The sequence below is a fragment of the Streptomyces sp. LS1784 genome, assembly GCF_020103755.1.
Lineage (GTDB): Bacteria > Actinomycetota > Actinomycetes > Streptomycetales > Streptomycetaceae > Kitasatospora.
In genome coordinates this window covers 1-43,600 of sequence record NZ_JAHSQD010000015.1, presented here as the reverse complement: position 1 = coordinate 43,600, position 43,600 = coordinate 1, and the positions used below count along the sequence as shown (strand labels likewise).

The window sequence follows — 43,600 nt, the reverse complement described above, 5'->3', positions numbered from 1 at the left end:
CGGCGCTCCGGGCGGTGGGTCGCGGTCGGCGCGGCCGTGGTCGTGCTCGGCGGTGGCGCGGCGGCGGCAGCGGTGGCGGTCCACCACGAGGGCGAGGGCCACGGCGACCGGAAGATCGCGGGTGAGCGCGAGCGGCGCGACGGCCCGGACACTCGTGGGGGCCGCCACGGCGATCGCGGGGTACGGGGACAGGACGTGCACGGTGCGCCGGCGCCGCTGCCGTCGACCGACGCTGCCGATGCGGTGGCCAAGGCCTCGTCGGGTGTGCCCGGCGGCAGGGTCGAGTCGCTGTCCCCGGTCACCGAGCGGGGCGGTGGCCGCGCGTGGCAGGCCGTGGTCCTGGGTCCGGACGGCGTGCGGCACCTGGTGACGGTGGACGGCACCAGCGACGCGATCACCGGCAACACCGTCCTGGGCGGCTGACCCACTCGTTCCGCGCGGCCGCGGCCGCGCACCGTGGAAGGGAGCGCCGTCGTCTTGGGCGCCATGACAACACCCCAGCGCACACACCGACGCCAAGCCGTGTCCGCCGGGCCTGCCTGGAGCAAGGTTCCGCAGGTGACGGCGGTGTTCTGGATCGTCAAGATCCTCACCACCGGCATGGGCGAGACCACCTCCGACTACCTCGCCCGCACCCTCGGGCCGATCCCGGCGGTCGGCTCGGCCGGCCTGCTGCTGGCCGCCGCGCTGTTCGCACAGGCCCGCACGCGCCGCTACGTCCCGGTCGTGTACTGGGCCGCGGTGGTCATGGTGAGCGTGTTCGGCACCATGGCCGCCGATGTCGCGCACGTCGCCCTCGGTGTCCCCTACGCCGTCTCCGCGGCGGCGTTCGCCCTCGTCCTCGCCCTGGTGTTCGTCCTGTGGCGGCGCACCGAGGGGACCCTGGCGGTGGAGACGGTCGCCGGCGGTCGCCGCGAGGTCTTCTACTGGTGCGCGGTGATGGCCACCTTCGCGCTCGGCACGGCGGTCGGGGACCTGACCGCCGCCACCCTGGGCTGGGGCTACCTGCCCTCCGGGCTGCTGTTCGCCGCCCTGATCGCGGTGCCCGCGGTGGCCCATCGCCTGTCCGGCCTGTCGCCGGTGCTCACGTTCTGGTGGGCCTATGTGCTCACCCGGCCGCTGGGCGCCTGCTTCGCTGACTGGGCCGGTGTCAGCCGCGGGCGCGGCGGCCTTGATCTGGGCACCGGTCCGGTCAGTCTCGTCCTCGCGGTGGTCATCGTGGCCGCCGTGGCGTGGCTGACCGTGGCCGAGCGTCGCGCGCTCCAAGGACGAGACAGCGCACCACGCCGCGTACCAGGCCGCCCTCACGGCGGTCCGCACCGGCAAGGGCGCCGTCCCGACACCCCCGGCCGTCGACCCCGTGGCGGTACCGGCCGGGCAGCCCAAGGTCACCTCGGCGCAGACCAAGGCCAACCTCGACACCGCCATGCACGGTGAGGCCCTGGCGCACGCCAAGTACACCCTCTACGCCCAGCACGCCCAGCAGAGCGGCAACCCCGCCCTGGCGCGCCTGTTCACCGCCGTCTCCGACGTGGAGCTGCAGGAGCACTTCTCCGGCGGGGCGGCACTGGCCGGAACGGTCGGCACCACGAGCCGGAACCTGGCCACGGCCATCGCCGGCGAGACCGACGAGTCCACGACCATGTACCCGACGTTCGCCCAACAGGCCAAGGCCGCCGGCGACACCGCCGCGGCCACCCTCTTCCAGCACAACGCCACCGACGAGGCCGGCCACGCCCAGGCGTTCCAGACCGCCCGCAAGGATCTGGGCTGACCCAACGGTGACGCCCCGTTTCCGGGTGGGCCCCCGCCGGGGGCCCACCCGGACGGCGGCAGGGAGGCCGGGGGTGGTCGACTCGACCACCCCCGGCCTTCTCCGTTCGGTCAGTGTGCGAGGGAGAAGTAGTTCTCCTCCTCCTGGGCGAAGTGCAGGCGCAGCACGCTGTGGAGGCCGTAGAGGCAGGCCCGCAGGTCGTCGAGCTGTTCGTCGCGCAGGTGGCCGTGGTTGGTGTCGGCGAGTTCCAGGTGGGTGGCGACCCGGCGGGCGAGGCGATGGATCTCGGTGTGGGCGCGGCTCATGGTGGCGGTGGCCTCCGGCCCGCCGAGGGCGGGGGCGAGGGCCGGATAGAGCTGGTGCTCCTCGGCCAGTTCGTGCGGCAGGAGCTGCTCGGTGAGGAGCCGGTCGACGTGGCGGACGGCGTGCAGGGCCTGCGGGCCGGTGGTGTCGGCAAGCTGGTCGGCTGCTTCACGGACGGCTTCGATGACCTCGCGCAGGTCGTCGTGTTCGGCGGCGAAGTGCCGGATGAGCTGTTCGGTGGCCGGTTCGATGGCGGGCAGGGCGGTGCGGTCGAGGCGTAGGGCGCGCAGGGCGTTGAGGATGACGGCGACGTCGATGGCTTCCTGGAGCAGGGCGCCGACGGCGGGCGGGAGCAGTCCGTACGCGGCGGCCACCATGGCGGCGAGGGAGAGCAGCATGCCGCCGAGGGCGCTTTGGACGGCGATGCGCCGGGCGCGGACGGCGATGGTGGCGGCGTCGGCGAGGCGGTCGACGCGGTCTGTGGTCAGGACGATGTCGGCGGCTTCGGAGGAGGCGCTGGAGCCGCGGGCGCCCATGGCGACGCCGACGTCGGCGGCGGCGAGGGCGGGAGCGTCGTTGACGCCGTCGCCGACCATGACGGTGACGGCGTGCTCGCGTTCGGCGCGGACGGCGGCGACCTTGTCAGCGGGGGTCTGCTGGGCCCGGACGTCGTCGAGGCCGAGGACGGCGGCGATCTCGTGGGCGGGTTCGGCGCGGTCACCGGTGAGCATGAGCAGGCGGGTGATGCCGGCTTCGCGCAGGCGGCGCAGGGCGCGGGGGGCGTCGTGGCGGAGCGGGTCGCGCAGCAGGATCGCTCCGATGGGCTCACCGTCGACGGTGAGCCAGGCGACGGCAGCGCCGTCCAGGGTGGCGCGGTTGTCGGCGGCTTTGGCCCATGCGGGCCGGGCGGCGTCGTCGTGTTTGCCGACGCTCACCACCGTGCCGTCGACGTGGCCGGTGGCGCCGCGGCCGGGCTCCTCGGCGACGTCGTGTGCGGGCAGGAGGGTCAGGCCGCGGGCGTGGGCTTCGTCGGTGATGGCCTGGGCGAGGACGTGTGGGGAGTACTGGTCGACGGAGGCGGCCAGTGTGAGGACTTCGGTCGCGTCGTGGCCGGGGGCGGCAGCGATGTCGATGACGCGGGGGCGGCCGGTGGTGAGGGTGCCGGTCTTGTCGAGGACGAGGGTGCGGGCGCGGCCGAGGGTTTCCAGGGCGGCGCCGTCGCGGATGACGACGCCCTGGCGGGCGGCGCGGGACAGGCCGGAGACGATCGCGACCGGTGCGGCGAGCAGCAGCGGGCAGGGGGTGGCGACGACCAGCACGGCCACCGCCCGCACCGCCGATCCGCTGAGCAGCCAGGCCAGGCCGGCCACGGCGAGGGACAGCGGCAGGAACCAGGCGGCGTACCGGTCGGCGAGCCGGATCACCGGGGCGCTCTCGGCACCGGCCTGCTGCGCGAGGCGGACGATCTCCGCGTACGTACTGTCGGCTTCGGTGGCGGTCGCGCGCAGGTCGAAGGCGCTGCCCGCGTTGACGCCGCCGCTGCGGATCGTCTCTCCGGCCGCCCGCTCGGTGTGCGCCGACTCCCCCGTCAGGACGGACTCGTCCAGGACGGCGGTGTCGCTCTCGATCCGGCCGTCGACCGGGACGACCTCGCCGGGCCCGACCACCAGGAGGTCACCGACCCGGACCTCCGAGAGGGGGACGGTGCGGACCTGGTCACCGGTACGGCGGCGGGCCGAGCGCGGGGCGTGTTCGAGCAGGTGGCGCAGGTCGTGGGAGGCGCGGCGTTCGGCGGCGGCGTCCAGCCAGCGACCGGTGGCCAGCATGAGCGCGATCAGGGCTCCGGCCAGGTACTCGCCGGTGGCGAGAGTTCCGGCCAGAGCGAGGACGGCGATCAGGTCGACCCCGGCCCGGCCCCGGCGCAGAGCGCCGATCACCCAGGCGAGAGAGGGGATGATCGCCACCGCGGTACCAGCGGCCCAGCACACGTCGGCGAGCGTCCCCGCCCCGGCCAGCCAGGCGACCCCACCGGCGGCCAGGGCCGCGCCGGTCACCGCGAGCAGCGCCGCCTCCAGCCGGTCGCGCAGGCGGTGAACCGTGCGGCGCGCCGTCTGCGTGTCGTCGTGCAGCTCACTCATGCCAAGCCTCCGATCCTCCAGTCCACCGAACCCCACGGCGTTGCTCGGGGACCAGGGGCCTTCGGGCCCGTCACGGGAGCCGGACGCCCTGGGCCAGGGCCTCCTGGTGGCTGGTGGTCCTACCGTCCTGTGACGGCGACTTCCCTGCTGCCGCCCTGGGGCGGCGGCGTTCGTCGGGTTCCGCCTGTGTGCCCGGCAACCGATGAGCGGTTACGGAAGGCTCTGGCGCGGGGAGCAGACGGCTCCGACGAACTCGCCGATCTCGTGCCGGTCCAGGTGCCGTGCGATGTCGGCCTCGCTGATCATGCCGACCAGCCGGTGGGCGTCGATGACCGGCAGGCGGCGGATCCGGTACTCCTCCATGAGCCGCAGGACCTCGCCCTGGTCGGCGTCCGCGTCGACGGTGACCGGTTTTCCCTGGGCGAGTTCGCCGGCGGTCGTGGTCCTGGGGTCCCGGCCCTCGGCCAGGCACTTCACCACGATGTCGCGGTCGGTGATGATCCCGTGCAGCCGGTCGTCGGCGCCACAGATCGGCAGCGCACCGACGTCCAGTTCGCGCATCCGCTGGGCCGCGGCCTCCAGCGTTTCACTCTCCTGCACGCAGGTAGCTCCGGTGTGCATGATGTCCCGCGCAGTGCGCATGACCGCCATCCCCTTCGTGGTGTGGGTGCTGGGCCTGTGGGGCGCGCCCCGGCGACTGACCGACCATCGGGATCGCGTCGAATGTGCTGGTCCGTTCCGGCCGGGCTTCGTCGGGCAGCGGCCCACGGACGGGAGCCGTCCCTTCCAGCGTTGTCCCGGTTGTGGAGCCTCCGCATCCCGGGAGTCGGTTGCCGGGCACCTGGCGCGTGCTGCAGGGGAGGGTGCGGCCTTCGTGGCCGTATCCGCCGGCGGTGGTGCTCGGGATGAGCCTGGACATGAGCGCCGAGTCGGTGCGTGGCCGACAGGCGGGTGCGACGCGGCTGCGCTCGTCCGTCTCCGGGCAGCGCGTCCTGGACGGTGCGGTGCGGCCTCGGCCCCGGTTACGTGCGGGGCAGGAGTGTCATGAACCCGTAGTCCATGTGGACCGTGCCGATCGCCCCCATCGAAGCCGCCCCGCCCGGCTCGCTGCCTTCCGGACGGCGAACCGGCAACGGGCCTTGTGGTGCGGCGGTCCCGCACCGCCGCACGTCGACCGGCCGATCGAGATCGCCAAGGTGTGCAGGGAAATGTCGTTCGGCCTCACCACGGCTGAGCCCGATGGACGTGAGCTCAGCGCCCGGCCGGGTCATCGGGCCCTGCGGCCGATGTCGCGGGCGAGTTCGAGGGCGAGGATCTGATCCAGGCGGACACAGGTCTCGAAGCGGGTACCGTCCGGCAGATCCGCCCGTTCCTCCAACGCACGCAGCGCGCGCAGGGCGACCCGCGCGTCCAGTCCCTCGTTCAGGCCGTCGAAGCTCGCCTGGACCATGTCCGCGTCGAGCGACCCGGACGGTACGCAGGCGAGGTCGGCCACGAAGGAGCGCCAGCGGGAAAGCCTGCCGGCGGCATCCGTGAGCGCGGCGGCGGTGAGCCGGACCGGGTCGGTGACGGCATGTTCGAGGAACACCAGGCGCAAGGCGAAGGGATCGTACTCGGGCGCCGGGGAAATGTCCGACAGGTCTGCGGGCAGCTCCAGGCTGCCGTTCGAAAGCTCCGCGGACACCGGTCCGGTGACCAGGACGACTGGGGACCGTGTGCCGGGCCGGCGGTGCGGGCGGCTGGTGACGACCACGTCGGCCGCCACTCGGCCACCATCGTCCGCCTCATGGCACGTGCTCAGCTGGGCGGGTGGATGGATACCGAGTTGGTCGGCGGCGCTCAACAAGGTCCGGACCTGGTCGTCGGAACTGTCCGGGACGACGAGTTCGATGAACACCTGCACGCCTTGGACCTCGCAGGTACGGGCCAGCACGTCGCCGGCGAGCAGGGCGCGCAGGTCCGCGAGGTCGAACCGGTGATCCTGCACGCCGACGGCGACGGCCACGCGCAGGAGTCCGGCCCGGCGCGGACGGATCTCGGCGTGCTCTCCCGTGCGGGCGTCGGTGATGCGCAACAGTACTTCCCTCTCGACTCGACTGGGGCAAGGCGTGGCGCAGGTCAGGCGGGTGCGTAGGTCAGGCAGTCGATGTCGGCCTGGTGGAATCCGACGGCGATGCCCGCGGCGCGGCACTCCAGGCCGACGTTGTGGCGGCAGTCGGACATCTTGCACGCGCCGACCCTGCCGTTGGCGGAGGGATCGCCGCCCTTGGGCGGGGCCTGCAGGTAGGTGTCGCAGTGCGCGTGGCGGGCGTCGCCGACGGTGATGGCCAGGGCGTGGCAGGCGAGGTCCTGGTTGTAGGCGCAGCCTTCGACCGCGCATCCGGTGATGACGGGCATTTCCATGGCGGGGTCCTTCGGTCATGGCGTGCCCCTGCGGCGACGGCCGGTGGCCGGTGTAGGCACGCGGGCCTTCCGTTCGAGCATGGGCAGTGCCGTGATCGGCGGCCACCGGCGTTAGCCCGGCAGGAGCCGCGCGGCGGCTCTCCGTCACGCCGCAGCGTGAGCTCGTGACGATCAAGCGGCTGCGGGGTCGGTGTACCGGTTTCCTGCGGCAGGCTGCGCCCGTGAGGCGGGGCCTGGAGAGGGGTGAAGGAAACGGTCTTCCGCGCGGGACGTCCGTCCGCGTCGCTTCGGGCGCTTGGCCGAGGCGGCCGGGTGGCTCGGCTGCGATGGGCCCGAAGCCCAGGAACGGCATCCTGCCGGGAGCGGACGTCCTGGGGGCAGGAGGAGCGATGGTTGATCCCCTGGTGGTGGGCGTGCGGGTCAGTCTGCCCGTGTGCCCGGAGCTGCCGCCTCGACGCTCCGAAGCCGCTCCTCGCTCCGAAGCCGCTCCTCGATCCGGCGCCGGACGTCGGCGGTGAGCCGGCGAAGCCGCTCCGAGCTCACTGCGTCCGGAGGTTGGGGGTCCGCGAGGCGGCGGGCGTTGGCGGGTAGCTCTGCGAGGTCGGCCCCGAAGGCGGCGCGGGCCTCTGTGAGCGGACGCGGCGGGCCGGTTCGGCGCCCGCCTGCCATGACCTGTTCCAGCAGCGGGCGGGTCCCGGGCGGCGTGGGCTCGTCGCGCAGCGCGACCGTGTCGGCGAAGCCCGGGCCGCGGAAGACCTGCTTGGCACCGGGCTCGGTGACCTTGGCCGTGGACAGCTTCATCATCGGCCGCCCGTCGTACTCCACCAGCTTGTACGCGGCGTCCAGGTACGGTGCGTCCGCCGATACCCCGACGAGCGTGCCGACGGCGAACAGGTCGATCGGTGCTCCGGCGCGGACCAGTTGGTCGATGGCGTAGTCGTCGAGGCCACCGCTGGCCGTGATCCGCACGCTTGGCAGCCCGGCGGCGTCCAGAATCCTCCGGGCCGCAACCGCGAGCGCGCCGAGGTCCCCGCTGTCGAGCCGTATCGCGCAGCCCTCGTGCAGCCCGAGTTCCCGCAGGACTCGAGCCGCGACCGCCACCCCGGCCTCGGTGTCGTAGGTGTCGACCAGCAACGTCACCGGTCCGGGGTGGGAGCGGGCGAAGGCCCGGAACGCTGCGGCTTCGTCGCCGAACGCCTCGATGTACGAGTGCGCCATCGTGCCGACCGCGCGCAACCCGTACGCGTGGGCGGCGGCCACGTTGCTGGTGCCCGCGAATCCCACCATGGCGCCCAGGCGGGCGGCCTGCTCGCCCGCCTGCGTGCCGTGGGTGCGTCGCAGCGAGAAGTCCACCACCGGTCGCCCTGCGGCGGCGAGCACGCAGCGTGCGGCTTTGGACGCCACAGCGGTCTGGTGGCACACCTGGTTGAGTAGGAACGACTCCACCATCTGTGCCTCCGGCAGCGGAGCGGTCACCTCCAGCAGTGGCTCGTCGGCCAGGACGATCCGCCCCTCCGGCACGGCCCACACCTCGCCGCTGAAGCCGAGCCCGAGCAGCGGCTCCACGTCACGGTACGGGCGGCCGAGCGCGGCGGCGAATGCCGCCACGTCCTCCTCGTCGACCCGCACCTGCGCGAGGTGGTCGAGGACCGGTTCAAGGCCCGCCGCGACGAGGAAGCCGCGACCGACCGGCAGCTTCCGTGCGAAAAGGCTGAACGTGGCGGGAGCGGTCATGCCTTCCGCCAGGTACGAGTGGGCCATCGTGACCTCGTACAGGTCGGTGATCCGGGCATCCGACGCGCGGCACCTCCAGCGGAGCGCCCACCCCACCAGACTCCCACCATCCACAAGGCACGGCAGCACGCGGCTGCACGGCCCTTGGGAGGCATGCCAGGGGGCTGCGGCCCACCCGGATCTCCTGCCACCCGGCCTCCCACAACTTCCCGGCGAACCACCCGCCGACGCGGAGCTTCCCGGGGTGCCGATCCGGATCCGGGACAAGGAGTTCGGCAATCTCTGCCTGACCGCGAAGCGCGGCAGCAGCGACTTCACCCCGCCCCACGGATGCCCGGCCTGTTCGACGTCACGGCCGCCGCAGCGGCCTCGCCGACCTCTCCGACCTCGCCGCCGCCCCGGGCGGCACCTTCACCGCCCGCACCCGCCCCGGGGGCGGCACCGAGGTGGTGTGGCGCGCTCCGCTTTCGAGTGGCTGATCGCCGGCTCGGCGGGCGAAGACCGAGACTGATCAGGATCCGGCACGTCCCCGGCCGCGAGGCGGGGCGTCACGGCGCCCTCGGGGCCGTAGCCGAGGCGGATCAGGATCCGGACGCAGACGCACCGGGGCAGCCGCGTGGGACGACGGCTACCGGGCACCAGACGTGGCGGATCACCGCCCGGGTGACGGGACCGAGGCGGTGGCCGGTGCGGCCGAGCACCAGCAGACCGGCGGAGCGGGCGGCGCTCACCAGCGCGTCGGCGGGGCGGGCGCGCCGGACGTCCGGGACGGCGATCGGCTCCGGGTCGTGCGCCAGCAGCTCGACCAGGGCGCCCTCCTCCGCTTCGGCGAGCAGGGACCGGTCGGCGGCTGAGCGGGACCGCCGGCTCCCGGGCGGGGTCCAGGCGTGGACGGCCCGCAGCGGAGCGCCCGAGCCCAGCGCGGCTCGCCGGGCGAAGGCGAGGACGGCCTCAGCCGGGTCGTGGGCGTCAGGCGCTGCGCGACCGGATCGACCGCGAGCTCGGCTGGACGGCTGTGGTCCCGCGCTCGGGCGAGCGGGTGCTGATCCGCTGACTGGACCCGACGTCAGGCGGACGAATCACGGGCAAGCGGCTCGTCGGCCGTTCCCGGCGGCTCGTCCAGCAGCTCGCAGTCCGCCTCGCCGACTGTATCGGGCACTCCGGCTGACCCCGAAGAACCGCATCCGACGGCTCTCCTCGGACATCCCGGCGGCGTGCAGGTCGAGGACCGCCCGGTGGTCCTCCGGCCCGAGCGGCCGAGGCTCCACGGTCGTGCCGTCGGCCGGCGAGGCCTCGGCGCTGTCCCACGGCGGGTGGACGCCGGGCATGTCGCCTCCTCGGCCGTCGCTGTGCTGCCTCTCCGGCCTCCGCGCCCACGCCGCGCCCCGCGAGGGCCGACCGGCCCCGCCCGCACCGCCGAACGGCGTTGCGGCCCGGGCGCGCGGGGGGACATGCTGGTCACCGGGGGCCGGCCACCACTCGACCGCCCGATACGGAGTCCGAGATGCCGACCAGGATCCTGCTGGAGGGGCGCCCCGGCAGCGGGAAGACCACCGCGATCCGCCGACTCGCGGCGCTGCTGTCCGCCCGGGAGACCTCCGGCTTCACCACGGAGGAGATCCGTACGGACGGCAGCCGGGTCGGATTCGCGCTGGAAACGCTTGCGGGCGAACGGGCCGTGCTCGCCCATGTCGACTTTCCGGGCCCGCCACGGGTCGGACGGTACGGCGTCGACCTGCGGGTCATGGAGCGCCTGGCCCTGCCGTCCCTGGTGTGGTCGGCGCGAACCCTCGTGCTCATCGACGAGCTCGGGCGAATGGAGCTGGCGTACCACCCGTTCGAGGAGACCGTCCGGGCCGTGTTCGCCGCCGAGGTCGACGTCGTGGCCACCGTCCAGGCGCAGCACGGCCCGTTCACCGACGCCCTCAAGCGCCGCACCGACGTCAAGGTCCTCCCCCTCACCCGGGCGAACCGCGACGCCCTCCCGGAGCAGCTGGCGGCACGCCTGGGGAGCTGAGGGGACCGCAGGAGAGGAGGCATGCGATGGCACGCCTCCGCAGCAGCTGGAATTCCGCGCTGCTGCGGGCCTCCACCCGCTGGTCCGGGCGCGCCGAACGCCGCGCCGCCTGGACGCGCCGGGGCGTCGAACGGTGCCGCCGCTGGGCGCGCGAGGGTGCCCGGAGGCCTGGCGAGCTGGCACCCCCGTCCTGGTTCGCCATCGCCCTCCCGTTCGGCATCGCCTGGTACCGGGCGCTTGGTGGCACGGCGTGGGCGTGGTGCCGGGCGGCCAGCTGGTCGTACCGTCTCCTCGCCCGCGCGTTGGGCGGACCGGCGAAGACCGGTAGCTGAACGGGCGGCGAGCGGCCCAGCCGTGTGGTGCGCAGACTGCGGGCAGGCCAGTCGGCACAGGAGGGCACCACCGGGCGGGGCCGGATGAGTGCGGACGGCGGTCACCACGGCGAGCGGCGGCGCGTCCCGGTCGAGCCGGACGGCGTACTCGCTCGGCGCGAAGGGCGCTGACCATCACCTTCCACGGCTGCGGCAGGCAGGACCCCGAGGAGTCGACCGTGGACCTGTCCGGCCACGGCCTGCTGCTCATGCCCAGCCCGTTCGCCGGCGCCGACTCGATCGTCCTCACCATCGGTCGCCGCCTCCCGGCAGGCCGCCATCGCCTACCGCGCCGCCTCCTCGCCGACGGCCCCACCCGAACGGGACGCCCTCACCGTACTCGTCGGTCGCGGACGGGCCCGCGCACTGCGCGCGGTCCAGGGCAGCGCCACCACCACCGAGCTCGCCCGCCGCCTCGGCGTCGGCAAGTCCACCGCCTCCGAGCACGCGGCCGCCCTGCGCGCCGCCAGCCTGGTCACTACCCACCGCACCGGCCGCACCGTACGCCACACCACCACCGATCTCGGCCACCGCCTGCTGGCCGCCACCCCGGTCGGCTCGTGACACCGACCGCCGCTGCCCGACCGTGACCGGCCCGGTTCCCGGTCGGGACGACCGTCGACCGTCTTCGGCCCGTCGAACGAGGTGTTTCCCTACGTCGTGGGGTAGCCGATCTCGGCGATGTCCTCGGCAAGGTCCGTGAGGGTCAGCTCGGCGTCGAGGGCACGGATCACGTCATCGGTGAGCGGCCTCAGGGCACAGATGTGCCGGACGGTATCCAGATCGACTGGTACCTCGTAGTAGTCGACGGCGAAGCTCGCGTACGCCTCCGGAGACCGGTCGGTGAGGAGCCGGAACAGCCAGTCGGCCCCGTCGGGGTCGACACGGCCCTCCGGGAAGTCGATCTTCCCCGTCTGCCAACTCTCATCAGTCGTCCTACGCCACAGGCAGGCCGTCACCGTCGGTATGCCGTCGTCGTTGAACACGGGTTCCTCGACGCACGACCGGAACTCTTCGGGAACAGAGTCCACCACGCCCGGCCACACTCCGTCCTCGGCGTAGGGGCTCATCGGCGACTCGTGGTCGAATCCCCGGAGGTACACACCGGCCGGAGCGAAGACGATCGAGTACTCATCCCCCGAACCGTTGCGCATCGACGCCATCTCCTCTGTCCGGGACCACCGCGTGTCGAACGAGTAGTAGCGCGAGGACCAATCGGGACTGAGGATCGCATCCAGCATCGCCAAGGCACGGCAGTGGTCCCGCAGGACGTCGGGATCGGGCAGAGAACGGGCGACATCGTTGACGGTCATGCCGACCATCCAAGCGGGCCCCAGTGACAACCCGCACGGTCGCCGCCGAGCCGCCACACAGTGACTCCTCCCCCGGCTGAAGCCGGGGGCTTTTCGCTAACCCGGGCGGGCGTTGCGACGGGCCAGCCCGGCCCGTAGAACATTGACGGCTCCCACCGTGTCGGCGTGCGCCCGGTGGCCGCAGCCGGTGCAGTGGAAGGTGTCCTGGGTGGGCCGGTTCTTTGCCGAGACGTGTCCGCATGCGGGGCACGTCCGGGAGGTGTTGCGGGGGTCCACGGCGATCACTTCCCGCCCGGCGCTTTCAGCCTTGGCGCGCAGGATCGTGAGGAACACCCCCCATCCGGCATCCGATATCGAGCGGTTGAGTCCGGCCTTGGCCGCGGCCCCGTTGGGGAGAAAGGCACCCGGCCGGTCGGGGTCGGGTTTCGGCGCGGGGGCCCTGACCATGCTGCGGATCTTGAGGTCCTCGTGCGCGATCAGATCATGCTCGCGGACCAGGCCGAGGGCGGTCTTGTGAGCATGGTCGAGGCGCTGGCGGCGGACCTTGCGGTGCAGCCGCGCGACGGCCTCCACAGCCTTGCGGCGGCGATTGCCACGGCGCTTGCACCGGGAGAGGGCCTGCTGGGCTGCTTCGAGATTCGCCGCGGCCTTCCGGCCATCGCGGGGGCTGGGAACGAACCCGCCATCGGAGTCGGCGAGGAAGTTGGCTGTGCCCATGTCGATGCCGACCACGCTGCCGGTCGCGGGCAGCGGCTCGGGCCGGGCCTGCTCGGCAGTCAGGACGACATACCAGCGCTTGCCCTCACGCTTGACCGAGATCGTCTTGACCGTGCCGACCACCGCACGGTGCCGATGCACCTTGACGTGGCCGACGCCCTGGAAACGGACACCGGTCACCGCATCCTGCGGGGCGCAGTCCCAGCGGCAGCCGTCACCGTCCTTGGGGAAGTCCACCGTGTCGAACCGGTTCACGCCCCGAAAGCGCGGGTAGCCGGGTTTCCCGCCGGACTTGACCCGGCGGAAGAACGCAGCGAATGCCTTGTCCAGACGGCGAAGCGTGGCCTGCTGGGAGGAGAAGGACCAGCGGCCCTGACGCTCCGGGTCGAACGCCCGGATCTCCTTGAGCTGCGCGGACTGATCGCCGTACCGGACCGTCGTCCCGGAGACATGCCGCCAGGCATCCCGGCGTTCCTGCAACGCCCCGTTGTAGAGCGAGCAGTGATCCCGCAGCATCTCGGAAAGCGCCTGCCGCTGGCCCACGGTGGGCCGCATCAAGAACTTGTACGCACGAATCAACACGACCCACCCCCTCCACCGCCTCGGCACTCAACATGCCACACACCACCGACAGAAGACACCACGAGCGTTCCGCTGCGCAGGGACGCGGCGGCGCTCCGCGCCACCGATCCCAGGATCGGATTCCCTCCCCGGCTGAAGCCGGGGATACCCACCGAAGATCAGGGATGGACATCGGCAACCAGCCATGACAGAAGCCCTGTTCCGAATAGCGACACCCTTCGAGGCACTGACACGTCTCAGCCGGCGGCTGCGCCGAGGTAGAGGGCAGCCAGGCGGGGAAGGCGACGGTGCATCTCGTCAACGTCGTCGAAGTCGAAGCCCGGAATGAGTCCCACCGACGCGAGATCCCGCCAGATCGCCCGTCCCTCCACTCTTCGCACCGGTCGCACACTTTACTGTTTCTCCCTACTCCCCCGGTCATCACGGGGAGCCATGGCGCACGGAACCCGGTTCGCCAGAGCAGGAATCGATCACGGAGCATGTCCGACCTTCGCCCCGCTCGTCACACGAGGAGCCGCAGATGAAGAAGATCGCTGCCATCCTGGGCACCGCCGCACTGTCCGCAACCGCCCTCTTCGCGCTGTCCCCCAGCGCCCAGGCCACCACGAACGCAACGTGCTACGGCAGTTCTTGCTACCACAAGGACCCCTCGACCACCGGCTGCGGCAGTGACGCGATCACCGCCAAGAGCGCGCGGGCCTCGGACGGCACCCTGGTAGAGCTCCGTTACAGCGCGACCTGTCGTGCCGCATGGGCCCGCATCAGCAGTACCCACGTCGGCGCCGAGGCCTTCATCTCGAACACCGCGGGCCAGTCCGACAGCGTGAACGTCGCCTACGGGAGCGATGTCCACACGTCCATGGTGAACGACGTCAGCCTCCAGTCCCACGCGTGCTACGCGAAGAACTCCGGCTCCGACTTCTCCGCCTGCACGGGCTGGTACTGATCCCACCGGAGGTACCGCTCGGAAGCGACCGCTGCCGGTCACCGGCGTCCTGAAGGAGGACGCCGGTGACCGGCGGACGCGGCCCGGGGTGCCGGCGTTGTCGCTGAACTCGCCCTTCAGCAGGTGCGGGATGCCGGCGGCGAACTCCGGCGACCGGCCTGCCCGCCTCTGCCCCATGCGGGCGAGGATCTCGGACTCGTTGAGCGCGGGTTCCACAAGGAGAGACCACTCGGGCTGGGAGGCGGTGCGTTAGGGTCCCGTGGAGTTGATCTATGTGTCCGCGGAGGGGCGGGGGACTGTGACGCTTTTCGATGAGAGCGAGCGGCGGATCTGGTCGGGCAGTGCGAGGGCCTATGCCGACAGTTTCGCGAAGCTGTGCGCCTATCCGGTTGAACGGCTTCTGGATGTCGCCGGTGTCCGGGCGGGTGCGCGTGTTCTGGACGTGGGAACCGGGACGGGGACGGTCGCGGTGGCGGCCTGTGCGCGTGGGGCGAAGGTGTCGGCCGTGGACGCCGAGCCCGGCATGGTCGACCTGGCCGGGCAGGCTGCTCCGGCGGCGGAGGTCCAGGTGGCGGCGCTGCCGGAGCTGCCTTTCACGGACGGGGAGTTCGACGCGGTGGTGGGCAACTTCGTGCTCAACCACGTGGGCCGTCCACAGCAGGCGCTCGCCGAGCTGCGGCGGGTGACCCGTCCCGGGGGGACGGTCGCTGTGACGATCTGGGCTTCTCCGCCGGCTCCCGGCCAGGCCCTGATCGGCCGGGCGATCCAGGCCGCAGGTGTGGTGCGGCCGTCCGATCTGCCCGCTCTGGCCTCGGAGGACGACTTCCCGCGGACCGAGCAAGGCCTCACGGACCTGCTGGCCTCGGCGGGGTTGGCCGAGACGGCATGTGAGACCTTGAGCTGGGATCACCGTGCCGATGTCGAGGAGTGGTGGAGCGGGCCGGCCTCCGGGGTGGCCACGATCGGGCAGATCGTGGTCAGTCAGGCCCCGGAAGTCCAGGCGGAGATCAAGCGACAGCTCGACACGCTCAGCGCCGAGTTCGCTGGTCCCGACGGGTTCCTGCTCTTGCCTCACGTCGCCCTGATGGCCAGCGGCCGGGTGTGACGGGGGTACGGGCAGATCACTGCCTTCTGCGACGGCCTTCGGTCCGGGCGCCGGCCATGGGAGAGTGAGGGCCTGCGCTGATCCGGGTCTCTGGGTAGCGGTGGTGACGGTAGCCGTCAGTCGCGATCGCCCTCGCGGAAGGGCGGCTTGCCGGACCGACGGGACGGGCCATGGCCGACTGGGGACGGAATTTCTCATGCCACCACAGTCACGCGGCCCTACGAACGCTCAACGTCCGCGCCGCACACTCGAAGCAAACGGCCCTCGCGCATTGACTCCCCCCTCCAGCAACTGAACATCACCGCAGGTAGAAAATCTGAATATTTGAAATCCTGTCGGACAAGCACAGCGGCCTTCCGGGAAAGCAGCCCCCGCAAACCTGCCTTTGTGCTCCATCACACGCGGGTCGCGTCAGGCTCCGGGCTGATCATCTGGAATGCTGTTCTCCGTCCACCGCCCACGGCTTTGCGCGGCGGGCATCCGCAGTACCGGGCAGTCGGCCCGGGAAGCCCACGGAGAGAACGGAACATCATGAAGCCATCTGTGCTTGTCGTGTCCACCGACCCCCAGGGGTCCGCCGTCGTCTGGGCCGAGCGGGTGGGAGACAACCTGCCCTTCGACTTCATGGCGGCGCACGACCACGCCGAGCAGCTGATCCACCTGAAGAAGACCGGCGCGAAGATCCACGTCATCGCCAACCAGAAGGGCGGCGTGGGCAAGACCACCACCACGGTCAACCTCGCGGCGTGCACGTACGACGTCCTCGGCGAGAAGGACGAGTACCAGCACATCTTCATCGACACGCCGGGCACCCTGGCGGACGAGGAGATCCTGCGCAGGGCGCTGGAGATCGCGGATGACGTCCTGGTCCCGATGATCACCGAGCCGCTGTGCTTCGACCCGACGGCCCGGACCATCCAGAAGGTCATCGAGCCGATGGACATCCCCTTCCGGATCGTCGTCAACAACTGGGACCCCCGGGACGGCCGCGCCGACCTTGAGGACACCGAGGCGTACATCACCGCGAAGGGCTGGCCCCGCGCCAAGACCGTCCTGCGCCGGTACAAGATCCACTCTCGGGCGGTGGCCGAGGGAACGGTCGTCACCCAGTACAAGGAGAGCGGTACCGCCTACCGGGCCCGCGAGGACTTCTTCCGTCTGTCCCTTGAGCTCGGCTACGGGGGCCGCTGATGGCAGGCCGTCGCGTTTCCTTCGCCTCGATGGCCGCCGACCCGGTCGTCGACGCTCCGGGTGTGGACAGCGCCAACGACGCCCCGGTGGCCAAGTGGATCCCCACCGCCAGCTGCCTCCCCAACCCGCGCAACCCCCGCGACGAGCTGGGCGACCTCTCCGACCTGGCGAGCATCAAGGACCGCCAGCTGCAGAGCTGCCTCGCCGTCACCCCGGCCGCCTACCTGCGGCTGTGGCCGGAGGACCGGCAGACGCTGGGAGCGGGTCCGCAGGACGTGATCGTCGTCAACGGCAACCGTCGGCGGGCGGCCGCGGAGCTGTACGGGCGCGAGAAGCTGCTCGTCGTCGTGGACGACTCGGTGGCGGAGTCCAAGGCGACCCTGCTGCGGGCCGCGCTCGACGAGAACATGGCGCGCAAGGACTTCGACCCGATCGAGGAGGCCAACGCGGTCCTGCTCATCGTGGCGCAGTACCCGACCGCCAAGGAGGCAGCCGAAGCGGAGGGCTGGTCCCAGAGCTGGATCTCGCACCGCAAGAACCTGCTGAAGCTCCACCCCGAGCTGCAGCGCCAGGTGCGGGCCAAGGCACGCGGCGAGGAGGGCCTCTCCATCAACGTCGCCCGCCGGCTCGGTTCGGTGAAGGGCATCGAGGAGATGTCCCTGGCCGAGCAGACGGCTGAACTGGAGCAGCTGCTCCAGGCCGACGCCGACGCGGTCGCGGCGAAGCGGGCGGCCAGGCTGGAGGCGAAGGCCCCGGCCAAGGACACCTCCTCGGCCGTGCCGGCTCCGCAGCCGGTTGTCACGCCTGCGCCGACCGTCAAGCCGGTTGCCGAGGCGGCACCGTCGGTGGCGGAGCCGGTGGCTCCCGCAGCACCCCGGCCGGAGACCGTCCCGCAGGCTCCGCTCGCGAGCGCTGAGCCCGCATCGGGCACCGACCGATTTTCCGCGGAAAATTCCGAGCCGCTCCCGATGCCGGAGCAGCGCGAGAAGCCGGCAGCCGCCGCCCCGCAGGCGGGACTCGGCAGCGTCGACTGGCACAACGTCGAGGAACTGGCGGACGCCATCTGCCGCACCCTCTCGGCCGACGAGGCCTACCGTCTCGCCGACGCCCTGGCCGACCGTCTGCTGACGACCAACAGCTGACGCATCCGTGGTGTCCCGCCCCGCCGTTCGGGTGGGGCGGGACACCACGGCTCTTCGAGGCCCATGGCGGGTCACTGCCGGCCGTCGAGCCGCGACCGCACCGCGGTCCCCGTGCTCCGGCGCATCGGTGCCTCGGCTCATCCCCGCCCCGGTCTCTCCGAGGGTTCCGGACATCTGGTCGCGAGGACGCCGCTCGGCCGTGCCGCACAGCTCCGTGGCCTGCTCGCCGCACGGCGAACGGTGCTGCGGCGATCCCTCGCCCGGGAACGGGCCGTGCGGACGCTACCGTCCGGTGTAGGTGAACTCGTCGGCCGGGCTGGTGGGAGAGGTGGCCTTGCCGACCGTCACGGTGATGTTCACCGTCTGGTGGTCGTCGAGCTGACCGGGCGCGACCGCGGTGATCTGGCCGGTGGAGACGAACCTGACCGAATCGGATGCCTTGTCCTTGAAGTGCACGGTGGCGCCGGCGGCGAAGCCCGAGCCGCTGATGGTGACCGGGGTGCCGACCTTTCCGCTGGTCGGGCTGACCGCACTGACCACCACGGGTGCGGGTCCGCCATAGGCGAACTGCCCCATCGCGACGGCCGGGGAAGTGCCGAGGGTGTTGGTGACGCGGACGTGGACGACGCCGGTTCCGTCGGGGACCTGCGCGGTGATCCTGGTACCGGAGGGGTCGATGTCGCGCTCGGTGCAGGCGAAGTGGCCGAAGTCGACCACGCTGTCCGGACTGAAACCGGTGCCGTTGATGGTCACCGTGGCGCCTGGTGCGCCGAAGGTGGGGGTCACGTCGGTCACAGCCGGCCCGGAAGGGACGGCAGGAGCCCCCACCAGGTCCAGGTAGGTGGAGTTGGCGTGCTGGAAGGCGACCTGGCCGAGGAAGTCCTGGGTGGTCCTGTTGACCAGGTTCTTGGCAAGGCACGTGTATCCGGTGTTCATCGGGCGGAGCGTGCCGGGCTGGACGTAGACGTTGCCCTTGGTGCGCTTGGAGATCGACCCGATGAGCAGCTTCACTTCTTCGGTCGCCTGCGGTCCCGGGCTCGGGTACCAGCCGGCGGTGGTGTCGAGATCGGCCCACGCGTGCGGGACCAGGTCGTGGGCGTTGTTCTGGCGCTCGTCGATGACCCACGGCAGGGAGTCGAAGTAGTCGACGAAGCTCTGCACGCCGGCGGTGGGAGCGGCATAGGTGATCACCGCGAACTTCGGCTGCTTCGGCCAGGTCTGTGCCTGCAGGTACGGCGCGAGCATGGTGGCGATGCAACCGCCCAGGCTGTGACCGGTCAGATAGACGGTCGGCTGCGGCGAGGAGGGAGCCGACTTGAGCGCGGCCGCGAGCGCCTGAGCGAGCGTGACGTTCGGGGAGGGCGAGGCGATCGAGCGGGCGTTGACGACCCGTTTGAACGCATCCATCGCCCCCTTGGAAACGGCGACGGGCTTCGGCGATCCGCTTTCGGGGAACGGGACGACTGTGCCGACGTCGAGGTCCTCAAGGATGTCGGTCAGATCGGCGTCCGTTCCGCGAGCGACCACGGCGAACTCGTTCGAGTCGTTGGTGCTTCGTGCGATGTAGGCCATATTGGCGTTGGCCTCGCTCAGGGCGAGCCACACCAGCTGCCACGCGCCCTGCGTCGCAAGGCGGGGATCGCTCAGTTGCGCGTCGATGCCCGTGATGATTCGTTCGGTCTGCTGCGCCAGGGTTTCCCCGGACGGACGCGGGGTGGCCCCGGTGGCTGCAAGGGCAGCCAGGGTCATGGTCACCTGGGCGATTGTCGGATCGGGTGCCATCGTCGTTCCTGCTCCTCGGATGTCGTGCCGGTGCGGAGGCGGGACGGCCTTTCGGCAGCATCAGGGCAGATCTGTGCCGAACCGGCCGTCTGGGTGGATCGCACACAATCAGACCTCCCCTCTGCGTTGCCGGGAGCTTCTCCTGCCTTCAGGTTGACCGGGTTCACCTTGTTGGCCGTCGTCATACGTGTGTGCGGTCCGCCGAGCCAGGTGCGCAGCCCGCTCTCCGGAGCTGCGGTGTCTGCGGGCAGGCCGGGGCGGCGGCCCGAGCGATGTCCCCGCCCCCGCCCAGTACCGCCGCAACCTTCGTGTCCGGCTCACTCCCCGCCCCACGAACCGCGCGGCCCGACCGCCTAGCGAGCCGAATACGCGGCGAGGAACACCCGCACACCCTCGTCGGCCAGCCGTTGGAGTTCGGCGGGGGTCTGGATGTCGTCGTGGCCGAAGAACATGATGCGGTCCATGGGGGTGGCCAGAACGAGCCATGCGAAGTGACCGGCGGCGAGCACCGGATCGTCCAGCCGCAGCAGCCCGCGTGCCGCGAGGTGCTGGAAGCAGGCCGCCAGGGCGGCGATGGTCCGCTCGGGTGCACGCCGGTAGTAGTCGGCCGCCACTTCGGGGAAGCGGTCGGCCTCCGCGATGAGCAGCCGGCGCAGTTGCAGCCCTTCGGGCTGGATGACGGTGGTGATGTAGCGCCGGGCGAGTCCGGTCAGGTCCCGATCGAGGTCATCGGTGTCGCGTAGTGCGTCGATGACCTCGACGAACAGGCCGACCTTGCTGCTGGCGTCGAGGATGATGGCGCCGAACAGCGTCTCCTTGTCCTTGAACTGCTTGTACACGGTCTGCTTGGACACCGCGGCCGTCGCGGCGATCTCGTCCATGCTGGTGCCCGGGTACCCCTTGCGCAGGAACAGCTCGGTAGCCGCCTCCGTGATCGCCTTGCGCTTGCGGGCCGTGCGGCCGTCCTCGGGTGCTTGCATGTCAGCCTCCTTGACACCTCGCGAACAGTACTGGACTGACCAGTACTCATATGGGTACCGTACAGTCCAGTACCGGCGCGGAGGGGGTCGACCCACACGCCATTACTCGAGGGGGAAACCGGTCATGACGACCGCAGGACGCACGATCGTGGCGGGCTGTTCGTGTCGCTGGACGGCGTGGCAAAGGCGCCTGAACAGTGACACTTCCCTCACCTGAACGAGGAGACGGGCGCGGCCCTCGCCCGGATGCAGGCCGGAGCGGACACGCCGCTGACGGAACGTGTGACCCACGAGGCGTTCGCCGCGGTCCGGCCTGAGCAGACCGGCCCGATGGCGGACGCGCTCAACGGCATCCGCAAGCCGGTCGCCTCGACCACCCTGGACGAGGCCCACTGGAACAGCACCACCGTCACCGACGGCGACGTCATCACCTTCCTCAAGGACCTCAAGCAGCAGCCGGGCGGGAACATCAGCCTCTCCGGCAGCATCACCCCGACCCGAACGCTCCTGGAGGCGGGTCTCCTCGACGAACTGCGGCTCCTGGTGCACCCGCTCGTACCGGGCACCGGCAAGCGCCTGTTCCCCCACGGCACAGGCCGGGCCCCGCTGCGGCTCACCACCTCGGCCACCTTCTCCACCGGCGTGCCGGACCTGACCTCCCCGCCCGCCTGACCCGCCCACGGGCCCGGGCCCCAGCCACCGATCACCGGACAAGAGGAAGCACATGTCGTTTCAGGCGTACCTGGACACCATCGAGACCAAGACGGGCCTGACCCCCCGCGCCTTCATCGCACTGGCGAAGGAGCACGGCTTCGACGCCCCATCCACCAAGGCGGGAACGATCCTCACGTGGCTCAAGGAGGAGTACGGCCTGGGGCGCGGCCACGGCATGGCGCTGGTGCACGTCATCAAGCACGGCCCTCGCATCGACGCGAAGCACGTCGGCACGACCGGCTCGCACCGCGACGACTCCGACACCCTCTGGCTCGACGGCAAGGCGACGCGTCCCTCCTGAAGCGGCGCGCGGCGGCACCGGGCGACGACCGCGTAGGTCGTTCGGTGCCCGCGAGCGCCGCCACCTCACCAACCGCGCCCACCCACCTGGAGAACCCGACATGACCTGGACCGAGCACACCCTGGTACGCGAGGGCGTCCGCATCTCCTACCGCGACTGGGGCGGATCAGGACACCCGGTCGTCCTGCTGCACGGACTGGCCGGCCACGCGGGCGAATGGGACACCCTCGCCCGGAACCTGAGCCGCCGCCACCGGGTCGTCGCCGTCGACCAGCGCGGCCACGGCGCAAGCGAGCGCCGACCGGGTGATGTCTCCCGTGCTGCGTACGTCGCCGACGTCGCCGCTGTCGTCGAACAGCTCGACCTGCACCGGCCGGTCCTGGTGGGGCAGTCGCTGGGCGGCCACACCGCCATGCTCACCGCCGCCGCGCACCCCGATCTGCTGGGCGGGCTCGTCCTCGTCGAGGCGGGACCGGGCGGCCCCAGCCCGAACGTGCCCGCCGAGATCGGCGCAGCGCTCGACGCGTGGCCGACGCCGTTCTCCTCGCGCCGGGCCGCCGTCGAGTTCTTCGGCGGCGGTGCTGTCGGCGAGGGCTGGGCGGCCGGGCTGGAAGAACGGGGCGGCGGCTGGTGGCCGCGCTTCGACCGTGACGTGATGGTCGAAGCGCTGACGGAGAATGCCCGGCGTTCCTTCTGGGACGAGTGGACGAGCATCGCATGCCCGACGCTGGTCATCCTGGGTCAATCGGGCATCATCCCCCCGCACGAGACGGAGGCCATGCTCCAACGGCGCCCCGGGACGGTGGCCGTGAGCGTCCCCGCAGCGGGGCACGACGTCCACCTGGAACACCCCGGGATCCTCTGCCAGGTACTTCAGGAATTCCTCGAACAGGTCGCCGCGCCGACTGGCGCGAGCGCGGCATCGGACTGACTGCCGTCCGGCAGGGCGTCGGGTTGCGTCCAGGGACGGGGTGTGCGGGTTCCACCCGATCCGGGGGTTTGATCCCGGCCCGGTGTGTGGCGTCCGAAAGCGAGACGGCACCGGTTGGTCCTTCGCTATGCCTGACGTCACGAAGAGGAGACCAGCACGATGACAGCACCCGACGGTCTGCCGTTGCCGCGCTGCCGCCGGAGTGCCGGCCCTTCCTCGCCATCGCGCGCGGGCCAGGCGGGTCCGCGAGGTGCTGGGGGTGGAGCCGCTGCGGGGTCATCCTCGGGCTTCCGGGCCGCACGTGACCCTGATCTGCGCCGATACCTGTGCGGAGGGCCCTTCGGGCGCCCGGCGCAGACCGCCGCTGTCCACCGTTCACCACCGGTTCTGGCACGGATCTGGCACGCAACGAACTCATCCGCCTGAAGGTCGGCATCTGGGCCGAATGAAACCGAAGCCGAGACCACGAGCCGGTTGTCGGGCTGGGTCGGCGGGGCCTGCCGGATCCGGTGCCGGACTCCCTCACCGGGGCGGGCGGCTTGCGGCCAGCAGGTTGTGCAGGAGCGGCAGCAGTTCCTCGGGTTCCGCCTCGGAGAGTTCGCCGAACGCCCCGCTGGATCGGGCCAGGATGATGCCCGCGAAGGCTGCCGCCGCCAGTTCGGCGCGCAGCTGTGGGCGGTCCACCTGTTCGGCGGTGAAACGGTCGCGCAGCGGCCCCACCAGTCGCTCGTGGAGGTAGGTGCGGGCGGCCTGCTGCACCTCGGTGTTGTCGCCGGGGAGTACTGCGGCCTGGAAGGAGGGGCCGGGGCCGCGCTGGGAGAAGCGCTCCAGCAGGCCGCGCAGACGGTCCTCCTCCAGCAGGTCGGCCGGTTGCGAGTCGCCGAGTTCGACCCGGACGGTGGCCAGGTAGAGCTGGGTCTTGCCGCCGAAGTACCGGGCGATCAGCGCCGGGTCCACGCCGGCCCGTTCGCCGATCTCCCGGATGGTGGTGCGCTCGAAACCGCGATCGGCGAAGAGGTCCATGGCCGCTCGGATCAGGAGCTCCCGGCTGCGGGCGGAGTCCCTGCGCCGGGGCGCCGAGGGCTCCGGCCTGGCGCCGTCCGTGGCAGTGGGCCCACCCGCTCCGGGGGTCGCCTCGGTCACCGCTCGACCCCGGCCCGCAGCACGGGCACCTCGCTCTCGCCGGCCACGCCGTCGGCGATGCTCTCTTCCACCATCAACTCCTCGTCCGCACGCGCACCCCTGCGGGCGGCGGCCGCGGCACCGAGCCGCGGCAGGACGATCGTAACCAGCCCGATCACCACCCACACCGCGCAGCCGATCAGCGCCGCGTCCCGGTAGCCGCCGACAGCGGGCAGCTGCCGCCCCGGCTCGGTGTGCGCCTGGAGCACGGCACCGCACAGCGCGCTGCCGGTGGAATAGCCGACGTAACGCAGCACCTGGTTGAAGCTGACCGCACTGCCGACCTGGTCGGCGGGCACCGCGTTGACGATCAGCCCCGGCATCACGGCGAAGGTACAACCGACGCCGAGTCCGGCGATCCCCATCACCACCAGGAGCTCCCACAGGTGGTCGCGGGCGAACAGGAAGAACAGCACCGAGACCAGCGATGCCGCGCAGCCCAGCGGCAGCACCAGGGCGGACGAGGTGCGCCGGGCGAGGACCGGGACGACCTTGCTGGACAGCAGGCTGAACGCCGAGAACGGCAGCAGCACGAGGCCGGCGACCACGACCGAGGCACCCAGGCCGTAGCCGGTGCTGACCGGGGTCTGAACGTAACGGATCACCAGTGACATCAGCAGGTACATCCCGACGCCCGCGACCAGGCCGGCCACGTCCGCGGTCAGCACCACGGGGTTGGTCAGGCTCCGGAGGTCGACCAGCGGGTGGGCGGTGCGCAGCTCGTGCCACACCCAGCCGATCAGCAGCAGCAGGGAGACGGCCGCCACCGTCCACAGCCGGACGCCGGCCCAGCCCCAGCTCTCGCCCTCGCTGAGCACCAGCAGCAGACCGACCAGCGCCAGCCCGAGCAGCACCGCGCCGAGCGCGTCCAGCGGGCGCCGAGCGCGGGCCGTCGTCCTGGGCAGCACCAGGACGGCCAGCGCCAGGGCCAGGGCACTGATCACGGCGCCGAACCAGAAGCCCGCGTGGATGCCGAAGGACTCGGCGATCAGGCCGGTGATCGGGTAGCCGAGGCCGACGCCGGCGACGGTGGTGATGGACAGGAGCGCGACGGCCGAGCGGGAGGCCGCGGCGGGCAGGCTGTCCCGCGCGGTGGCGATGGCCAGCGGGGTCAGCCCGAGCCCGACACCCTGCAGCGCGCGTCCCGCGACCAGCCAGCCGAAGCCGAGCGGCAGTGCGGCCAGCACGCTGCCGAGGACCACCACGGCGGCGGCGGCGAGCGTGACCGTACGGCGGGCCGGCCCGTCGCCCAGCCGGCCGAGCACCGGGGTGGAGACCGCCCCGACCAGCATCGTGATGGTCAGCGACCACTGCGCCTCGGAGAGCGACACGTGGTCGACGGCAGCGATGGTCGGGATCATCGGCGCGCCAAGGCTGCTGATCACCGCCACCACGGCACTGAGGAATACCAGCACGGGCACCAGGGCCCGCTCACGTCGCGTCGACAGGCCGGTCGGGGTCTCCATGGACGCGTCCTCCCTTGTCGGAGATCGAGTGTTCGAACCGGGGCTCGGAGGCTGAGCCCGGCCCCCGGGCATGCGACCGAGGAGTGTCATCATTCGATGTCATCGCTTGATGTCTTCGTATGATGACATATCGAGGCCGCTCGGGAGAATCCCGCCCACCGCACGACGAAGGACCTCGATCGCAGTGCGGTCGAGGACCTTCGTTTGCCCAGGTGGACGGCATGAGCCAGTGGTCGGCCTCCGGGACAGGTCCTCACGGCTCCTCGGTGAGAGCGGTGCGAGCAACCTGGCCGCCGGGTAGCGGGACGCGGTCAGCCGCGTCATCGCACGTGATAAACCCGGCGACGTCGGCGGTCATCCCCGGGATACTGGTCGCCCATGGATGAGGTCGAAGTCGTCGTCGCCCATTCCGAGCGTGTGACTCTGCGCGTCGGCGACGTGTTCCTGAAGGTGGACGCCGATCAGGCGCGCATCGACGTCGAGGTCGAGGCGATGTCTCTCGCGCCGGTCCCGACCCCGGAGGTCCTGTGGTGCAAGCCGCCCGTGCTCGCGATGGCTGCACTTCCGGGGACGACGCTCGGACGCCTCGGCGGGCCGTCGACCGGGTCGCCGGCGGCGTGGGCCGCGGCGGGCGCCGCCATCCGGAAGCTGCACGACGCGCCGCTGCCGTCCCGGCGGGGACGGGCCGGGCGGAGCATCGTCGAGCTGGCGGCGGAACTCGACGGCGAATGCGAGTTGCTCGTGACGAACGGCGTCCTGCCCGCCGACCTGGTCACCCGCAACCGCCAGGTCGCCGAGGCCGCGCTCCGGCCGTGGACTCCGGCGTTCACGCACGGCGACCTGCAGATCGCGCACGTCTTCGTCGACGGCGACGAGGTCACGGGCATCATCGACTGGTCCGAGGCGGGCCAGGGTGATGCCCTGTACGACCTCGCCACCTTCACGCTCGGACACGAGGAGCACCTCGACGACGTCATCGCCGGCTATGGCACCGACGTCGACCTCGACGTGATCCACGCGTGGTGGTCGTTGCGAAGCCTGCTGGTGGTTCGCTGGCTGATCGAGCACGGCTTCGACCCGTACGCGCCGGGCTGTGAGGTCGACGTGCTGAGATCCCGGATGTGAGGCCGCGCGGGCCCGACTGCCACGTATGCGTTCTGACGCATCGAGCAGGCCATCCCCTGGGGCGCATCGTCTGCCCCTGCTCTCAACGGAGTGCGGTGCGCAGTCGTCGCCGGCGGATGACGGCGCAGCCGAGGGTGACGAACGTGTGGTGGATGTCGTCGCGGATCTCCCAGCGGATGCGCAGGCGGCGGAACCAGTGCAGCAGCGCGACCGTTCCTTCCACGACCCGGCGGTACACTCCCGGGCCGGAGCCGTGCCCGGTGCCGCGCCGGGCGAGGTGCGCGGTGATCTGGAACCGGCGGACCCTGTCCCGGTGGACCTCGTGGTCATAGCCGCGGTCGGCGTGCAGGTGCTTGCTTGTGGCTGGGCGCCGGGTTGGCCGCTGAGCGTTTCAGCCGGCCGCTCGTGTGCTCAGTGCTGTGAAAGGCTGGGGCATGCCCTACCACTTGCGGTTCTTCTTCGAGTACGGCGTCGACACCCCCTTGTGGCCGGGTCCTCCCGGCGACCCCGACCTCGACAGCCCCTACGGATACCCCTGCGCTCCGGAGAAACTACCCATCACCCCGGCCACCCGGAACGAACTCACGAGACTTGCCGACCTGTACCAGTCCTCCCTCGACTGGGATCACCCTGCCGGTCCCTCGCCCTGGACCCGGGACCAGCAGGAATCGTTCCGCAGCGAGGCCGGCATAGCGCTGGAGGCGCTGCGCCACGAGCTGGGCGACGACTGGACGGTCGAGGACCGCAGAGGCTGAGCCAGGAGGACGCGCCGCAAGCCGAGTCACCTCATCCCCTCGACAACCGAGTTGCCGTCTCGCGTCGCTCAAGCCATTCGAGGTACCAGGTGCGGAAGGTGTGGCGGTTTCCCCTTGCGTCGACGTACGGCTCGAAGGGCGGGTTGACCGCGCCGGCCCGGTCGCGGAGTTCCCCGCTGTGCGGGCCGACGACGATGAGCCAGCCGGTCATCCCGCATCCGTTGTCGCTGATGTGGATCGCACCCCGGCCGCGTTCCAGGTGCCAGGCCTCGTCGCCGGCGTCACCGAAGGCCTTGCGATAGTCGTCCAGGTAGTCGTCCTCTTCGTCACGGATGGTGGGTTCGTACCCGGCGGTGCGAAGGGTCGCCGTCTGCCGGCCGACCCAGTCCTCCGTCTCGACGAACGGCCCGCTGGAGTCCAGCAGCCAGGGATGGTCCTCGTCGTCGTCCCCGACCCATCCCCATGTCCCGTCGATCCGGCGCAGCGAGGTGAGCCGGAGTGCCGGCCCGGCGCCGCCGGCCCCGACCTCCGTCAGGAGCCCGCGTTGCTGGTGTGGTTCAGGTCCGCGCGGGTCTGCAGGAACTTGAGATACTTGGGGTCATCCTCTTCGAAGATTTCGGGTCCGCCGCCCATGTAGGCCCTGATCAGCTCATCCGCAGCTTGATCGTGGTCGCCCAACTCGAAGCTCGTCTGGCCCAGTCGAAGGTGGATGTACGGATTGCCGAGCCCTTCAGGGCACTGAACGGCGTTGTGGAAACACTTGTACGCCCTGTCGTAGACACCGCGCCGGAAGTGCACGTCTCCGATGGCGACGTAGATCCAGGTCGAGGCCGCCCATCCACGGGGATCGCCCGGCAGCAACCGCAGGGCTTCGACATAGCGTTGTTTGGCCTCGGCGAACTCTCCCATTCCGGCGAGGGCATCACCCTCCTGACACAGGTCCCTGATCTCGGCATGGACCTCATCCGGCAGTTGCATGGTCGTCCCTGTCATTGCTCGGCGCTTCGCACAACGGGCTCCTGCGAAGCCTAGGTGACGCCGGCCGGCCGGTTCCGTCGAGGGGCTCTGTTGAGACGGCCGGCGCGGTGAGTCAGCGATCTGCCGGAGCAGTTCGGTGCCCGGCTCCCGGTGGGTGGTGTGGTCATCGCGGATCGGGGTGGGGACCTCGTCGGCGCCGATGGGAAGAGGACGGCCGCGGGCCCGGCCGGGGTGTGTCCGCGTCGGTCAGGGCATGGACCGCCCCTGAGCGGGCGTCGGCCCGGCGCAGGTCTCGGTACGTCAGCGTGCCGCGTCCCCGGTCGTACTGGTCACGACGTACGTCTCCCCCGTTCCCCGCGGCCGCGTCCACGAGCGGGTGGTGAACGTGTGCAGCCGTCCGTTCGTGATCGCGTAGCGGGGCAGTCGGACACCGAACTCGCCGGTCACGGCCTCCAGTAGCGACCGTTCCGCCATGGTCTCCTCCTCCCGGGAGCGGAAGAACCGGTCCGGGTCCAGTGCCCGTGGTATCTCCCCGGTGCGGTGTATCTCTCCGTCCGCGTATGTGAAGGCGTACCGCTGGGCACCGTCTTGCGCCACGGAAAGGTGGAAGAACGGTTCTCCGTGCCGGGTCGTCAGACCACTCCACACGACCACCGCGCGGGTGCCCGCGCTGGCAGCCGCGGCCGGGGAGACGAACCGCCGCAGGTCGAAGTGCGCAGGGTTGCTGTCGAAGGCGAAGCTCCAACGGGTGCCGGCCCGGCCGACCGCCGTGAGGGCTCTGTCCTCGTACGGCGAAAAGTCCCCCTGCGTGCGGAGTGATCGGCGGCGCGCTTCGTCGGGCGTCATGGGATCGTCCAGCCCTGCCTCGTTCCCGTCCGCGAGGCGTCCGGGCAGGTCCTCCGGGCTCATCCCTTCGACCAGGACGAACCGGTAGGACGTGAGGTTGTCGTGAGGGTCCGGGTCCGCGAGCCACGTCAGGTCGTCCGGGTCGAGGCCGGCCGCCGGGCTCGGTGCCTCACCTGTCTGCCCGGCCCTCGGGGTGGACAGCAGTTCGCGGCCCCGTTCCGGGGTCAGCAGGGGTCCGAGCAGGGGATCGGCCACCCACCCCAGCGGCGCCAGGTGGTCGGGCCCCAGTGGCTGCCAAACCGGCAGAGTGTCTGTCAGCGCCCGCCACGCTCCGTCGGTGTCGCCCCACCGCGCCAGCTCCCGTGCCCGTTCGACCGCTTCCCCGAACGGTCCGGCCGCCGTGTACCGGTACGTGCCGTTGCGAACCTGCTCCAGCATCGCGTAGGCCAGCGACACCACGTTGTCACCGGCTCCCCGCAGGTGGAACATCAGCGTGGAGTCGCCCCGGTACGAGTGCGCCGCGTGCTCGGCGACCAGCGCCGGCAGCAGTTCGGGCGCGTACTGCGGGTCGGTCACCACGTCGTCGAAGTACACCATGTAGGTCCGTCCGAGCAGGCGCCGTATCTGGTCACCCAATCCGGCGGCCCGTGGTCTGCCGTACTTCCTCGCCTCGTCCAGCGCGTGCCCGGCCCGTTCCCAGTTTCCGCGCAGCGCATCCAGCCGGGCCTGCTCCACCAGGGCGTCCAGCTCTCGCGTCGTGTCGTTGGCGAACTCCGGCTCCCCGTCGGCCGGGCGCGCCCGCAGGCTGTGGAACTCCTGGTGCATGCTCCGCATGAACTCGGCGAAGTTCGCGTACCGCTCGGGTGGCGCGGCCCGCCAGCCGGCCCAGGTGTACACGGCCCACTCGCCGTCGTCACCTACGTCCTCGGGATCCAGGAGGACGTAGGTGGCGTCGGACTCGACGTCGAGCTGGAGCCCGCGCCGCCAGATGTCCGCATCCCGCCGTTCGGCGGGTCCGGCGTCGTCGTCCAGATACTCCTCGAACATGTCCGCCAGTCCGGACTCGTTGTCGTGCCAGCGGGCGTCCGTCGTCCCCGCCAGCAGCCGGATGAACCCGCCGGCGTGCTGCCACCCGTCGCTGGCCTTGAGGAATTCCCGGTACGACGGGGGCATCCGTCGTGAGAGGCGATCCTCCATGGCTGCGATCCGCTCCTCGGACGCGGGCGGGAACCCCAACCACCGACCCCGCCGGGCGGCTTCGTCCTCCTGGCTCGTCGTCTCATCGTCGGGCAGGGAATCCGACCACTCCCCGCTCCATCTGACCAGGAACGGCCGCCAGTCGAACGGTGTCGTGTTCGTCATGCGCCCGATGCTGCCATCCGCCACTGACAGTGCTCCTGATGCCGGGCGGCATCGGGCGGCTACTGACACGTCTCGTGGCCGACCCGATGACGTCCTCGCGCCCGACGACACATGGCAGCCGGATCCGCAGGGTTTTGTCAGTGCCTGGTCGATGAATGTCGGCTGCGTCAGGCCGGGTCCGTCCTGGACGGGCAGAGGATCGCTGGCAAGGTCGTCAACCAGGCCCTCGGCGGCGCGCCGGCCGGGCCGGTCCGCAGCGGTGCCGTGAACGGCGCGCCGAGCGGCGTCCCGGCGGGCATGTCGACGACGGTGCCGCTGCCGTGGCAATGTACGCCGCCGCTCGGCGCACGGGGGAGCTCGCTTCCGTCATCAGGGTTGGGGTGTGAGGAGCACGGCCGTGGACACTCCCGCGGCGTCCGCCGCGATGGCGGACATCTGGCCGCTGTTGTTGACGCCTGTCGCCTCAAGGATCGTGAATCCCGGCGTCGCCAGATTGCTGCTCAGGTCGGTGAGGGTGGAATCCGAGGTGTCGAAGGCGAAGCCTCTACGGCCGGGATCACCGAAGTCGCCCACGAACCCGACGATCACCCCGGCGTCGCTGAATGCGCGCGTGCTGCCGGTCGTCGGCGCGAGCCCGGTCGGATCGATGCCGAACGGGCCGAGCTTGAACATCACCGGTGTCGTCTCCGTCCCCCCGGCCGGTGGGACCGAATCTCCGGCGATTCGCCCGAATGCGTTCTCGACGGCAACGGCCCTGCTGTCCCCCAGAAATCCACCCGAACCGTTCTGGAGCGTCCCGAGTGCCGTTCTGGTGAAAGGCGATGCGGTCGACGAGAAGAATGCCCGGCTGACGACGTTGCCCTGTACATCCAGCGCGGTGCCCTCGCCGACGATCCCCCCGCCGTTGGCGATGCCGCTGGCCTGACTGAAGTCCGTCGCGCCCGGCGGCAGGATATCGAGCGGAGTCAGCGCGAGGTCGGCCATCGGCTGTCCGGGCAGCGAGAGAAAAGCGTGCGCGGTCCCCGAAGTGGCGGTGTCCGACTGGCCGACTACCTCCCGATTGTCGTTGATGTCCAGTGCCTCACTGTTTCCAAGGAACCCCGGCGACGTGGGTGAACCGGTCGGGACGAGGGTGCCGAGGTCCACCGGAAAACCACCTGCCGGCCAGAGGACGGCTCGCCTGTCGACAGGGTTCCCGAAGGCGTCCAGTGCTTCGGAACGGCCGACGACGTCACCTGAGCTGTTGATCGCGAGTGCGGCTGCCGAGGTGGGGGCTCCACCTGTCGAGAGCGGACTCAGGCGCGTCACGGCCCCCGTCGTGCCGTTGGGGGTGACAGGACGCCACACGAACCCCGTCTCGTCACCCTCGCCCACCACGTCGCCGCGTTCGTTGATGTCCCATGCGGCGCTCACCCCGATGACCGGCGCCGCGCCTAAGGTCGTCACGACAAACGGAACAGTGACAGCCATTTCAGACCTCCGAATCGCGCAGGCGAATGGGCCGGGTGCGACCGGACGGCGGTTCGGTTGTGCCGCAGCGAATCCTCGTTGCCCGAATCCGTTCGGCCGTCGGCGAGTGCGGATACCGCATTGCCGGCACCAGGGCTCCATGCTGCTATTTGACCTATGGGAAAATTGTCCCAGATTGGTCAATATCTGGCGATCTGAACAGGCTGAGGCGATGGGCCGCGGGCCGCCCTGTCCGGATGACCCGCGTCCTGGGAACCTCTCCGGTCGAAGCAGGCGGGAGGCACCGGTGACCGGTGGCCGGTGCGGCACGGAGAAACCCCTGGGAAGTATCGTCCAGGGAATGTCCTGAGGAACATCACGACGGCGCCGGCGGCAATAAGGCTCGCTCTCGCCCGGCCGCCGGGTCTCCTCGTCCTGAACGAAGCGCGCCACCGGCGGCGCGGGCGGATCGGCCAGATCGAGGCCGAACTCCTCCAACAGCTCCCGGCCGCGGCAGAAGCCGCAGGGCCCCAAGCACGTAGCGCCGAGGGCAGCTTTGGCCGTTGACGTCAGCCAGTTCGGGCTGCAGCGAGCGTGGCGGTAGATCCGCCAACGCTTGAGGGTGGCTGCACCGCGTTCGACGGGGTATCGGAACCGGGCGTGGGCCCGGTTCAGCGATCTCTGTCCCGGGGTGAGCTCCTTGCCGGGCTTTCGCCTGATCGGCACGACGAATGTCCCGCCCGCGCCGGTGTGGGCCAGGTCGGCCAGGGCCGGGATGCGGAGCCTTGCGCAGGTCTTCACGATGCGATGTCCACGGGCCGCAGTGAGGTCGTGGGTGCGGCCCGACAGCGCGCTCTGTCCGGCCACGACCGACTGGTGGCCCGGAATGAAGGTCTGGTCGCCCCCGGCATCGCAGCCGATCGTGTCCTGCGGGCGGGGCATGGTGATGACGTCCGGCCCGCACCGGAGCACGACACCGTCGCCCGCCGCGACGAGTTCCCACGTCACGGCCGTGATGCTCTCAAGCGAGGTGATGTGCGGGGCGGCCGGGCCATCGAGGTCCCTCTTCGTGCTCAGTGGACGGTGACCTGGATGCTCTTGGAGATGTCGCACCTTTCCCACTCGTACTTCGGTACGCCGGCGCGGCAGCCCCCCTCGCCGAACAACCACGTCAGTGTGGTGGTTCCGGGCGCCAAGGCGCTGAAGGTCAGGTCGAACTCGGAGCCGCAGCCCGCCATCGGCGGGTCCGTCGGGCAGGGGCTGATGACGAAGTCCTTGCCGGGCCGCAGCACGCTGTCGTCGCCCGCCGAGTAGAGGTACCACTTCTTCTGCAGGGCCCCCCCGGTCGTTCTGACACCGAGCCGCTGTCCGACCGTCAGGGTCACCGTGCTGGTCGGATACGGGGAGGTGGCGTCCCACGCCTTGTCGGGGAGGGGCACCTCCACCTCCGGTCGGATGGCGGTGGCGACCGTGGTGCCGGCCGGGCCGGAGTCGGACCACCAGCCGTCGAGGTAGGAGACGAGCAGCAGGGCACCGACCAGGAGCGCCGCCACGTTGGTGATGACGGTTCGGCGCATCAGCTGCCCTCTTCCCGGACTCGGCGCCGCATGGTGATCAGGAGCGCGACCTCGGCCAGCCAGCGGGCGAACAGGACCTCGCGCCCGAGGTCCGCCCCGCCGGCCGCGGCCGCGCGCAGCCAGCCGCGGACCAGCTCGCCCGGTTCCCGGCCGATCACCGGTTCGGGCAGGTCGAGCGCGGCGGCGAAGCCGCCGGCGCGGACGTACTGGGCCAGGACGCCCAGCGGGTCGGGGCCGATGTGCAGGGCCTCGGCCTGGTAGGAGGCGGCGATCGCCGCCTCGCCGAAGAGCACCCGGCGCGGGACTCCGTCGATCAGCAGGCCGCGGGTGATGGCGGACTCGACGTCGTAGCCGGTCATCAGCTCGGAGTCGGGGAGGAAGTCGGTCATTTCGGCAGCTCCGCAGCGTAGGGCCGGTTGATGTTCGCCGTGCCGGTGAGGCCGCCGGTATTGATGCGGTTGTGGATGAACTGGTCCTCGGTCACCCACACCGACTGGCCCCACGGGTTGTAGACCTGCAGCCGGTCGCCGTCCCGGGCCACGATCACCATCTGGTGGTAACCGCCATCTTGGCCGGCCGCCTTGCTGGCCTCGTCGAAGGCGCAGAACGGCACCGGCTTGCCCTCGTCCAGGGCCTTCTCGATCCGGGTGACGGCCGCGCGCCGGTCGTCGTCGGTGTCCAGGTTGACGTACTCGTAGGTCGAGCCTGTGGCCTTCCCGAGGTTCTGGTTGGCGAGGAAGGTGCCGCCCTTCTGGCCGATCCCGCCGTCCTTCTCCGGGTAGATCTTCTGGCTGCCGTCGGCCAGCTGGCCCTGCTGGTACTGACCGATGAAGAGCTGCTGGAGGCGCTGCTTGAAGTACTCGGGTGAGTCGGCTCCTGGTACGTCGGTCATGTTGCCGGTGGTGAGCTGGAGCATCGTCACCGGGTCGAGTTTGAGACTCGCGACCACCGTGGAGGCGGCGACGCAGTCGCCGACCTTGCGCTGGCTGTAGACGTCGTAGCCGTCGTCGAGGATCTGGGCGCCCTTGTAGTTCAGCTGTATCGGGTGGGTGGTGGACTCCTCCTGCAAGGGATCCGTGCTGAGCGCCGGAACCAGGTGCTCGGACAGCCAGCGCGGGTCGTCGCCGTGGGGGTGGATCAGCGCGGCGAACTGCTGGACGTCGGCCACCGAGTGGCCGGCCGCCAGGGCCTTCCAGAGGTAGGCGGCCTCCTCCGGTGACTTGGCGCCGGACAGGAGCTTCTGGAAGGCGAGCTGGTCGGTGCCGTTCATCACGGACATGAACTGCTTGGCGCGGTCGAGCTGGCCGTCCGTCAGGATGTAGTCGCCGTCCGCACCGCCGCCGGGGCCCTTCTCGTTCGCCAGCACCAGTGCCGCGAGAGGATCGATCGGCCCCTGTCCGGCGCGCTCGGTGCGGGCTTTGGCGGCGAGCTGGTTGAGCATGCTCGCGGCGCGGGTGCCGCTGCTGTCCGCCCGCTGGGCGGCCGAGATCCTGGTTCCTACAGCAGTGTTGGCGGGTTCGATGGCGGCGATGGCCTTGCCGACGTCGAAGGCGTCGTGGGCGAGTGACTTCTGCACGTTCTCCAGGGCAGTAACGCCCTGAGCGTCGGTGCTCTGAGCCCCTTCCAGATTGTCCGCCCAGGCGTTCAGCTCGGTGGCGGCCTGCTCCAAGGACTTCTGGGAGACGGCCAGTTCGTTCGCCAGCGCCCGGATGGACTGGGCGGCGTTCTCGGCGACCGAGCCGGTCCAGGCGTTCGGCAGCCGGCTGTCGGCGGCCTCCCCGAGGTCGGTGGACGCCTTGGCATAGGCCTTGGCGGTTTCCGCGTACGCCTTGGCCCGCTCGCGTATCACGCCCGGGTTCCCGGCCGGCCCGGCCACGGCCAGGGCCTTGCCGATCGCGCTGAGCAGCGCGGGGCCGACGAAGAAGTCGGAACCGGGGTGCGTGATGGCCTGCTGCGCCTTCTGCAAGTCTGCGACCTTGCTCATCGGGTCTGCGCCGGGGTCAGCGATGCGGCGGCCGTTGTTTCCGCGGCGCGGTAGTTGGCGCTGGTGGCCGACATCTTCTGAACCAGTTGCGCCACGGCGCGCTGGGTGACGTGCAGTTCCTGGCTCCAGTTGGTGTCGAAGCCCGCCCACGCCTGGTCCACACCGAACTCGCCGAAGTCGGCGGACTGGTAGGGCTTCTGCGCGGTGTAGGCCTGGTTGGCCGAGGCCAGGTCGGTTGCGACGTTGTTGAGTCCCGTGGTCACGTGGTCCAGCGCGTCGGGCTGGACGGTGTATCCCACCGATTCGGACATCGGCTGCTCTCCCCCAAGAAGCTCCATGGCTCGCCGTGATCGAACGAGCACGGTCGACGAGCATAGACGCTGCGGAAGGGGTGTCGGTTGCGGGGGCAGTCCAGCCGGCCGAGCTTGGCGGCGCGGACGCCCGCCTCGAAGCGACTGGAGGCGCCGAGTTCCTGCATGACCTCGGAGAGGAACGACTGCCCGGGACAGGGGAGAAAGGAGTGAACCTCGCCAACCCTGGGTGAGGTCGCGGGCAGCGGATCCAACTGCCACAACGTCCAGCTCTCGCTGCACGAATTCCCGTGCAACCGCAGATCCTGACTGCCCGGCGGCGGCAGGACGCCACCCGGCCCGTGCGTCGCCGTGACCACCGCCCAGCCTCGTTCGGTGGAACGGGCGGCGAACCGGGCCGCGAGCCGGGTCTTGCCCTGTCCGCCCGGCCCGTACAACCAGCGCGCTGCCAGCCGCGGACGGCTGTCGCGCCACTGGTCCAGCGCGGCCGAGTCCGCCTCGCGGCCGGTGAACTCCACCACCCCGTGACGGGCGTTCAGCATGCGGCTCGGCGACTTCAGCAACCAGCCCTGGTCCGGCGTCCGGCGCGATCCGACAAGATCCGCAAGAGAGGCCGTAGGCCGGTCACGGCGACACCACCGATGACTGCGACTCTTGCGTGTCGCCGCTCGACGGTGCTGAACGTGTCTGTCCCCCGACTACAAGGCAGCCTTCACGCTCCCGTCGGATCCGCAGACGGGCCTACGGGGGCACGGCCCCGGCCCGGAGCGTGCGGCCAAGGTGTGAAACGCCACACTTGCGTTCCTCAGCGTGCCGGTGCTCGCTGCCTGGCCGGCGGCCAAGGACACTGATCGCCGTGACTGATGTGCGCGAGACCCTGGATTACCAGACCTTCGGACGGGCGGTGCGCGAACTCGCGCAGACGATCGCCGACGATGGCTACGAGCCCGACCTCGTCCTGAGCATCGCCCGCGGCGGGGTGTTCGTAGCGGGCGGTCTGGCGTATGCGCTGGACTGCAAGAACATCCACCTGGTGAATGTCGAGTTCTACACGGGCGTGGGCACCACTCTCGAAATGCCCGTCATGCTGGCGCCTGTGCCCGCCGCGATCGACTTCACCGACAAGAAGGTCCTGATCGCCGACGATGTCGCCGACACGGGCAAGACACTGAGGCTCGTGCACGACTTCTGCCTCGACCACGTCGCCGAGGTCCGGTCCGCCGTCATCTACGAGAAGTCGCACTCCCTGGTGAAGTGCGAGTACGTGTGGAAGAGGACCGACGACTGGATCGAGTTCCCGTGGTCGACGGAAGGGCCGGTCGTCAGGCGCGACGGCCAGGTGCTCGACGCCTGATCGGAGGAGGACGCGACCACGACTGCACGACGGGGCGGTCGTCGCGGACCAGTTGTCCTTGACGACCGCCTGATCGGCCGTGGGAGCGCGGTCTCGTCGGGGCGTGTCCGGTCCGGTCCGGACCGGGTCTCGGGGACCGCGCGCCTTCCGCAGGGCCGGTGTCATGCGGGCCGGAGGCCGAACGGCGGCGCCGGACAAGCCGGCCCCCATGGGCCGACCACGGCGTGAAACCGGTCCAGCGCCGGGCGGGAGCCGCGGGCTATCGGCGGCGGCCCTGCACGGACGACGGCGCGTTCGCGTGGGTCATGGTGTGGTCGGGGCTGTACGGGACGCGTGGTGCCGTGAGCCGGTGACGATGAGTGAGACGTTTTGCCCACCGAAGCCGAAGGAGTTGCTGAGCACGGCCTCCTGGGGGACGTCTCGTCGCTCTGCGACGACATCGAGATCGATGTCGGGACCGATGCCGGCGGCGGTGAGGTTACGGGTCGGCGGGATGACGCCGTGCTCCACACTGAGGACGGCGATGAGTGCTTCGATCGCGCCGGCGGCGCCGAAGAGATGACCGAGCGCGGCCTTGGGGGCCGTCACGGTGGCGTGGCCGAAGACCTCCCTGATCGCGCGTGCCTCGGCGACGTCGCCGACCGGAGTTCCGGTGGCGTGGGCGTTGATGTGACTGATCTGCTCGGGAGCCAAACCGGCTTGCGCGAGGGCCTTCCGCATGGCGGAGATCTGACCGGAACCGTCGGGAGCGGGCGCCGTGATGTGGTGGGCGTCGGCGGCGATGCCGGCGCCCGCGAGCACCGCGTGGACGCGCGCGCCTCGGGCCCTGGCATGCTCGGCGCTTTCGAGCACCATGACAGCGGCGCCTTCGCTGAGGACGAATCCACTGCGGTCCGCGGCGAACGGCCGTGACGCCGAGGCGGGTTCGGCGGTGTGCCTCGACAGTGCCTGTGCCTGGGCGAAGCCAGCGACGGTGATCGGGGTGGTTGCGGCCTCGGTCCCGCCCGCGATGACCACGTCCGCCTCGCCGGCACGGATCAGCCTGGCCCCCAGGGCGATCGCCTCGGCACCGGAGGAGCACGCCGAGACGGGCGTGTAGACCCCGGCCCGTGCGCCGTATTCGATGCTGATCAGCGCCGCCGCCGCATTGGGCATGAGCATCGGGACCGTGCGTGGCGAGACGCGCCGGGTCCCGGCCGCTTCCAGTACGTCGTCCTCCTTCAGCAGCGTCCCTATGCCGCCGATGCCCGTGCCGATCGCCGAGGCGAGTCGGTCCGGGTCCACCTCTGGGGCGCCGGCATCGGCCCAGGCTTCGGCCGCCGCGATGAAGGCCGCCTGCTGCGAGCGGTCGAGCCGCCTGGCCTGTACCGGCGGCAGCAACTCGGCGGGGTCGATCGCCATCGCCCCAGCAACGGTGTCGGGAAGGCCGACGTCCTCGTGGCCGCGCAGGACGCCCCCGCGGATGCCCGACTCGCCGGCAAGCAGGGCCTCCCAGGTGGACGCCACGTCTGCCCCGAGAGGTGTGATCGCGCCGAGTCCGGTCACGACGACTTCAGTCCGGTGCATGCCCCTCAACCTTTCTTGTATGCGATACAAGCCAACAGCCCTGTTGTATCACATACAATTTGGGTGTGGAGAAGAAGCGAACCGAAGCCCGATCAACGCCGGCCCGTTCGCGTGACCGCGGTCGCGCGACGAGGCGCCGACTGATCGAGGCAACTGCACGGCTCTGCAAGGAGCGGCCCGGCGCCGAGATGAGCGTCGCGGAGATCGCGAACGCGGCAGGCGCCTTCCCCAATCAGGTCACCTACCACTTCGGCTCCAAGGACTCACTGCTCGTGCACGCCGCCTTCCTCGGCCTGCTGCACGACGCCCGACGGATCGAGCGCATCGGTCGCCAAGCCCCCGATGCAGCGACATTCCGGCGCAACATCGCTCGCGCCGTACTGGCCATGCCCTCGCTCCCGTCAGTCACGCGAGCGCTCGCCGCCGGGATCTCCAAGCCCGAACTCGCCCCCGTGGTCGACCGGCACCTCCAGTTGCTGTTCCGGCAATCCGAGCGCTTCGTGAGCCAGCTCATCGACAGCCGCGGCTGGACGGCCCGTCGACCACTCGACGTGGAGGCCAGGACGTTCTGGAGCACCGCGCTCGGCGCCGTGCTGCTCGTCCGCGCCGGGGCGCACGGCACCGTCGCCGACCTCGACCTCGCCGGAGCATTGACCATCCACGACGAACCCGATCCCGGCCAAGAGGACGCCTCATGCGCACCCTGTACCTGTAGCGCCGGACACCGTCATACCGGGGTACCACAGAGGACTTGACACCCCGGTATGACGGTTTCCGCCCCTTCTCGCCCCTACCGTCGCCCCTGTTGGGAACGAAGACGGAACCGAACGAGGAGGAACGGCGATGAACAGGCGAGGACGGACCGTGGCGGCGGTGCTGCTGGCGGCGACGGCGACGTTGGGCGTGGTCGGCGCACCGGGCGCGGTGGCGGCGCCGGAACCGGACACCGAGCAGCAGGCCAGGGCCTGGCTGCCGCAGCCAACCGGGCCGTACCCGGTCGGCACGACGTCCCTGCAGCTCACGGACGACGGCCGGGACGACCCCTGGAAACCCGGGCAGCACCGCAAACTGATGATCAGCTTCTGGTACCCGACCACCCGGCCCGCCACCGGCAACGACCGCGCACCGTACATGGTCCCCGCTGCCGCCGACCACTTCGGCAGCGCCGGGAGCGTCGGCCAGAGCGACTACGTCTTCGAGCCCGGCCGCACCGACTGGGCAGGCATCCGCACCCACGCCCGCGCCGACGCGCCCGCCCTCCCCGGCGGCAAGCGGCCCGTCGTGCTGTACTCGGCGGGCTTCGGCGACCCGCGCACCTGGGGCACCGGCCTGGTGGAGGACCTCGCCTCGCGCGGCTACACCGTCGTCACCGTCGACCACACCTACGACGCCTCCGAGGTCGCCTTCCCCGACGGGGACCTCGCCACCTCCGTTCTCCCCGCGCTGTTCGCCCAGCCCGGCCTCGACATGGGCGCCCTCCTGCGCAAGATGCTGCAGACCCGGGTCGACGACACCCGCTTCGTCCTGGACCAGCTCGCCGGGCTGCGACACGACAAGCAGCTGCCGGCCGGCCTCGCCGCCTCCCTCGACCTCGACCGGATCGGCATGGTCGGCCACTCCGGGGGCGGCTCCACGGCCCTCCAGACCATGCACGACGATCCGCGCCTCAAGGCCGGCGTCAACCTCGACGGCCAGCTGCACTTCCCCGGCCCGGACGGGAGGACCGGCGTCTTCCTGCCCAGCGTCGCCGAGGACGGCCTGACCCGGCCCTTCCTGCTCATGGGCACCCAGGACCCCGACTCCGGCAGCTACCACCAACAGCCCGGCTGGAACGCCCTGTGGCAGCACAGCACCGGCTGGCACGCCGACGTGACCCTCACCGGCTCCCGCCACGGCTCCTACACCGACGCGCAGTCCCTGCTGCCCCAGCTCGCCCGCCAGGGCGCGATCAGCGGGGAGAAGCTGACCGAGGCCGTCGGCGACGTCCGCCCGGACCGCGCGGTGCCGGCCACCCGCTCGTACGTCGCGTCGTTCTTCGACCGCTGGCTGCGCGGCCACGACGACCATCTCCTGGACGGCCCGTCGCCGAGCTTCCCCGAGGTGGTCTACGAGCGATGATGCGCAACCGGAGCCGTGAGTGACGCGCGTGACGGGGGTGCAGCTTGCCCGGAAGGCGGGCGTCAGCGTCGACCACCGCGATGTCGTGATGGTCCTCGGCCCAGTCGATTCCGCAGGTCACATGTCATGCGTGCGCCTATCGAAGCGCATGCTGTCCGTCGGTGGCTCGAACCGCGTCCGCTACGACCGCCGCGATCGCACGGGCGAGGGCCGCGCTCAGGGCCGGAGGGGCAGCAGCGGTCGTGCCGGCAAGGCCGATGGCTGTTCAACGGTCACGGGGCCAGCAGATCGCGCAACGCCTCCCCGAAGGCCGTGAGCGGATACTGCTCGCTTCCGCAGCCGGGCATCTCCAGCTTCTTGAGCTGTCCGCCGACGATGTGGGACACCAGCGGCACGGGCAGGGCGTCCGGCCACAGGCCGGTCCGCTTGCCCTCGGAGAGCACGCGCCGGAAGGCACCGGTGGAGCCCCGCAGGCTCCGGCCGTTCGCCTTCAACTCGTCGGCAGCGCACTCGCCTCGACCCTCGACGACCTGGAGCAGGATCTGCTGCGCGCGGGGCGGCAGACGGTCGTAGTACGAGCGGGCCCGCTCCGGGGTCCAGCGGTCGTCGGGCACCGCGGTCACGACGGCGGCCGGTGTGGAGGCGAGGGCGAGCAGCTTCTCAAGCACCTCGGGGGTCGGATCCTCCACGGTGATCGTGATCTTCATGGCGGACACCTTGGCAGCTTGAGGTACTGAACACAAATGACCTCGACAAACGTGTCGCAGACGTGCGGCCGCCGGACGGCGCCGCCCACGCACGACGCCCGGCCGGGAAACCCCGGCCGGGCGCGTGCCGTGCTGTCCTCCGGTGGGTCGGGGATCAGAACTCGGTGCTGACCGTGACGCCGCTGAAGTCGGTCACGGCGTACAGGCTGAGGTAGCGGTAGCCGGCCGTCGGGTTGGTGACGGTGAGGGACTGGGTGGTACCGGCGTTGGTGGAGGAGGCGGTGTAGGCGCTCGGCGAGGCCCAGGTGCCCGGGTTGTAGTAGAGGTGCGCGGTGCCGGTGCCGCCGGAGGTGGTGACCTTCAGGGTGGTGGTTCCGGCCGGCAGGTAGACGTACAGGTAGTCCAGGTTGCCAGCGGTCGCGGCGCGGCCGCTGCGCGAGCAGTTCCGGCCCATCGCGTCGGTGCGCTGCTCGGTGCAGGTCGGCAGGGTGGCCGGGGCGGCGGTCACGGTGACGGTGGCCGGGGTGGTGGCGATCCGGCCGCTGTCGTCGGTGGTGGTCAGGGCCACGGTGTAGCTGCCGGCCGCCGCGTAGGTGTGGCTCGGGTTGCGCTCGTCCGAGGAGGTGCCGTCGCCGAAGGTCCAGTGCCACGCGGTGATCCGGCCGGGGCCGGTCTGCACGGACCGGTCGTTCACGCTGACGGTCGCGCCGTTCACCGAGGTGTCGAACAGGGCGGTCGGGCCGGGGGCGTAGCAGGCGCCGGCGGCGCAGGCGGTGAGCCAGGCGTCGAAGTCGGCGTCGTAGGAGGTGCCGAGGTTGTTGTAGACCGCGTAGCCGCCGGTGTAGTCACCGACGCGGAACCGGGCCAGCATGGCCTGGACGTCGGCCGGGTGCTTCTCCAGCATGTACCGGGCGGCCAGGTAGCCCCACGGGTAGACGCGGGTCGAGTCCGAGTTGCCGGAGGTGCTCTGGAAGAGGGTGCTGAGCTTGTAGGTGTGCTTGGCGGCCTGGGTCATCGCGTCGGTGTCGGTGGCGCCGCGGTAGCTGTGCGAGACGTACTCGGCGAGGCCTTCGACCCACCAGATGTCGGGGACGGACATCTGGGTGCGGTAGCTGCCCTTCAGGTCGTGGATGCTGTCGAGGTAGTGGGTGTACTCGTGGTTGAGGTTCCACACCCGGGCGGGGTCGTTGTTGTTCCAGGTCTTCTGGTACATCACGGTCGCGGCCCGCGCGTTCGGGTCGGACGCGTCCATGACGGTCTGGCCGCCGTTGTCGGTGTCGTTGCCGAAGATCGCCCACGAGTAGGTGGTGTAGTCGGTCTTGTTGGCGAAGATCCCGAAGGTGACGTTCTTGGCGTACTGGTTCGGGATCGGCCCGTTGTCCTTGACCACGTTGTGGAAGAACGCGTCCTGCTTGCGCAGGCTGGCGCAGACGGTGGCCAGTTCGTCGGCCGACAGCGCCTGGGCCTGGAGGGTGCGGTTGTCGCAGACCAGCTGGTTCGGCAGGACCACCGAGGTGAGCTTGGCGGGCAGGTTGCAGATGTCGTAGTACGAGCACTGGCCGCCGTTGTAGTACGCGGCCTGGACGGCCGTGTGCACGTACAGCGGCGCCGCGGGCGTCAGCAGCGGTGCGGAGTCCAGCACCTTCCTGACCAGCGGCTTGACCGCTGCTTCGACGGCGGGGCCGCTCCCGGCCATCCGGGCCAGGTCGTTGCCCGCGTTGGTGTCGAGGACGGCGTTGGGCCCGCTGAGCAGGTCCTTGTGGTTGATCGCGAAGTCGGCGAGGGAGTGGGCGAGGCTCGGGTCGGCGGCGACCGCCTTGACGAAGTCCGGGTTCGAGTTGCCCCGCCAGAGCGGGAACTGCAGAACGGAGTTGACCGCGCCGACCATCTTCGGGACCGCGTTGTAGGAGTTGTCGTAGTCGTCCAGTATCCGCTTGTAGACGCCCAGGTAGCCGGCCTGGACGTTGGCGCTGTCGGTGAGCCACACCACGTCCCTGAGCACGATGCCGTTGCTCTCGGTGACGTCGTGCCAGCGAGTGCCGGCGAAGAACGTGTCCAGGGCGGCCCTGACGGCGGTGGTGAGCTCGCCGGTGTACGGGCCGGCCGCGTCGGGGTAGTAGAACTGGATGTAGTAGCCCACCTGCAGGTAGAGCGCCAGCTGGAGGATGCCGGTCGAGTTGTCGCCGGTGTAGCCGGCCGCCAGGTCCTTGAAGGCGCCCGCGACGGACAGCATCCGGGACTGCTGGAAGATGCTCGGGTCGGTGCCACCGCTGCTGTACAGGCCCCGGATGCACTCCGGGGTCGAGCTCTTGATGAACGCGACCAGGTCGGTCCCGGTGCGGCCGGCGAAGTCGGCCGGGGTGCAACCCGGCGCGG

The 43,600-nt window shown here is 70.9% G+C and carries 43 protein-coding genes; 18 read left to right on the top strand and 25 right to left on the bottom strand.

From position 1 onward, the window contains the following. The 3 genes from KS423_RS04100 to KS423_RS04090 all read left to right on the top strand — a co-directional run. The coding region (locus KS423_RS04100; RefSeq protein WP_224274906.1) for a hypothetical protein at window positions 1-423 on the top strand (423 nt) is incomplete at its 5' end. 135 nt (window positions 424-558) lie between these two features. Continuing rightward, on the top strand, window positions 559-1,437 hold the full coding sequence (locus KS423_RS04095) for a hypothetical protein (protein ID WP_308020132.1): 879 nt from the start codon (window positions 559-561) through the stop codon (window positions 1,435-1,437). Continuing rightward, window positions 1,361-1,774 (top strand): ferritin family protein, encoded by a 414-nt coding sequence (locus KS423_RS04090; RefSeq protein WP_224274905.1) that lies wholly within the window; start codon window positions 1,361-1,363, stop codon window positions 1,772-1,774. Before KS423_RS04095 ends, KS423_RS04090 begins: the two co-directional genes overlap by 77 nt. A 110-nt stretch (window positions 1,775-1,884) precedes the next feature. Here the strand turns inward: KS423_RS04090 and KS423_RS04085 are convergent, their stop codons facing one another. The 6 genes from KS423_RS04085 to KS423_RS04060 all read right to left on the bottom strand — a co-directional run bounded on the left by KS423_RS04085 (window position 1,885) and on the right by KS423_RS04060 (window position 9,272). Then, complete coding sequence (locus KS423_RS04085; protein ID WP_224274903.1) at window positions 1,885-4,215, bottom strand: heavy metal translocating P-type ATPase; 2,331 nt, start codon at window positions 4,213-4,215, stop codon at window positions 1,885-1,887. Window positions 4,216-4,425: 210 nt separating this feature from the next. After that, complete coding sequence (locus tag KS423_RS04080; RefSeq protein ID WP_224274901.1) at window positions 4,426-4,857, bottom strand: CBS domain-containing protein; 432 nt, start codon at window positions 4,855-4,857, stop codon at window positions 4,426-4,428. A gap of 625 nt (window positions 4,858-5,482) precedes the next feature. Next, complete coding sequence (locus KS423_RS04075) at window positions 5,483-6,289, bottom strand: hypothetical protein (protein ID WP_224274900.1); 807 nt, start codon at window positions 6,287-6,289, stop codon at window positions 5,483-5,485. A gap of 44 nt (window positions 6,290-6,333) precedes the next feature. Then, window positions 6,334-6,618, bottom strand: a complete 285-nt coding sequence (locus tag KS423_RS04070) for a DUF1540 domain-containing protein (protein ID WP_224274898.1) — start codon at window positions 6,616-6,618, stop codon at window positions 6,334-6,336. A 420-nt stretch (window positions 6,619-7,038) separates the two neighbouring features. Continuing rightward, a complete protein-coding gene (locus KS423_RS04065; protein WP_374119898.1) occupies window positions 7,039-8,379 on the bottom strand; it encodes a nicotinate phosphoribosyltransferase in 1,341 nt (446 codons plus the stop codon). 554 nt (window positions 8,380-8,933) lie between these two features. Then, window positions 8,934-9,272 carry a universal stress protein gene (locus tag KS423_RS04060; protein ID WP_263454465.1) on the bottom strand — a complete coding sequence of 113 codons (339 nt, stop codon included), beginning with the start codon at window positions 9,270-9,272 and terminating at the stop codon, window positions 8,934-8,936. 584 nt (window positions 9,273-9,856) lie between these two features. Between KS423_RS04060 and KS423_RS04055 the strand changes: the two genes are divergently transcribed. The 3 genes from KS423_RS04055 (at window position 9,857) to KS423_RS04045 (ending at window position 11,304) form a co-directional block, all read left to right on the top strand. Beyond that, entirely contained in the window at window positions 9,857-10,369 is a 513-nt protein-coding gene (locus KS423_RS04055; protein ID WP_224274894.1) for a nucleoside-triphosphatase, read from the top strand. A gap of 26 nt (window positions 10,370-10,395) precedes the next feature. Next, on the top strand, window positions 10,396-10,701 hold the full coding sequence (locus tag KS423_RS04050; protein WP_224274892.1) for a hypothetical protein: 306 nt from the start codon (window positions 10,396-10,398) through the stop codon (window positions 10,699-10,701). Window positions 10,702-11,019: 318 nt separating this feature from the next. Continuing rightward, window positions 11,020-11,304 (top strand): helix-turn-helix domain-containing protein, encoded by a 285-nt coding sequence (locus KS423_RS04045; protein ID WP_224274916.1) that lies wholly within the window; start codon window positions 11,020-11,022, stop codon window positions 11,302-11,304. 89 nt (window positions 11,305-11,393) lie between these two features. Here KS423_RS04045 and KS423_RS04040 read toward each other — a convergent pair whose 3' ends face one another. Continuing rightward, window positions 11,394-12,053, bottom strand: a complete 660-nt coding sequence (locus tag KS423_RS04040) for a hypothetical protein (protein ID WP_224274884.1) — start codon at window positions 12,051-12,053, stop codon at window positions 11,394-11,396. Window positions 12,054-12,149: 96 nt separating this feature from the next. Further along, window positions 12,150-13,349 carry an RNA-guided endonuclease TnpB family protein gene (locus KS423_RS04035; protein WP_224274914.1) on the bottom strand — a complete coding sequence of 400 codons (1,200 nt, stop codon included), beginning with the start codon at window positions 13,347-13,349 and terminating at the stop codon, window positions 12,150-12,152. Between the two features lie 523 nt (window positions 13,350-13,872). On the opposite strand from KS423_RS04035, the gene KS423_RS04030 reads away from it, so the two are divergent. The 4 genes from KS423_RS04030 (at window position 13,873) to KS423_RS04015 (ending at window position 17,736) form a co-directional block, all read left to right on the top strand. Then, window positions 13,873-14,298: a DUF2690 domain-containing protein gene (locus KS423_RS04030; RefSeq protein WP_224274883.1), complete on the top strand. Its 426-nt coding sequence runs from the start codon at window positions 13,873-13,875 to the stop codon at window positions 14,296-14,298. Window positions 14,299-14,596: 298 nt separating this feature from the next. Beyond that, window positions 14,597-15,403 carry a class I SAM-dependent methyltransferase gene (locus KS423_RS04025; protein WP_224274881.1) on the top strand — a complete coding sequence of 269 codons (807 nt, stop codon included), beginning with the start codon at window positions 14,597-14,599 and terminating at the stop codon, window positions 15,401-15,403. A 624-nt stretch (window positions 15,404-16,027) separates the two neighbouring features. Next, window positions 16,028-16,594 carry a ParA family protein gene (locus tag KS423_RS04020; RefSeq protein ID WP_263454462.1) on the top strand — a complete coding sequence of 189 codons (567 nt, stop codon included), beginning with the start codon at window positions 16,028-16,030 and terminating at the stop codon, window positions 16,592-16,594. Beyond that, the gene (locus tag KS423_RS04015) at window positions 16,594-17,736 is read left to right on the top strand and encodes a hypothetical protein (RefSeq protein WP_224274878.1); all 1,143 of its coding nucleotides are present in this window, start codon (window positions 16,594-16,596) and stop codon (window positions 17,734-17,736) included. The genes KS423_RS04020 and KS423_RS04015 overlap by 1 nt, the downstream gene beginning before the upstream one ends. A 282-nt stretch (window positions 17,737-18,018) precedes the next feature. Here the strand turns inward: KS423_RS04015 and KS423_RS04010 are convergent, their stop codons facing one another. Both KS423_RS04010 and KS423_RS04005 read right to left on the bottom strand, forming a co-directional pair. Further along, the gene (locus KS423_RS04010) at window positions 18,019-19,485 is read right to left on the bottom strand and encodes an IPT/TIG domain-containing protein (RefSeq protein ID WP_224274912.1); all 1,467 of its coding nucleotides are present in this window, start codon (window positions 19,483-19,485) and stop codon (window positions 18,019-18,021) included. A gap of 386 nt (window positions 19,486-19,871) precedes the next feature. Continuing rightward, window positions 19,872-20,498, bottom strand: coding sequence for a TetR/AcrR family transcriptional regulator (locus KS423_RS04005; protein WP_224274876.1), 627 nt, complete (start codon window positions 20,496-20,498; stop codon window positions 19,872-19,874). Between the two features lie 213 nt (window positions 20,499-20,711). Here KS423_RS04005 and KS423_RS04000 point away from each other — a divergent pair, with 213 nt between their 5' ends. The 3 genes from KS423_RS04000 (at window position 20,712) to KS423_RS03990 (ending at window position 22,444) form a co-directional block, all read left to right on the top strand. Further along, complete coding sequence (locus KS423_RS04000) at window positions 20,712-21,170, top strand: dihydrofolate reductase family protein (RefSeq protein ID WP_224274910.1); 459 nt, start codon at window positions 20,712-20,714, stop codon at window positions 21,168-21,170. Between the two features lie 52 nt (window positions 21,171-21,222). Then, window positions 21,223-21,513 carry a DUF4287 domain-containing protein gene (locus tag KS423_RS03995; RefSeq protein WP_224274875.1) on the top strand — a complete coding sequence of 97 codons (291 nt, stop codon included), beginning with the start codon at window positions 21,223-21,225 and terminating at the stop codon, window positions 21,511-21,513. A gap of 100 nt (window positions 21,514-21,613) precedes the next feature. Continuing rightward, on the top strand, window positions 21,614-22,444 hold the full coding sequence (locus tag KS423_RS03990; protein ID WP_224274873.1) for an alpha/beta fold hydrolase: 831 nt from the start codon (window positions 21,614-21,616) through the stop codon (window positions 22,442-22,444). 522 nt (window positions 22,445-22,966) lie between these two features. Here KS423_RS03990 and KS423_RS03985 read toward each other — a convergent pair. Both KS423_RS03985 and KS423_RS03980 read right to left on the bottom strand, forming a co-directional pair. Beyond that, on the bottom strand, window positions 22,967-23,587 hold the full coding sequence (locus tag KS423_RS03985) for a helix-turn-helix domain-containing protein (RefSeq protein ID WP_308020131.1): 621 nt from the start codon (window positions 23,585-23,587) through the stop codon (window positions 22,967-22,969). Next, the gene (locus KS423_RS03980) at window positions 23,584-25,092 is read right to left on the bottom strand and encodes an MFS transporter (RefSeq protein WP_224274869.1); all 1,509 of its coding nucleotides are present in this window, start codon (window positions 25,090-25,092) and stop codon (window positions 23,584-23,586) included. The genes KS423_RS03985 and KS423_RS03980 overlap by 4 nt, the downstream gene beginning before the upstream one ends. A gap of 378 nt (window positions 25,093-25,470) precedes the next feature. Between KS423_RS03980 and KS423_RS03975 the strand changes: the two genes are divergently transcribed. Further along, window positions 25,471-26,217 (top strand): phosphotransferase family protein, encoded by a 747-nt coding sequence (locus tag KS423_RS03975; protein WP_224274867.1) that lies wholly within the window; start codon window positions 25,471-25,473, stop codon window positions 26,215-26,217. Window positions 26,218-26,299: 82 nt separating this feature from the next. Here KS423_RS03975 and KS423_RS03970 read toward each other — a convergent pair whose 3' ends face one another. After that, window positions 26,300-26,440 carry a hypothetical protein gene (locus KS423_RS03970; RefSeq protein ID WP_224274865.1) on the bottom strand — a complete coding sequence of 47 codons (141 nt, stop codon included), beginning with the start codon at window positions 26,438-26,440 and terminating at the stop codon, window positions 26,300-26,302. A 211-nt stretch (window positions 26,441-26,651) separates the two neighbouring features. On the opposite strand from KS423_RS03970, the gene KS423_RS03965 reads away from it, so the two are divergent. Continuing rightward, window positions 26,652-26,972 (top strand): hypothetical protein, encoded by a 321-nt coding sequence (locus KS423_RS03965; protein ID WP_224274864.1) that lies wholly within the window; start codon window positions 26,652-26,654, stop codon window positions 26,970-26,972. 31 nt (window positions 26,973-27,003) lie between these two features. On the opposite strand, the gene KS423_RS03960 is transcribed toward KS423_RS03965, so the two are convergent. The 9 genes from KS423_RS03960 to KS423_RS03920 all read right to left on the bottom strand — a co-directional run bounded on the left by KS423_RS03960 (window position 27,004) and on the right by KS423_RS03920 (window position 36,042). After that, window positions 27,004-27,183 carry a hypothetical protein gene (locus tag KS423_RS03960; RefSeq protein WP_224274862.1) on the bottom strand — a complete coding sequence of 60 codons (180 nt, stop codon included), beginning with the start codon at window positions 27,181-27,183 and terminating at the stop codon, window positions 27,004-27,006. A gap of 320 nt (window positions 27,184-27,503) precedes the next feature. Continuing rightward, a complete protein-coding gene (locus tag KS423_RS03955; protein WP_224274860.1) occupies window positions 27,504-27,950 on the bottom strand; it encodes a M48 family metallopeptidase in 447 nt (148 codons plus the stop codon). Window positions 27,951-28,250: 300 nt separating this feature from the next. Then, the gene (locus KS423_RS03950; protein WP_224274858.1) at window positions 28,251-30,158 is read right to left on the bottom strand and encodes an SMI1/KNR4 family protein; all 1,908 of its coding nucleotides are present in this window, start codon (window positions 30,156-30,158) and stop codon (window positions 28,251-28,253) included. Between the two features lie 369 nt (window positions 30,159-30,527). After that, a complete protein-coding gene (locus tag KS423_RS03945; protein ID WP_224274857.1) occupies window positions 30,528-32,615 on the bottom strand; it encodes a transposase family protein in 2,088 nt (695 codons plus the stop codon). Between the two features lie 65 nt (window positions 32,616-32,680). Further along, complete coding sequence (locus KS423_RS03940; protein WP_224274855.1) at window positions 32,681-33,184, bottom strand: hypothetical protein; 504 nt, start codon at window positions 33,182-33,184, stop codon at window positions 32,681-32,683. Next, a complete protein-coding gene (locus KS423_RS03935) occupies window positions 33,184-33,573 on the bottom strand; it encodes a hypothetical protein (RefSeq protein ID WP_224274853.1) in 390 nt (129 codons plus the stop codon). The genes KS423_RS03940 and KS423_RS03935 overlap by 1 nt, the downstream gene beginning before the upstream one ends. Further along, entirely contained in the window at window positions 33,570-35,168 is a 1,599-nt protein-coding gene (locus tag KS423_RS03930; protein WP_224274851.1) for a hypothetical protein, read from the bottom strand. The genes KS423_RS03935 and KS423_RS03930 overlap by 4 nt, the downstream gene beginning before the upstream one ends. Next, window positions 35,165-35,479 (bottom strand): type VII secretion target, encoded by a 315-nt coding sequence (locus tag KS423_RS03925; RefSeq protein WP_224274850.1) that lies wholly within the window; start codon window positions 35,477-35,479, stop codon window positions 35,165-35,167. Before KS423_RS03925 ends, KS423_RS03930 begins: the two co-directional genes overlap by 4 nt. Then, the gene (locus KS423_RS03920; protein WP_224274848.1) at window positions 35,428-36,042 is read right to left on the bottom strand and encodes an ATP-binding protein; all 615 of its coding nucleotides are present in this window, start codon (window positions 36,040-36,042) and stop codon (window positions 35,428-35,430) included. The genes KS423_RS03925 and KS423_RS03920 overlap by 52 nt, the downstream gene beginning before the upstream one ends. 293 nt (window positions 36,043-36,335) lie before the next feature. Here KS423_RS03920 and KS423_RS03915 point away from each other — a divergent pair, with 293 nt between their 5' ends. Then, window positions 36,336-36,833: a phosphoribosyltransferase gene (locus KS423_RS03915; protein ID WP_224274846.1), complete on the top strand. Its 498-nt coding sequence runs from the start codon at window positions 36,336-36,338 to the stop codon at window positions 36,831-36,833. Between the two features lie 303 nt (window positions 36,834-37,136). Here KS423_RS03915 and KS423_RS03910 read toward each other — a convergent pair whose 3' ends face one another. Continuing rightward, a complete protein-coding gene (locus KS423_RS03910) occupies window positions 37,137-38,399 on the bottom strand; it encodes a beta-ketoacyl synthase (RefSeq protein WP_224274845.1) in 1,263 nt (420 codons plus the stop codon). Between the two features lie 65 nt (window positions 38,400-38,464). Here KS423_RS03910 and KS423_RS03905 point away from each other — a divergent pair, with 65 nt between their 5' ends. Next, window positions 38,465-39,154: a TetR/AcrR family transcriptional regulator C-terminal domain-containing protein gene (locus KS423_RS03905; protein WP_224274908.1), complete on the top strand. Its 690-nt coding sequence runs from the start codon at window positions 38,465-38,467 to the stop codon at window positions 39,152-39,154. Window positions 39,155-39,242: 88 nt separating this feature from the next. Then, window positions 39,243-40,517 (top strand): esterase, encoded by a 1,275-nt coding sequence (locus KS423_RS03900; protein ID WP_224274843.1) that lies wholly within the window; start codon window positions 39,243-39,245, stop codon window positions 40,515-40,517. A gap of 272 nt (window positions 40,518-40,789) precedes the next feature. Here the strand turns inward: KS423_RS03900 and KS423_RS03895 are convergent, their stop codons facing one another. Together KS423_RS03895 and KS423_RS03890 are read right to left on the bottom strand one after the other, a co-directional pair. Next, window positions 40,790-41,224 (bottom strand): hypothetical protein, encoded by a 435-nt coding sequence (locus tag KS423_RS03895; RefSeq protein ID WP_224274841.1) that lies wholly within the window; start codon window positions 41,222-41,224, stop codon window positions 40,790-40,792. Window positions 41,225-41,378: 154 nt separating this feature from the next. After that, window positions 41,379-43,600: collagenase (locus KS423_RS03890; RefSeq protein WP_224274839.1), on the bottom strand; the 2,222-nt coding region annotated here is incomplete at its 5' end.

Bases quoted from the DNA above. Each gene is read 5' to 3' on its own strand.
- KS423_RS04005 (WP_224274876.1), bottom strand. From the start codon at position 20,498: ATGCAAGCACCCGAGGACGGCCGCACGGCCCGCAAGCGCAAGGCGATC.
- KS423_RS03965 (WP_224274864.1), top strand. From the start codon at position 26,652: ATGCCCTACCACTTGCGGTTCTTCTTCGAGTACGGCGTCGACACCCCC.
- KS423_RS03990 (WP_224274873.1), top strand. From the start codon at position 21,614: ATGACCTGGACCGAGCACACCCTGGTACGCGAGGGCGTCCGCATCTCC.
- KS423_RS04080 (WP_224274901.1), bottom strand. From the start codon at position 4,857: ATGCGCACTGCGCGGGACATCATGCACACCGGAGCTACCTGCGTGCAG.
- KS423_RS04015 (WP_224274878.1), top strand. From the start codon at position 16,594: ATGGCAGGCCGTCGCGTTTCCTTCGCCTCGATGGCCGCCGACCCGGTC.
- KS423_RS03900 (WP_224274843.1), top strand. From the start codon at position 39,243: ATGAACAGGCGAGGACGGACCGTGGCGGCGGTGCTGCTGGCGGCGACG.
- KS423_RS03925 (WP_224274850.1), bottom strand. From the start codon at position 35,479: ATGTCCGAATCGGTGGGATACACCGTCCAGCCCGACGCGCTGGACCAC.
- KS423_RS04010 (WP_224274912.1), bottom strand. From the start codon at position 19,485: ATGACCCTGGCTGCCCTTGCAGCCACCGGGGCCACCCCGCGTCCGTCC.
- KS423_RS03955 (WP_224274860.1), bottom strand. From the start codon at position 27,950: ATGCAACTGCCGGATGAGGTCCATGCCGAGATCAGGGACCTGTGTCAG.
- KS423_RS04055 (WP_224274894.1), top strand. From the start codon at position 9,857: ATGCCGACCAGGATCCTGCTGGAGGGGCGCCCCGGCAGCGGGAAGACC.
- KS423_RS03995 (WP_224274875.1), top strand. From the start codon at position 21,223: ATGTCGTTTCAGGCGTACCTGGACACCATCGAGACCAAGACGGGCCTG.
- KS423_RS04050 (WP_224274892.1), top strand. From the start codon at position 10,396: ATGGCACGCCTCCGCAGCAGCTGGAATTCCGCGCTGCTGCGGGCCTCC.
- KS423_RS03960 (WP_224274862.1), bottom strand. From the start codon at position 27,183: ATGACCGGCTGGCTCATCGTCGTCGGCCCGCACAGCGGGGAACTCCGC.
- KS423_RS03980 (WP_224274869.1), bottom strand. From the start codon at position 25,092: ATGGAGACCCCGACCGGCCTGTCGACGCGACGTGAGCGGGCCCTGGTG.
- KS423_RS04020 (WP_263454462.1), top strand. From the start codon at position 16,028: ATGGCGGCGCACGACCACGCCGAGCAGCTGATCCACCTGAAGAAGACC.
- KS423_RS03895 (WP_224274841.1), bottom strand. From the start codon at position 41,224: ATGAAGATCACGATCACCGTGGAGGATCCGACCCCCGAGGTGCTTGAG.
- KS423_RS03950 (WP_224274858.1), bottom strand. From the start codon at position 30,158: ATGACGAACACGACACCGTTCGACTGGCGGCCGTTCCTGGTCAGATGG.
- KS423_RS04040 (WP_224274884.1), bottom strand. From the start codon at position 12,053: ATGACCGTCAACGATGTCGCCCGTTCTCTGCCCGATCCCGACGTCCTG.
- KS423_RS04030 (WP_224274883.1), top strand. From the start codon at position 13,873: ATGAAGAAGATCGCTGCCATCCTGGGCACCGCCGCACTGTCCGCAACC.
- KS423_RS04085 (WP_224274903.1), bottom strand. From the start codon at position 4,215: ATGAGTGAGCTGCACGACGACACGCAGACGGCGCGCCGCACGGTTCAC.
- KS423_RS04065 (WP_374119898.1), bottom strand. From the start codon at position 8,379: ATGGCCCACTCGTACCTGGCGGAAGGCATGACCGCTCCCGCCACGTTC.
- KS423_RS03975 (WP_224274867.1), top strand. From the start codon at position 25,471: ATGGATGAGGTCGAAGTCGTCGTCGCCCATTCCGAGCGTGTGACTCTG.
- KS423_RS04070 (WP_224274898.1), bottom strand. From the start codon at position 6,618: ATGGAAATGCCCGTCATCACCGGATGCGCGGTCGAAGGCTGCGCCTAC.
- KS423_RS03935 (WP_224274853.1), bottom strand. From the start codon at position 33,573: ATGACCGACTTCCTCCCCGACTCCGAGCTGATGACCGGCTACGACGTC.
- KS423_RS03940 (WP_224274855.1), bottom strand. From the start codon at position 33,184: ATGCGCCGAACCGTCATCACCAACGTGGCGGCGCTCCTGGTCGGTGCC.
- KS423_RS03930 (WP_224274851.1), bottom strand. From the start codon at position 35,168: ATGAGCAAGGTCGCAGACTTGCAGAAGGCGCAGCAGGCCATCACGCAC.
- KS423_RS03910 (WP_224274845.1), bottom strand. From the start codon at position 38,399: ATGCACCGGACTGAAGTCGTCGTGACCGGACTCGGCGCGATCACACCT.